This is a genomic window from Gloeothece verrucosa PCC 7822 (genome assembly GCF_000147335.1).
GTDB lineage: Bacteria > Cyanobacteriota > Cyanobacteriia > Cyanobacteriales > Microcystaceae > Gloeothece > Gloeothece verrucosa.
This window is the reverse complement of record NC_014501.1, coordinates 4,873,185-4,929,289: the sequence shown is the minus strand read 5'-3', so window position 1 is coordinate 4,929,289 and position 56,105 is coordinate 4,873,185. Positions and strand designations below refer to the sequence as shown.

Genomic DNA, 56,105 nt, shown 5'->3' with positions numbered 1-56,105 from the left:
GCCTTTTGATAGCCAACCCTGTCTATCAGGGCAAACTAATAAATATTTATAAAACCTTAATGATCAGTCATCGGTAATGAAACATCGGTGACTTGTAGTTCTCTATTGTCCTTGGGAGTACCTTTGTAAACGTGAAAAACTTCTTTTTGTTAACATCTATGGTGTTAACTCAGGTTTTGGGTGATATTTGGCTAAGTCGAGGAATGAAAGAATTTGGTGCAGCCAATCTTTTTGATCTATCCGGCTTGGTGGCTTTGATCCTTTATCTAATGACTAGCCCTTGGATCTGGCTAGGGATAATTACTCTGGTTACTTCTTTATTGCTGTATTATATAGCCGTTTCGCGGCTGGATTTAAGTTTTATTGTGCCTGTAAATGCTTCTAGCTATGTTTTTAATGCTCTACTGGCTTGGATAATACTAAAGGAACAAGTTTCTCTGATTCGTTGGATGGCGGCTCTAACGATTACTTTAGGTGTTTTTATTGTGAGTATCAATAAGAACCTCAAGACTCGAAAAGCGATGGCAGAAGCCATTGAACAGCGATCTAAGTCATGGTTCAAGCGCTCAATTTTTTTCTTATTCCCGTTAAGTATTTCTATTCCCAAAACTTGGTTATTTGTGTTTATAGTCGCTTTTTCTGATGGTTTTGGGGATCTTTTTAATGCGATGGGGATGAAGAAGATCGGAGCAATTGAGTTAGCGCCTTTACCGGAAATGCTAGAAGTGGTGAAAAAAATTATCACTAATCCTTGGATTATACGAGGCATTATTTGTCAAACCATCGCTTTTTTAAGTTTTGTATGCGCTTTGAGTTGGGCTGATATTAGTTTTGTTAGGCCGGCTACCGCTCTCACTTATATTATTAGTTTGTTGGGGGCGCGTTTTGTTCTTAAAGAAAGAATAGACATGGGGCGTTTTGTCGGGATTATTATTGTTGGGATTGGAATTGGGATGATTGCGTTTGATCATGGTATTAGCCATTAGACTTTAGAAAGTAGATCACATGAGCGTTTTAATATGAGCGGCTAAGCGAATTGCCAAAGCAATAATAGTCAAAGTTGGGTTGGCATAACTGCCGGTGGGAAAGACCGAGCTACCAGCAATAAATAAATTAGAAATGCCGTGAACTTGGCAATTTTCATTAACCACGCCTTGCTTAGGATCTAAGTGCATACGGGTTGTTCCGATATGATGAGAACTACCAGGCACTAACGGTAAAGTTCTTTGAAAATCTAGTTCTTCCTCATCAATGAAAAGTTCCCCAAAACCCGAAAGAGCAAATTCTTTTTGCAGAATCTTTTGGGTTTTTTGAATACTTTTAATGTCAATATCTCTTAGACGACGTTCTATTTTAATTTTTCTATAACCCAGTAGATCAAGTTCTTCGCTTAACCTAACGCGATTATTAAAATCTGGTGCTTGCTCAACCAGATGCTGTATTTCAAAGAGAGCAAATTCTTGTTCTTTGTTAGGTAAGCTTGACCATCCTCCTTCGGCTATAGAGGCGTAATAGAAGGGTCGTCTAGTTATTTTTCTGGGAATAGCATGAACAATATGTGTTAACTTGCCCCCAATTAAGCGATTTAAATATCTTGCCATATTTGGGTAAATTTTTTTCTGTTTCAAAGAACTTTGTAAAATCTCCAAGGCTCGGAGAGACATTCTTTGTAGATGGTAAGTTTTGTATCTAGGAATTAAATAGGTTGCTGTGTTTAAAAGTTGTTGTTCACGCATTGTCTGTTGCGTTAGGGCAAGTTTTCCCATGATGGGTATCCCTTTAACACAGCGTAAATCATAAAAAATTGTTTGATCAAAAATCTTTTTTGTGCTAGGAAGCAACATACCACAATAAATCATAAAGTGATCCATAAAGAATCTACCCACTAAATCATGTTGATTGCCTAGACCTGTTTTCTGCGTTTGATTAGATAGTAACAATAAGCGAGCATTTTCAAGCCCACCTGTGGCTAAAATAAAGGTCTTAGCTTTCACCCAGAATTGATTACCATTTAAAGTTGCCACCTTAACCCGAAGGACAAGATTAGCCGTGTCATTGGTTTCTATGTTGACCACGTTGGCTTTAAGATAAGTGGTAATATTGGGCGCTGCTTTGATGTCCTTGAGGTAGTTTTGCAGAAAAACGTCACGCGCTCCAAACTGAAATACCGTCGTGATGACTTGATTTCCCTTAAACTTTATTTGACGACCCTCGTTATCTTCCCAAGTGGTTGCTTCATAGTTATAGGGGCCTATTTGGCAAAAGCTGTGAGCTTTTTCATAAAATGGATCGAGATGGCTTTTACTAAACGGCCAGCCACTATAGGGTAGCCAATCTCGCTTTTCAAAATCAATTTCATCGAAGGGAGCATATCTAATCCCCTGTTTGCCATTGCCAATTTGAATCCCCCATTTATTACATGTCCCCCCAAATTGTCTAGCCCGCAAGTGGTAGGGACGCAAGGGTTCTCCTATTTCGCCATCACATAGGGATTGAGTGGCTTGGTCAAATTCAAAAGTACCACTTTCTAGAAGGATAACCCGAAAGTCTCCTCCGATAAACTCTTTAGCTAAAGTGATTCCTGCCGGTCCTGTTCCAATAATACAAATTTCTGTTTCGAGAGTTTCATCTCTGGGTAATTTACCAGCATCAAAAATCATATCAGGATAGGATTTAATCTTAAATATATAGATGTTAAAACTTTAACACTTTACCCAGCTAATGTCACTTATTCTACAGTTTTCACCCAAATGCCAAGCTATACATGGCTTTTAACATTAACTTGATAACGTTAAATGTTTTGAGGACAACTGAACTTTTAAAATCTCTTTTAACTTATGCTGAGACTCTCGATCAAAAATAGTAATCGCCGGAATACCTGTCATGTTTTCCACTAAAGCCACCCCGGCCGTTGTATCAGTTACAATACCACTAATAACATTGGGTTGCAAGCCAAACTCATGAATCGCGCCGATAACTGCATAGGGATCACTTGCACATAAAACCGTACAGCAAATTTGATTTTTGATCTCTTCTAATACCACTTTGCCATTGTAGGGTTCAAATGGTGAAGCCCCGACTTCAGCGATTACTACATCGGGTTTTTCGGCGGCAATTCTACTGAGTAATTGACGAACATAACTGCGAAATTCTTCTGCTAGACAAACCGAAGAGGGTAAACCGATATCAACAAAATCAAATATTTTATCGGCTCCGGCATCTTGCATAGAAAGAATATCATGATATTGTCCGGCTCCGGCTAATTTAGCCGCCACAATTTTTAATCCCGCTTGTTTGAGAAGCCGAATAATGACTCGTGCGGTGGTAGTTTTTCCGCAAGACATAGAAGTGCCAAGCATAAGAATTGTCGGGCAATTATAGGGCACAGGAGCAACATAAGGCACAAAATCTTGCATACAAACTTTGTGATTTTGCCGCCAAACATGACCTTGATATTTCATCGGCGGTAAATTGTTTAAGAGAAAAGAAATAGAGGTGGCTTTGCCAAATAATCCTCCTTCGGTGAGGGCTTCCATATAACCATCTTTGTCAATATGTTGCCAGTCTCCCACCGCTTCTAAGGTAGCTCGCCGCATACCAAAGGCCCCAACGATTTGATCTCCTTCTAATACCTCTACCATACGCCCAGTAACTAACTCAATAATGGCAGTTTTTCCGAGCGGCGAAATAATTTCACCCACGACATAATCGCCGGTTGCCCATTGTTCTCTAGGAATGGGTTTTACTTCAAAAGGTTGAGCGGCTAAATCTGAGATCCTGGTTAGGGAGGTAAAAAAATACTTGTTGAACATAATTTTACGGGTTATTAAATAAATGAACAAAAGTCTAGTTAAGGGTGAAATTACGCAAGAGGCTTTCAGATCTTTAAATTTTCTAAATATGATTAATTATTGTTAAGGGTTTTTTCCCACAATAAACGGGATAATAAAGCCGTCCTATCAACCATTGACTTTAAATCGACAAATTCCCCTAACGAATGGGCCTCATCTCCCACAGCGCCTAAGCCATCTAAAGTAGGACTATAAATGCTGGTAAAATTGCCATCGGAAACCCCGCCTGCCGTTACTTCATCTATTTCAAATCCAAGCTCTAAAGCCGCTTGTTGAGCCAGTTGCCAGAGTTTTTCATTACCTGGGGTTTTTTCCATCGGCAGGCGATCAAATCCTCCCTCTATAATTAACTCGATGCCGGGTACAGTGGGTTCTAAATGACGGATGGCTTGTTCAATATATTCTGCATCTTCAGGATGTAAGATTCTCACATCTACCACCGCTTTACTGGCCGGTGCAATCACATTAGGGCGAATTCCCCCATCAATTAAGCCTACATTAACCGTAATGCCTCTTTGGGGATTATTGAGGGCAAATAATTTTTGGATGAGATAAGATAATTCTAGAATGGCACTAATGCCTTTTTCGGGGGCTAATCCGGAATGGGCGGCTTGTCCCTTGACTCGAATCATAAATTCGCCGATGCCTTTACGCCGCGTTTTTAATTTTCCCTCACTTCCATAAGACGGTTCCATGACCCAGGTGCGCTCAACCCTCATAGCAAGACGCTGTATTCGGTTTTTTGATTCAAAAGAGCCGATTTCTTCATCGGAATTGATAAAGACAATGGGGGCGACTGTGGGTTTTAAATCACTAGCGATTAAAGCTTCGATGGCAAACAGCATAAAAACTAAGCCGGCTTTCATGTCATAAGACCCGGGTCCATATAATTTCCCTTGCCGCACTTGTAGCGGCATTTTTTCGAGGGTTCCCAAGGGCCATACTGTATCTGAATGACCCAATAATAGTTGCAAAGGTTGAGGTTTTGAGTGATGGCGAGGAATGGCTAAAAGCTGTCCGCCTGTGGTTTGTCCTCGAATCCGTCGTACTCTGTAACCGAGTTGGTGATAGGTTTTTTCTAAAAGGTCAAATACGGGTTGTTGAGAGTGCGGCTCAACAGAAGGCGATTCGAGTCTGACTAATTGTTGCAACAACTCTGTCATTTCTCCTTGACGGGTGTGGAGATAGTCTCTGAGTTGGTGCGCGATGGCTTTAATCATCTTTTAAATCCAACGTGAAAGGGAAATGACTGACTTTGTTCAATGCTGGTAAAACGTCCTGGTGAAAGATAGGCTAATAAAGGGTTTTTGTGAATAATGTCTTGATCGTCGAGGTCTTTATCTCGTAAGGCTTCTTTTTGCACTTGCGCGGCGACAATTTTGCCGGCAATTAAGCTATTTTCTCCAAACCCGTCAATAATACGCTCTAATTCACACTCTAACCAGAGATAAGCATTCAAGAGCAACACTCCCTCAACTGTCGATGCTTCAACTATCGGAATTGCTTGCAAAGAGAGTTTCACCCTGTTGTCACAGCGAGGGGTTGCTGCCAAACTGGTGAATAAGATCTGATCGGGTGTGGGAAAGCTAACGGTAAAAACTTTTTCTCGTTTGATATTTTGATAGGTTCGATGACGTTCTGTGCAGATAAAGCCAAAATAGTTATCCCAACTTAAAGGCATGGCCAAATGTTTAGGGGCTAAATCATAGCTTCCATCGGCTTCTTTTGTGCCCACAATAATTAGGGGAGATACACAAAAGAAACGTTCCCAGATGGGATAATGGAGATCCAAGGGAATGAGTTGTTTTTGATTAAGTCGGTCCATTGATTTAAGGTTTAATTATTTAGCTGTGATCCACCAGAACGGACCGGTTTCTGTGCAGGAGTCATCATTTTTTTCATTGTCATAAATGACGCACCCATCCTCTGACAAAATCAGGGATTCTCCTAAACGCACAAAGGAAATAAAGGGTTCTAAGTAACGGACAGATTCATCTTGATGACAAGCTGATAAAACCTTTTGGGTGTAGTATTCATAACCAACATCCTCAACACTATCATAATAGCGAATCGTCAATTCGTTCCATGCTTGATTAGGAAAATGCTGACGAATTTCGCCTTGTCGGTGAAGGGGAATTTCAGGATTAGATTTAATTAAGGGAGGAGCTTTCATGGTTTATTCTCCTGGGTTAACTCTTTTTTGTTCAGGCAAAATGGTTAGTCTCTCTCAAAAGAGGACTCACTCCATAGGTGAACAGCAATAAAATTAAGGGTCAAGTTAAGAGTCATGAATCAGGAGTTATAGGAGAATTGATAACTTTACATTTATTTACAGAGGAATCTGAATTTATCTACAGGTAGTTATCAGGTTTTGATCAGAGTAGCTTTCTAAATTTTTGACTTTTTTAGGGAAAGAGTCTGGTTCAGAGTTTGATACTCTTTCCTTTTTATTATAACAATAATCTAAGCTTTCTCAATTAACATTTGTTTCGGAGCTATAAACAATGTTAAAGCATTTTTCAGTCAGGGACAACACAGTTCTTATTTTGTACATCTGTATTTATCTGTCCCTTCGCTTCGGTTCTGGGTAAGGTTTATCTGCGGACAATCATTTAAAATCCAACTTTGGTGAGCAATGTTAAGCATTATTTGTTGATCATATTTTCAACATTAACGCCGCATTGCCCACCTACGAGGTTCAATCAGATTTTTTAGACTTTAGCAACCGCACGGGAGGAACGTTCTTTCAGGTAGGCAAAAAACTCTTTTCCTTCCCTTAAACGGCGGCGCAACATTTGAGAATCCCCGAGCATTTCTTGAACGATAGGAATAATAGCACGAGGACGGAAATAAAAACTACGATATAAACGCTCAACGCCTGCCTCAATATCTGCCGATGACAGATCAGGATATTCTAAAGGAGATAATTGAATCCCTGAATTAGCCACTAAATCTTTATTCGTAAACCAGCCATTTTCCTGTGCTTGTCGGTAAAGTTCTGTACCCGGATAAGGCGCGGCAATAGAAACTTGAATGGTATGAGGACTCAATTCACAAGCAAAACGAATGGTTTCGTCAATGGTTTCTTGAGTTTCGTTAGGCAGTCCGATGATAAATGTCCCGTGAACTTTTATGCCTAATTTGTGACAATTTTGCATAAATTTTTTAGCCACTTCTAATTTAATTCCTTTGCGGATACCATCGAGAACTTGCTGATTTCCTGATTCAAATCCCACTAATAGCAGGCGTAAACCATTATTTTTCAGTTGTTTAAGTGTTTCGTAATCTAAATTTGCTCGGGCGTTGCAACTCCAAGTCAGATTCAAGCGCTTAAGATGTTCACTAATGGCAATTGCCCGTTGCTTATCAATGGTAAAAGTGTCATCATCAAACATATATTCGCGCACTTTATCCCCAAACAGAGACTTAGCTTCTGCCATATCCCGCCCTACGGCTTCGGGACTTTTAGCGCGATATTGATGTCCTCCAATAGTTTGCGGCCAGAGGCAAAAAGAACATTTAGCCGGACAGCCGCGCCCTGTATAAAGAGAAACGTAAGGATGCAGTAGATAGCCGATAAAATACTTTTCTATGTCGAGATGTTCGGCGTAAACCGGTAGAACACTCGGCATGGCATCCCAATCATGAATTAAATCCCGTTCGGGTGTATGTTGAATTTTACCCTGTTTGTCTCGGTAGCTGAGTCCTTTGATGTCTTCAAAAGGTTTCCCTTCGGCTAGTTCTTTACAGGTATAATCAAATTCATTGCGGCAGACAAAATCTAGTATCGGGTTGTCTTGCAGGGTTTGCTCTGGTAATACGGCTACGTGTGCCCCAATAAAACCGACTTGGGTTTGGGGGTTTTGCGCTTTAATCGCTTCAGCACATTTTACGTCATTTGTCAAGGATGGGGTACTGGTGTGCATAATAACCAATTCGTAATCCTTGGCAATTTTTAGGACATCTTCGACGCTTTGATGGTGAGGAGGTGCATCAATGAGTTTACTGCCGGGGACTAGGGCGGCCGGTTGGGCTAACCAGGTAGGATACCAAAAGGAGGTGATTTCTCGTTTGGCTTGATATCTTGAACCGGCACCCCCATCAAAACCGTCAAAAGACGGTGGACTTAGAAATAGGGTTTTTTTCATAATTTCTCCTCACTACTATTTATCTTAATATAGTTAATTTATTGATGGTTTACAATTGTTTTTTTATTTGGCGCAAAGGAGGCAAAAGGGAAAGGGGTCAATTTTTTAATTAGCCTTCGTTGGTGATTTCTAACCATCTTCCCCGCCAATACATCCGTCTTCCTACTGTGCCGCTTAACCAGATAATGAAGCTCATTATGTCTCGAAAGGGTAACAGCCAAAGCCATTTTAAGAGTTTGGGGCTGTTAAAATAGTAGATGGCTATTAATGCTTGAATTAATCTCAGGGATAAGGCGATGGTACTAAACAAAATTGCTAATGAATTGCCGGGGGATAGTAATAGTAAAAGCAGACTATAAACGGTTCCGTAACTAAAAATTAATCCGTAATATTCTGACCCTCGATTTAAGCGAACTGTTCTCGCCCAACGCAATTCTCGCAGGAAAACGTCTTTGATAGTATCGTTAGTACAATCATTGTTGAGAATATATTCGGATAGTTCTACTCGATAGCCTAATTCTGCGGTCATTTTGCCCATTTGGTAATCGTCAGCAATGCGGTTAACTACCCGTTGTAAACCGCCATATTTTTCGAGTATAGTTTTACGAGTTACCATAGTAGGGCCGATGGCAAATTTGATGCCTTTATCTAAAAAACGTGCTACTAATACACTGGGGATAAAATCTAGACAACGCCCATAAGCGGCTAAAGCTGCCCCAAGGGTTTTAGGATTATAATCGAAGTAGCCGCAGGTAACAAGTCCAATGCTAGGATCGGCTAGAGGTGCGGTAACAGTGGTTAAATAATTCGGCGTTACCTGAATATCACTATCAGCTAATACAACGATTTCATGTTGCGAGGCTTCATACAAATACATCATGTTACTGATTTTATGGTTAATGCCTCTAGCAGGTAAATCATAAAAGAGTTGGGCACGTTCGGGATATTGAGCGACAATTTCTTTTAAGATAGGGATAGCTTGATCCTGTTTATCCATTACCCCAAATAAAACCTCATAGTTAGGATAATCTTGTTGGCAAAAAGAACCCCAGTTAGCCGCCGCATCACTATCAAGTCCACAAACTGAAATCAGGATAGATACAGGTTCGTGAAAACTGGGAAAAACCGAGGGGCGATTTCGTTTAAATCCTAGGGTACATAAGGCACAGCCGCTATAAAAAACGATTGATGCGGTGATCAGCAATAATAAGATTATCTGTAAAACAGTTATCATAAGATCAAGTCAGTTTAGGCAAATTGTATCAAGTTTAGTCGTGGGTCATTAGTGATTATGATTAAATAGTCATTAGTCTTTCCCCCTTCCCCCTGTTCCCAGTTAACTATAATTAAAAGATAAAGAACTAAAAATAATCCTCATGGTTACTGCTGCACCCGCAAAAACCGAATACGAAGCAGTTATCGGTTTAGAGACTCACTGTCAACTCAATACCAAGAGTAAGATTTTCTGTAATTGTTCCACTGAGTTTGACACTCCACCCAATACTAATGTCTGTCCTATTTGCTTAGGGTATCCTGGTGTTTTACCCGTACTCAATTTAGAGGTTCTCGCATCGGCGGTGAAATTGGGGTTAGCCATTAATGGAACTATTGCCCCCTATAGCAAATTTGACCGTAAACAATACTTTTATCCCGATCTGCCCAAAAACTACCAAATCTCTCAATATGACTTGCCGATCGTCGAACATGGCGCGTTAGAAATCGAAGTGGTAGACAAGGAAACCAAAGAAGTTTACCGCAAAACCATCGGTATTACTCGCCTACACATGGAAGAAGATGCGGGTAAATTAGTTCATGCAGGTAGTGATCGTCTCTCGGGTTCGACTTACTCGTTAGTGGATTTTAACCGCACCGGTGTACCCCTATTAGAAATCGTCTCAGAACCGGACTTGAGAACCGGACAAGAAGCCGCCGAATATGCCCAAGAATTACGCCGCTTAGTGCGTTATTTAGGCATCGGTGACGGAAATATGCAAGAGGGTTCTCTGCGTTGTGATGTCAATATTTCTGTACGACGCAAGGGAGAAAGCAAATTTGGCACTAAGGTAGAAATTAAGAATATGAACTCTTTTAGTGCCATTCAAAAAGCGATCGAATATGAAATTGATCGCCAAATTGAAGCGATCGAAAATGGTGAACCTATCCGCTTAGAAACTCGTCTGTGGGAAGAAGCCAAACAACGCACGGTTAGTATGCGTTCAAAAGAAGGGGCGAGTGATTATCGTTACTTTCCAGAACCGGATTTACCGCCGCTTGAAGTTAGCGCCGAACAACTCGAAGAATGGAAAGCACAAATTCCTGAACTTCCTGCCCAAAAACGTCATCGTTATGAGGAGGAATTAGGGTTATCCGCTTATGATGCGCGAGTTTTAACCGATGAAAGAGAAGTCGCTGAGTATTTTGAAACGGCGGTTGCTTCTGGCGCTAATGCTAAGTTAGTGGCGAATTGGGTGACTCAAGATATTGCGGCTTATCTCAATAATAATAAACTCAAGATCACTGACATTGCTCTTAAGCCTGAAGGGTTAGGGGAGTTGGTTAACTTGATTGAAAAAGGAACCATTAGCGGCAAAATTGCTAAGGATATTTTACCTGAGTTGTTAACGGATGGCGGTTCTCCTAAAGCGTTAGTGGAGAAAAAAGGATTGATCCAAATTTCTGATACTAAAGAGTTGGAGAAAATCATTGATGAAGTGATTGCTAGTCATCCTCAAGAACTGGAAAAATACCGCAGTGGTAAGAAAAATCTGAAAGGTTTCTTTGTCGGACAAGTTCTTAAGAAAACAGGAGGCCGGGCAGATCCTAAGTTAACCAATCAGTTGATTGATAAAAAGTTAGAAGCTTGATTGTTAATAAAGTGCCTACACCCTGAAGGGTGGGGCTATACGAACGAAGCCTGCCTACGCAGGCTTTAATATTTGTCCTAAAAGTAATACCAAATCCGGGTTACTTACCCCTTTTATCAATTAGCCCGCCTACGCGGGCTTTGTTTGTTGAGCCAGCCCCTTCAGGGTGAGGGATTAAAGAGGGGTAATTAAGTCGGATTCAGTATAACACCCCATTTTTGTGATTCTAAACCAACGCCCTGAACCTGTGAAGGGGCAGCGCGCTTGGGAGTGAAGAATCTCTCTTTACCTTCTTGCGTAGAAGTTTTTAGGGTCAGTTGAGGGATTAAAAATTAGCTATTGGCGATTATATCATTGATGGCATTAAATGCTTGTGAGGGATCATCGGGAAGAATAAATATTCCTCTTAATGGATAACCGTTTTTGACGACAGTAATTCCTGGGAAAGGTGGATATACACGAGGTGCAATAACACTCCCGTAGAGGAATCCATTCTGTTCAACGCTGCCTACCGCAAGTTGGTATTTATCACCATAAGTCTTTTCAACTTCTGATTTTAACTTAGCTTTGACATTTTCAGCGTCAGGGTAAATATCTGAAACCAAAAGTACAACCGTAGTCTTGTCAGAGTTCAATACTTCGCTTTCAATATTGTCCGGATTAACAGTTATCCAATTAGCCGCCAGCGCTGGAGATGTCAAAAACATCAAGGTACTTACAAATACAACCAAAAACACTGATATTAATCGTCGTCCGATTTTAGCAATACTTTTCATGATTTCCTTTAGGTGCGCGGAAAACTCCTTGAATAACTTAACATGACAGAAAAAGAGACACAAGGACAGTTAAGACAGTTAAGATATTTATGCCAATCTTTAGTAAAATTTAAAAATTATGTTTTAAAAATTCCATTGTTTTCTAAAAATCATCCTCCAAAAGTAATAAATAAATTCGCTTTAGTTAAAAAATATTAATATAATGCCGTGACTTTAATATTTTACTCTTAAGTATCTTTTTTGTTGTAACTGTCTTAACTGTCTCTTGAATTTTTTCTTAACTGTCTTAACTGTCTTAACTGTCTTAACTGTCCTAACTGTCCTGAGAAGCCGCTCAATAGTTTGAAACGGCTGTCGCTTTCGGAGCAAATGCTAAATTAGTAGGGTAGGCATTACCCACCTGATAAATTAACTATCAAGATTTATGATTGAAACAATAATTCGTGAACAATATAATCAGATGGCGCAGATATATGACCAACGCTGGAAGAATTATATTAGTAAAACCTTAAGTTTTCTCAAAAATTGGGCCGAGATTTCGTCAGATCAAGTTGTCCTTGACCTTGGCTGTGGTACAGGAGAGTTTGAGCGATTATTATTAACTGAAAATCCCGAGCAAAAAATTATTGGCATAGATATTTCTGAAGAAATGCTCGTTAAAGCTAAATACAAATGTCAGGGTTATCCTAATGTTTCATTTCAGCAAGCGAGTGTATCCAGTTTACCTTTTAATACTCATACCTTTGATGTTATTGTATCGGCTAGTGCTTTTCATTATTTTGAGCATCCTGAAACTGCAATTCAAGAAATAAAACGAGTTTTAAAACCCGACGGTAAGGTGGTTATTTTAGATTGGTGTAAAGATTATTTATTGATGCAATTTCTAGATTTTGGGTTAAAATTTGTTGACCCTGCTTACAAAAAATGTTATACTGAAAATGAGTTTCATTATTTACTTACATCTGGGCAATTTAATATTAAGCGTTCTACTAAATTTAATATTGATCTATGGTGGCAAATGATGATAGTTGCGGCTACCCCAGAAAATTAGTATTCTCGTAGGGTAGGCACAAGCTTAACAATTATCTTCAAAAAGAAGTATATTAATAGTGCCCACCATCTTTTAACTTAGCGGCGATGAATTGTAAAGGTTTCGCTCTTGTATTCATAATATTTTTTCTTGTTTAAATTGAGCTAGTTCTGCTAGTTCTTGCCGCAGTCCTTGACCAATATAAAATTTAAGTAAGGCTTCGAGAGACATATCACGACTTTGGGCAATTTTTTTGAGGGAGTCAAGAGTATCTTTAGGAATCTCTAGTAAAATGCTTTCTTTTGGGCGAGGATGTAAGTGTAAATTGTATTCTTCTTCAGGCTTGTTCATATATAAATTAAGCTTATTGATTAAGTTTCTCTCTAAAAATCCTTTCCATTTCTTGATCGGATAAATCAGGCGGATATCCTTGGTTAGCATCTAATTTACTCAATTTTTCAAAGAAAAATGACCAAGCTTCATCATCGGTTCGATGAGTGAGTAAATGTTCTTTGAGTTCTTTTCTTGTCATGACTTCATAATCGGGTTTCATTAACCATAAACCTCTTTTTTATTAATTTTCTTTTTCTATCATTTGACGGAATGCTTCCTCTGCTTGACGGATATTTTCTTCTATAGGTTGACCTTCTTCGGTAAACATGGGCGGCATTGTCACATATTTAAGCGTCGGATGATGAAATAAGGCGCGAATAGCTTCATCATCATTTCGGTGTTCTAAAACATACGCCCGCAGTTCAGAGACAGTCATTTCTGTAAAGTTAGGTTTCATTGTAGAAATTTCTACTCTTCTAGCTATCTTGAGAATCATTGACAGATTGCTGTTTTTTCTCTGCCCATTCTTGCCATTTTTCTGCTATCTTTTGAGAGCTTTGGTTAAAGCTACGGATTTTTTCTTGGGTTACTTTGGCTAGTTCTGCTAATTCTTCTAATTGAGCGAGTTTTTGCTGTTCTAGAGAAGGTTGAGTCATGATCATTCATTCTCTTTTTTATTTATTTGATGTTCAACGTAAGAACGAAGTACAGAATTCATTAATGATTGATATCCTTTTCCCTGATTTTTAAACCACTCCAAAACATCACTATCAACCCTAAGAGAGATGGCTTTTTTGGTGATAGGTTTAACTAATTTTGCATTTTCCCAGAACTGATCATCTAATTCGGGAATGTCTGAGGTATCAATTGATTCATCGGGAATATTCTTAATTTCTTGTAAACGTTTCGCTCTTGTATTCATAATATTTTTTTTGTTGCTAAATTCCCCTCAAACTCTACAGGTTTAGTGATATCCCAATAATCCGTTAAACTGTATAAAAATTAAGCTTGTTGATTGAGTTTTTCTCTAAAAATCCTTTCCATTTCTTGATCGGATAAATCAGGCGGATATCCTTGGTTAGGATCTAATTCACTCAATTTTTCAAAGAAAAATGACCAAGCTTCTTCATCGGTTCGATGAGTGAGTAAATGTTCTTTGAGTTCTTTTCTGGTCATATTTTTATAATCTGGTTTCATCATCTATGAACCTCCATAATCCATTAGCATAAATAACTATTTGTAGTTCTTCATTATTCGGATTTTTGGCTAAGATAAAAACTGTTTTATAAGTTTGATCGTAACGGAAAATATGTATAGTGCGGTATAGATTTGACAACATTTGACAAACTCGTACACAACTAAAAGCTTGTTCTACTGTCGGCAATTGTCCTCCTTGTGCATATTGCTTTTTAATTTAGCATTAATTTAATATTACTGTAGTAGGCTTCGGTCTTACTCCCCCTACCTCTCTAACCGCCAGATTTTGATAGTCTTGTCATAACTCCCACTGACAAGAGTCTGACCATCGGGACTGATAGCGACAGATAAAACCCAGTTGGAATGACCAGTAAGGGTACGTTTTAATTGTCCTGTAGCTAAGTCCCAGATCTTAATAGTCTTGTCATCACTCCCACTGACAAGAGTCTGACCATCGGGACTGATTGCGACAGAAATAACCGCGTCGGAATGACCAGTAAGGGTACGTTTTAATTGTCCTGTAGCTAAATCCCAGATCTTAATAGTCTTGTCATCACTCCCACTGACAAGAGTCTGACCATCGGGACTGATAGCTACAGAAATAACCGCGTCGGAATGACCAGTAAGGGTACGTTTTAATTGTCCTGTAGCTAAATCCCAGATCTTAATAGTCTTGTCATCACTCCCACTGACAAGAGTCTGACCATCAGGACTGATAGCTACAGGGTAAACCTCGTTGGAATGACCAGTAAGGGTACGTTTTAATTGTCCTGTAGCTAAGTCCCAGATCTTAATAGTCTTGTCATCACTCCCACTGACAAGAGTCTGACCATCGGGACTGATTGCGACAGAGTTAACGTAGTCGGAATGACCAGTAAGGGTACGTTTTAATTGTCCTGTAGCTAAATCCCAGATCTTAATAGTCTTGTCATCACTCCCACTGACAAGAGTCTGACCATCGGGACTGATTGCGACAGAGTTAACGTAGTCGGAATGACCAGTAAGGGTACGTTTTAATTGTCCTGTAGCTAAATCCCAGATATGAATAGTCTGGTCCCCACTCCCACTGACAAGAGTCTGACCATCGGGACTGATTGCGACAGAGATAACCCAGGAGGAATGACCAGTAAGGGTTTTTTGCAACAACCAACTACTCGGTAGGTTAGTAATTAAAAATACTGGATTTGATGGAAACTTTTTATGGCGAATATATCCATAAGCTTGAGTTTCTAATAATCCTATTAATAAAATGCCAGCACCCAATAATTTATTTTCTCGCTTTTCAGAAATAATTTGCTTACCACCAAAAAATATTGTAATTGCTAATAGTGAAATCAATCCCCATTCTGGTAAGTTTGCTTGTGGCCTTTTCTTGTATTTTGCGGGTTTAGGGGGTGAAAAAGGCTGAGACTTCTGTTTTAGTGCTTCATCAGGTAAAGAAGGCTGAGTTTGAGCCGCTTTAGGAAGTGGCGGCGGATACAATTGATTTTCAATCTCTCTTAACCCTTGTAAAATTGCCCCCGTATCCTTCGGACGGTCTTTCGCTAACCGTTGCATCAACTGATCCAAAAAATCCACTAACAAAGGGGATATATTAGGGACTGCACCCCTCCACTCTAAATCACCTGTATCAAGGTTATAAAAGTCTAGAGGGGGCTTATTCGTCAACAAATGAACAAAACTTCGTCCAATGGCAAAAAAATCCGATTTATGAACTGTATATCCTTGTACTTGTTCTGGTGGGGCATATCCAGGGGTATAAACTTCCGTCCCTGGTTTTTTGGGTTGGGAACTCATCACCGTTGCGGTAGCTGCCTTTACCGTACCAAAATCAATTAAAACCAACTGCCCATCAGACCGTAACATGATATTAGCCGGCTTAATATCTCGATGCAAAAAGCCTTGTGTATGTACCTGATGTAAAATCTCTGCAATTTCTATCAACCATTTTAGGGCTAATTTTTGAGGTATCGCTTGTCCTCGCTTTTCTAAATAAGTTGCTAAATCTTCCCCTTCTATTTTCTCCATCACAATGCAATGTATCGGGTCTTGGCTGCCTCTGGGATAATATTCAAAATATCCATCTGCTTCTACTTTGGGAATACCTGGATGATTGAGTTTTTGTAATACTTCCGCTTCCTGTTTAAATAATCTCAAAGCAATGGGATTATTCATAATTAAGACTTTTAAAACTTTCAGGGTGTCTCCTTCTGCCACCTCGTAAGTTTTGCCAAAACCGCCGCCGCCTAATTCCCGACAAACTCTATATAATCCCTGTAGCAGTAATTCCGACCCGCAAGACCGACAAAACAAATGCTTGTCATCATTTTCGGGTTTTAGACAGTTAGGGTTTATGCACAGCCGCATAGAGAAGATATTTAATATAAATAAAAGCTATCTTCAATTTTAAGTAACTTTTTGGGATTAGTCCAGTATCTTGTTTAAAAAGCGCTTTTGGTCAAAGCAAAGGTTTCATCCGAATTCTCTCAGGCTCTACTACTGTAAAATATCCATACCAGTCACTACGACTTTCTAACACCCTTAAAACAATTTCAGTCAATCTTACTGGTTCAAAAGGCGGCAAACGAAATAAAATGATTCCAGAAGATGCTGGCAATCCAAGACGAAAAGCAAGTTCTCCAAAATCCTTGTCAAAGGTTACAATAATACGCTGTTCTCTTTGAGCCATTGCCAAAATAGCTGTGTCGCTACTTCCAGGAAAATCCGTTCTGATCTAGAGAACATCATAATCTTTTTGCCGTAGAACTTCTACAACTTTTTTAGGAAAATTTTCATCCGCTAATATACGCATTTTCTAAGCTTTAAGCGGATAAACCCGTTCATTTTTTAAAGCATCTCTAGCATAGCTCAAACAAGCTTTAATATCCTCCTGAGTAATCCCTGGATAATTTTCTAGAATGTCATTTTCTGACCAGCTTTGAGCGAGTAAATCAAGAATAAATTCAACAGAAAGACGAGTTCCTTTAATAACAGGTTTCCCGACTAAAATATCTGGGTCAATAACAATGCGTCCTTGCCAATTCATTTTTTTTTGTTAATTCTAAGATATTTAATGTTATAATTTGAGTCTACAATAAAATGGCAGTGATGTAGCCGCGCTTCTCACAAATTCAAGAGGAAAGCTTAATGTTACAAAGTTATGAAGCAATTTATGAAAACGGTCAGGTGAAATGGTTAGGAGAGCAACCGCAAGTCAAATCAGCCCGCATTATTGTAACTATTTTAGAAGAAACAGAAGCACCTTTAAAGCGTCGGACAGTTTCCCCTTCAATTGCTGGTAAAGGAAAAACTTTGGGCGATCTCGTTAGTCCTATTGTCGATGAGCAAGATTAATTATATTTTATAGCTTTGCTAGGCAAGCCCACAAAGGCAAACTCTAAAGTTAACATAAACGATCGCTTCCCTCCCCAAAAACTCTTGATATAATCGGCTTTTGGACAAAACAGAAGGGTTACATAGATGACAGATTGGCAGCAGATAAGCGGTGGCGTAACCGCCCCAAAAGGATTTAAAGCCGCAGGCATCACAGCCGGATTAAAACCGTCGAAAACCCCCGATTTAGCCTTAATATTTTCAGAAACCGAAGCGATAGCCGGAGGGGTCTTTACCACCAGTGAAGTGAGAGCCGCTTGTGTGGACTACTGTCGCCAGCGACTACAGGCGAAAGCCAGTGCCAGAGCGGTTTTAGTCAACGCCGGCCAAGCCAACGCCGCCACCGGCGAATTAGGCTGGCAAGATGCCCTTTTAAGCGCGGAATTAGTCGCCGCTCAATTAAATGTTGCCCCTGAATCTATTTTGCTTGCCTCCACTGGGGTGATCGGAAAACGTATTCGCATGGATGCACTCAAAGCGGGAATCCCCAACCTCGTGGCGGCTCTTTCGGAAGACGGGGGAGAAGCCGCTTCAAAAGCGATTATCACGACCGATTTAGTCCCGAAAACCATCGCCCTAGAAACCACAATCGATGGTCGTCCGGTAAGAATTGGGGGGATGGCCAAAGGTTCAGGTATGATTCACCCCAATATGGCCACCATGTTAAGCTTTATCACCTGTGATGGGATGGTGGCGACTCACCTGTGGCAAGAAATGTTAACCCGGGCAGTGAATCAAAGCTTTAATCAAATTACCGTAGACGGAGATACCAGTACCAATGATACCGTAATCGCCCTAGCTAACGGACAATCTCGCACAGCCGCCATCACAGAAATGGGCAAAGCCGCGCAAAAATTAGAAGCGATGTTAACCGAAGTCTGTCAGTATTTAGCTAAAGCGATCGCCCGAGATGGAGAGGGAGCCACCTGTTTAGTCGAAGTGCAGGTAAGCGGCGCATCAGATAACGAGTCTGCCCGGCGCATCGCCAGAACGATCGCCGGTTCATCTTTAGTCAAATCAGCCATTTTTGGACGGGACCCCAACTGGGGAAGAATCGCCGCCGCAGCCGGCAGGGCAGGAGTTTCCTTTCATCAGGAAGACTTGCGGATTAGTTTAGGAGAGTTTCTGATGATGGATAATGGGCAGCCTTTAGAGTATGACCGTCAAGCGGCTAGTAATTATCTCAAAAAAGCAGCAGAAGGCGCTTATTTAAAGGAAGATACTGTATTAATTTCTGTTTGTCTTGGCAATGGTTCCGGAACGGGTACAGCTTGGGGATGTGATTTGAGTTATGACTATGTGAAAATTAACGCAGAATATACAACCTAATTAGGAATTTAGTGATTACAGATTAATTAATTTCCTTGAGATTTTGTTCTGTAGCTACCACTTCATTATTTTGCACTTGGGGGGTTTTTCCGGTTAAAAAATCCACAGTCCCAAAAAGAAGGCGTGCCCAAACGACAACAGTGGCTATAATAATAAAGGATTTTAAGTGTCTGTAAGTCATAGCTTTCAGGTGGCTTAAAGTGAGGATCGATATTTCTAGTAATAACAAGCACAACCATAAAGCCACCTCACCAAACTTGATGAAGATTAACTCACCCACTCAGGTGAAGTCAAAGCACTAACCAGTAAACAGCCAATGATTTATCAGTAATGACTAGAGCAATCTGTTTTCAAGCTGATCTATATCAGATAGAATCTACTTATGAATAAGTAGAAATGATTGTTACCGAAGAGATTACTGTAGATTGTTATAAGTTAGATGATTTCTATAGCAGGAGTAGATTAATGGCTAAGTCCATTATTTCCCGTAGACAATACCGAAAGTTAAAACATTGGTTATTTGCCAAAGAACGTAGCGAAACGGGAAAACATCATCAAAAGCATCCCTGGTGGGAAGTTATGTGCTTAACAGGGGTTGATTATTTTTCCACCTTGGGTTATCAACCCGGAATTGCCGCCTTAGCTGCCGGGGCACTTTCTCCTTTTGCTACCTTAGTGTTAGTGTTATTAACGCTGTTTGGAGCTTTACCGATATATCGACAAGTGGCCAGCACAAGTCCTCATGGTGAAGGCTCTATTGCCATGCTAGAACACCTTTTGCCTTGGTGGCAGGGGAAGATTTTTGTACTGTGTTTACTGGGGTTTGTGGCAACGGATTTTATTATTACCATTACCCTTTCTGCGGCTGACGCGACGGCCCATATCATTGAAAATCCTTTTATGCCGGCTTTTATTCATGACCAAACCATTAGCATAACGCTTTTTTTAATTTTATTGCTCGCGGCTGTATTTCTCAAAGGATTTAAAGAAGCAATTTCCATAGCAGTTATTTTAGTTACTGTTTATTTATCATTAAACTTAATCACCATTAGCACCGGAATTTATCATATTCTTCAAAATCCTTCGGTAATTGGTAACTGGCAGACGGCACTCTTTACCGGCTATCAAAATCCTCTAGCAATGGTGGGGTGGTCGGTTTTTCTCTTTCCTAAGTTAGCGTTAGGATTATCCGGTTTTGAAACGGGTGTCGTGGTGATGCCCTTGGTTAAAGGTTATAAACAAGACACAGAAGAAAATCCCCGAGGACGCATTAAGAATACTTATACACTACTGACGACTGCCGCAGTGATTATGAGCTTCTTTTTACTGACGAGTAGTTTAGTCACAACGGTATTGATTCCGGCTGCTGAGTTTCAAGACGGCGGAAAAGCGAGTGGACGCGCCCTTGCTTACTTAGCTCATGAGTATTTAGGGAATGGTTTTGGAACTATTTATGATATAAGTACCATTTTGATTTTATGGTTTGCCGGAGCATCCGCGATGGCCGGGCTATTAAATATAGTTCCTCGCTATCTGCCTCGTTATGGGATGGCTCCCAACTGGACACTGGCTACCCGTCCTCTAGTTTTAATTTATACCCTTGTCGCTTTTGTCGTCACCCTGATTTTTAGAGCCGATGTAGAGGCCCAAGGGGGTGCTTATGCTACTGGGGTGCTGGTGTTGATGAGTTCTGCCGCTTTTGCGGTAACTTTATTAGCCCGCAGTCGCGGAGGGCGCAAGTCTTTTTTAGCTTTCGGGCTAATTACTTTGGTGTTTATATACACCACCATTATTAATATCATTGAAAGACCCGAAGGGATTCGCATTGCGGCTTTTTTCATTGCGGCTATTATTGTTACTTCGCTGATTTCGCGAGTTTGGCGGTCCACTGAACTACGAGTAGAAAAAATTGAGATTGATGATGTCGCGCGTGAATTTTTGGCACAAGAAAGTCAGGGTATAGTCAGATTAATTGCTCATCGTATTAATAGAGGTGATGAACGGGAGTATGCTTTAAAAGAAAGAAAAGTTCGAGAAGACCATCATATTCCCCCCACAGACCCGATTTTATTCTTAGAAATTGAAATCTTAGATGCCTCAGAATTCGCGAATTTTATTTGGCTTAGAGGAGTAGAAGTCGGCCCCTACCGCATTTTACGCGCTCGCAGTGCGGCAGTTCCTAATGCGATTGCGGCTATTTTATTATACATTCGCGACCAAACCGGTAAGCTACCTCATGCTTATTTTGGTTGGGTAGAAGGTAATCCGGTGCAATATTTGCTCCGTTTTATTCTCTTTGGTGAGGGGGATATTGCTGTGGTGACTCGTGAAGTCCTTCGTAAGGCCGAGAAAAATCCTCAACGTCGTCCGGTTATTCATGTGGGCGGGTGAAGCTTTCAGTTTTTTCTTTGGGCTATATATAGACTTAGGCCCAGAAAAATTCATGGCTGCCCCAAAATAAAACCGAAAAATAGCAGTAGAAGTTAAGAGTTTTCTAGCCGCCTCTGCTATTTCTAAATTTTATCAAGAGTAAAGTCTTGAATGGAAGTCAATCAATATCGAGAAATCATTCAAAAGTTATTCAAAGAAAATGCCAGTCATCGCTCAAATCAAATTGAATCCCAAACAGTTTTTGATTTAGCTTTCTAAATATTATACCTAGCCAATGCCTCTTGATAGATAGGAATAATATGATTATCAGCAATTGTTCCTTTATTAAGAGTAAAGTAAATAGGTTCACCGATATGATGGTAATCGAGGTCGGGAAGTAGTGCAGGAATTAGAGTAGGTTTTGCTTGTTCTAAAGACTTAGCAGTAGTATTATCAGTATTTTCTGATTTTAAATCGACGCTGGCTAAAGGAACTGTAGGAACAATATCCTCACTATTGGCAATCCGAAAACACTCTAGTCCGTTAAAATTTTGAGCAAATATTCTACCTCCTGCTCTAGGATTAGCAAAAGCATAAAGAATAGGAGGATTGTTAAAAAACTTCATTTCTTTTATATGAAGTGTGGCTAAAGTGGCTAAAGCGCCTCCTAAGCTATGGCCTGTAACATATACTTGAGTATCTGGGGAACATTTTCTGAGAGCATTTTCTATATCTTCTCTAATTGAAGGGAAGTCACCTTTATTACTAAAAGGATCTCTTCCAATATTGTGACGAGTATAAATTTTATAAAATCCTCGATGAACTTTGCCTAAACCCTCTTGCTCTAAAAAATATTTGCTGCCCGGCTTAAACTGAAAATTCGTAATCCATTCTGCCGGTGTCATTGTCCCTCGAAACACTACGAAAATTTCATTATTTTTTTGAGCAACAAATCCAAAAGGAACTTCTTCTTGGATTGCCTCCATTAACTTGTCAATATCTTCTAATAAAATCCTTTGAAGACTCCAGAAATATTGATCAAAACCAAAACGTTGAATAACTTTATATTTACTTGTACTGTTTGCCTGGGAAATTTGGATGTCTTGATAATCATTATGCCAAGCCCACTGGTGATTACTTTCAGCGTTATCAAATTCATGATGAGCTTGTTCCACTAATAACAAAAGTTCTCTAGCACGCTTAATATCAAATGTAGAGTTGGGTGGCACTGATAACATAAATATTAATTCCTCGAGTTCTATTTACAAATGTTTACCTATTTTTTTAGGCTGATACAAATTTTAAAATTGACCTGTGAGTGCTTTTAAGCCTAGCCGCCTATCAAAACCGTCGGACAACCGCCTGTAATAGTATTTGTCGGCCCAAGCGCTTCTAAAATTGTATCTCCCTGACGACAAGCCGGTAAATTATTGATCCAAACTGTTGTACTACCATTAATCACTACACCCGGACCATGAGGCGGAATCGGTAAAGGGGTACTACAAGTATGAATATCTGCTCCGGCTGCGGCACCGGTAATCATAGAAGACATAGTAGCCGATGCAGTGGCTTTGGTGGTTTCTTCTGCGGCTTTAGCAGCCGGAAGTCCTGGGGTGCCTGCGGCGGCGGCGGTGGCGGCTTCTGCTGTTTTTATAGCAATATCTGAGGTTTGTTTAGCGGCTTGCAGTGCGGGTACAGCCGCCACTAAAATTCCTCGCCAGGCCGGTAAACCCCCAATCAATACAGTCGGACTACCCGGCCCACCAGTTAACACAGGGGGAAGGGGATGAGCAACGGTATCGGTGATTCTTGCGGCTGGTTTACCCATAATTTACCTCATAATTTCTTTAATAATCTTGTTTCTGATTAATTTTACCAATTTCTTTGACCCAACGCTGACGTTCCCAATGGTCTAAACTCATAATATCTTCTAAAGTCCAGTGGAAATGATAAGCGACAAATGCTACCTCTTCATACAATTTATTTGAAGGGTAGCTTAAGACTCCCCCGATAAAGCTAATTCTACTTTAAAGGCTTGACTACAATGGGGACATTGCACCGGAATTAGGGTGCTTTTATGTTGGTTAATACGGTTATAAAATTCTCGTAAATAGGCTAAGTCTACAACGGTTAAGTCTTCTAATAGTTGAGGTGTAACGGTTGATAAACTCCCTAAACGAGTAATCACCTGTGACAAATATATTAAAACACTATAAGCCGGATTTTCTTGCACTTGGGGATGTTGTAGCACCAATATTTCATCTTTAGCGGTGGCTAGACGCATTTTTCCTTGACGATGAACTCTTCCCTTCGTATCCATTAATCCTTTGGGAAGGGTAAAGTCATATTCTGTCATTAATGGCGGTTTTTTAGTCATTAGTTATTAGTTATTAGTCATTAGTTATTAGTCATTATTCATTGGTCATTAGTCATTAGTTATTAGTCATTAGTTATTAGTTATTAGTCATTAGTTATTAGTTATTAGTCATTAGTTATTAAGTACCTGGACATAAATAAAGCACTCTATATTAAGAAATGTAAAAACCTCCGTATGCGCCTGTTCCCTGTTCCCTGTTCCCTGTTCCCTTGTCAAACTTAGTTATTAAATCTCTTCCTCTGAAGACTTTCGAGTGGCGGCTTGATTTTCTTTAGGTTCATCCAGTTCATTAATATGGCGATAAAACTGCTGTAAATAGTTTAAATCAGCCGCAAAAAAATTTTCAATCACTGCCGGAGTAATTTCTTCTAATGCCCCTAAACGAATAATTACCCGCGAAAGAATCAACACTGTGGCATAAGCCGGATTCGCTTTGACTCGAGGGTCTTTCAGTGGCGCAATTTCATCAATGGCCCGAGATAAACGCATCACCCCCTTACGATGTAAATTGCCGGATTCGTCTAAATACCCTTTAGGTAAAGTAAATTCAAATTCTGTTTGTAACATAATCAGTTAACAGTAAACCGTAAACCCTTAACAATTTACTGAATGCGCTTAAATTGTTCACAAGCTAACTCTAATTCTTCAATTTCTATGTCATTATTCCCCGAACTAACATCAGTAATGGTATAATTACTAGGCCAAGCCCGTTGAAATTCAAAACGCGCTTGAACTTTACTCGCTTGGTCATAAATCGTTAAAGAACCATCCCGTCTTTCTTTAGCCCAATTGCCGCTCTGAACATCCTCAAACCATTTCCAAAGCGTTTTTGAAGCTGTCATCCCTCGCCGTAATACTAAATTATTTGTTTTAATATTGCCAGGTAATTTAGTTCGAACCAGTTGGCCGGGTTTCTTATCTTTTCCCCAAATATTAGGGGTCACTTCGCAAATTTCGATCACTTCCTGGCTACATTTAAATCCTTTGCAGTCCATAAAAATTCCATCCACTGCATCGTTAGAGTCTTTTAATTTTAACTCTAAATAAAATCGACAAGTAGTGAGAATTTCTAGTTCAGGCATGGCTATTTTCCCTTATGTTTTTGCTAAGAGGAAATGGGGAAAGGGTTAGGGAGAATAAAAAAACAATACCTTGAACACCCTTTTCCCAACTTGGCAAGGCTATTGTACTCGTTTAATTCCTTCATGAACGAGGGTAATGGTTTCATTGGCTACATCACTAGCACCGGCCTCAAGTTTGGGACCTTCATATTTAGTCGGATATGAATTCTGTAATTCCCATCGAGCTTTCATGGCTCCACCTTGATCGTAGACTGAAACCGAAGCGGCTTTACGGTTGCTCTGCCAATTGGATTGACCGCCCTCATTTTTGTTGCAGTCTTCGTACCATTTATAAAGGTCTTTATTGGTAGTAGCAACCACTTTAACAGTAACCGGGCTAAATTTTACCCGCGTAGGTGCGGCTTGACGTAAGTTTTTCGCATTTTTGGTTGAACCTAAAACTTTATCGCCCCCTGCGGAGGGACATTCGCTAGTTAGTCCACTCACTTCCAGAATCATTTTGTCAGTCAGTCCATCAGCTTCAAAATAAAACCTACAACCAACCAATAATTCATCATCTGCCATAGTTTCACTCCTGATTAGATCAAACTTAGATTAATTACAAAAACGGTTTATTCTCCATCATTTCCGGTCCATTGAGAAATCCGGAAAATCACGAATTCAGCCGGACGGACAGGACAAACGCCGACTTCTACATAAAGACGACCAAGAATCATGGTGTCTGGTGTATTGAGTTCAGCGTCGCACTTAACATAAAAAGCCTGTTCCGGAGTTAGCCCATACAAGGCCCCTTCTCGCCAAATTCGCTCTAAAAAGTTAGATACGGTTCGTCTGACACGGGCCCATAAGTCTTCGTCGTTGGGTTCAAAAACTACCCACTGAGTCCCTAACTCGATGGATTTTTCGATATAGCTGATCAAACGACGCACGCTGATATAACGCCATTCGGTTTTATCGGGTTCTACTAACGTTCTCGCGCCCCAAATTCTAATGCCTCGGTTCGGGAATTTACGAAGACAGTTAATTCCTCTGGGGTTTAATAGTTCTTGTTCGCGGAAATTCGTCTCATAAGCTAACCCAATAACCCCTCTAGGCACTTCGTTAGCGGGTGCTTTATACACGCCTCGGGTTTCATCGGTGCGGGACCACACGCCCATAACATGACCACAAGGCGGCACTAAAATGGGTTGTCCTCCATTGCGGGGGTTAGCCACTTTAATCCAAGGATAATATAGTGCCCCGAACATGGAGCGGCGACCAAATTCATCTAGCCATTGCACCATTTCTTGCGGTTTCGGTTTATCGGGTGGGCTATCTAAAACAATCATGCGGTTAGGTGGGTTGGGAGTATCTCCTGATAAGGACCCCTCACACATACTGAGCATTAGTTCCATGACTGCATGAACTTGATCGATGTTCATCAGCCCGGCTTCGTAAGCTCGCCAAACATCTGGACAAGCTAACATATTGACTTCATCTATTTCAAAGATGCCTCGTACCCCTGTGCGATCATCTTGAACCCCTTCTAGGTCGCGGCTAAACCGTTCTGGACGAGAAACCACTGGTGGCGCTGTGACGCTATACTGACCATTGGCGGGCCGTCGGGCTAAGGGGCGACCCACTTCAGAGATATCGGTAATTTGTAAAAATCGAGATTCTTGTAAAGCAGTGACAACATAAGTAGCGACTTGGGGTTGAGCTTGAGCATCCATTGTCAGGTGTTCAAATTGCTCTAGGATTTCATTACCTTGTTTGACCACGAGGCTGAAATATTCGCCGGTATTGGGCGGCGGTTCTCCTTCTGTGCCTTCAGGAAGCGCTCTGGGCCCACTATCTCGAATTTCCAGGGTAACTGAGCCGCCACTCGCTCTTTCTGGACGTAGAGCAAACCGCAATGAAGGACGCAGACGACTACGGGTTTGAATTTCTAAGCCGCTTTGCCGGGCGGCGGGAGTCGTACCGGGTAAATGAGTTCCGACACTGGTGATCCAACACCGTCCGCCGCCATTGAGGAAAAATCCATAGACAGCAAAGGGCAAATAGGCGTTAAAGTCGGTAAAGCCATCCGAGTTAGGACGGGCAAAGTATTGTAGATACTGTGTCCAAGTGGTCACTAACATGGGTTTAAACAGTTCTGCCCCATTTCTGATATCTTCGGTAAAGCCGACAAATGCAGCAACATTGGTCGGTACTCCTTCGATGGGGCGACTACCTCGGTCTATTTCTTCTACATAAACACCAGGTGCAAAATAGTCTAGTCTAGGCATAGGATGTATTCCTTATGATCATCAGGTGAATCCTGTTTCTTGCTGATTATCCGGATATTCAGATAAGGGATTTTCACAATAAATAGGAAAAGGGGTTTTAATGGTAATGTAAAGGGCCGGTTGTAAGGGAAGTTTCAGGGCATTCCATAATGCCGGTACATCAGGGATGAAGGAGGCAACTCTAATAGATAAATCCCCATAACCTTGTAGCTCTGGGGCTAAACTGTTTTCTTTGACGGTTGAATGAGAAAGCAGCAACTGGATCACTTCTGATAACAAACGCTGTTGACCCAAGTTTGTCCAGTCCCAAGGGATGATCATATAAGACAAATCAAACCAGAAAACTGAGGCATTGGTTCGGGTTTGCCGTAGCTTATTGCTATGACCATCTTTTTCTCCTCTCTCAATGGCCGTTAAGTCACCTTCATCATCACTCTTGCGTAAGTCGTATAAATATAGGCTTAAGGCCGGTCTAACGTCTTCGCGCTTACTCGGATGACTCAAATCAATTTGCACGGTGCTGAGTAGGGAAGAATCTCTCGTCAGCAGGTCTGCTAAGGTTTGAGCAACAGCAGTGATCATTGAATCTAGAAGAGATGCACTTCTTTAAGTTAAAAGTTTTTGAATTTAAAGACTATTAGACTAAGGTCTGGATTTTTCCAAATCTAAAATTATTCTTAAATTTTTATGGCTATTGTTTAAAGTTCCTCTTCTGTTTGGTTAAGTGTTGCCGCTTTGATATTAAATATTTTTAAAATAGTTTAATTTATTTTAAGAAGTTCGGAGTGATCACTTAGGTATCTTCCCAGAGCTATGTTATAGTGGAACAAAAAGTTAGAGTGATTAGTTGTATTTATGTTTAACTGAGTAATCTAACTAAATAATTTTATGAACCATCGCCTTTCAGGGGAAACTACATCCCATTTTAAATTAGTCAATTTCAATTTTTTTTTAGAGTTACAGTTTAAACAGCTATCAGAAGAAATACCTATTGTTTTTGCTCTTTTAGTTTATCAAGATTGCCCAAAAAAATCAACCGCTTTTTTTGCCCGCGAATTTCACTCATTTGAAATTTCTTCAGAAGAGATAAGTCTTTTTAGTTCGGAGCTTGATGTGCAAAATTTGGGGGCTTTTTTTAAAGTGACTCAGATGGGAGAATATGAAAGTAAATATATTTATTTTTGTCCTCTGAGCCAAAAAAACTTTATCACGGATTATTTATTTTTTTTGAGTGAGACTATCCTCTCTCGGACTGAGGAAGAGTCTATAGAAATTCATGCCCAAATTATTCAAGAATATTTAAATTTATATCAGGTTTATCATCAACAAAATGAGGAAATTAAATCGCTAGAACATTTAATACATAAAATAGGGCATGAACTCCGCAATCCTTTATCGTTAATCAGTCTTATGGCTGAGAATCTTCGGCTAAGTTTAGCTGAAAGTCAGCAAAAACAGGTGGTTTCACTGCAAGAAACTATTACTAACTTAAACCAAAATTTAAATCAATTAATAGATTGCAGTAAACGAGCTAGATTAAAACTCGAATTGTGCGATTTAAGGTATATTGTTCGGAAAAGTATTCAAAGTCTGAATCCGATAGTAGAATCAAAAGCAGTCAGCTTACAATATCCACAAGACAAAGAAGCTATTATTGCTGTAGATTATTTACAAATTCAACAAGTTTTTGGGAATCTGTTCAGTAATGCGATTTATTTTAGTCCCGTCGGCGGAAAAATTCTCTGTAATTGGCAATTTTTTCAAAAAGAAATTATAGTCACTATTACCGATCAAGGACAAGGATTATCTCCTCAAGATTTAAAAAATATTTTTACTCCTTTTTATTCTCGTCGTCCCGGAGGAACGGGTTTAGGGTTAACCATTGTTCAAAAAATTATTATGGATCATGGCGGCAGAATTTGGGCTGAAAATCTTGTTTTAGGAGGAACGAAATTTACCTTTACGTTACCTCGTTAAAATCCATCTAATTCTCAGGAGATATTATTTATGTTTGGTCAACCCTATATTTCTACGGTATTAGTCGATGATGAATCTCTCTTTCGGGAAAATCTGAAAACTTTACTTAAACTGTATAGTTCGAGTGGAGTCATGAATTTGACGGTGATTGGTGAAACAGACTCGGCGGCAAAAGCGATCAATTTAGTCAATCGATACCATCCTCATTTAATGTTACTAGACCTTGAACTTGAACAGGAAAGTGGGCTTGATATTTTAAAATATTTACAAACCTTACACTCTTCAATAATTACGCTGGTTCTTTCTGCTCATCAAGAAGACAATTTAATTTTTGAGGCGATGCAATCTGGAGCTAAAGGCTATATTTTTAAGATGAATATAGTTCAGCAGCTTGGAGAAGCCATCAACACGGTTATGAATGACAAAGTTTATTTTCCTCCTGAAGTCGCTACCCAATTTTTTCACTATTTTAATACCTGTTCAGAACCCTTAGTTAATGCTGAAAAAAAAATCGATTTAACGCGGCGAGAAAAAGAAGTTTTGCAATATCTTATTAAAGGACTATCCAATGAACAAATTGCCCAACAACTCTATATTACAGTAGCTACAGTCAAAGCCCATCTGACGGCTATTTTTAATAAACTGGGCGTGAAAAACCGTACTCAGGCTATAGTGGCCGCGATGAAAGTGCATCAAGTGTCAGCTAATCTGACCAGTTTAAGTTAAAAATATGCCTTTTGCCTAATTTTAACCTTTTTCTTAATCGGGTTTTAAACAAGCATTGTTAGTGTAACTTGTGTACAATTACTTAAAAGCTAAAATTTAAGCTTTTTAAAATGAATTACACTAAACTCTGTCTATTAGTGACAGGTTCCTTAACCTTTCTTTTTGTAACTCCAGCGCAAGCTGTCAACTTTGTTAATACTTTGTCCATCCCTGGAGAGACCCCAGATTTGTATCCCATCGGTAACGGGGCAGGCGGAGCGAATATCAATCGTTTGGGGATGTTTTCAGATTTGTACTATGATCGCGCTCAAAACGTCTATTATGGACTCAGTGATCGCGGTCCCGGCGGCGGAGTCATTCCTTACCAAACCCGGGTAGAAAAATTTACCCTGGACGTTAATCCTAACACAGGAGCGCTCAGTAATTTTAACATTGAGCAAACTATTCTTTTTACCCAAAACGGCCAATCATTTAATGGTTTGAATCCTCAATTGCTGAATGGAAATCCTAATACCCTAGGATTAAGTTTTGACCCTGAAGGCTTTGTGGTTTCTCGCAATGGCAATTTTTATGTTTCTGATGAATATGGGCCGTCAGTTTATGAATTTAACCCCAATGGCTCTTTTATTAGAGCTTTAACTATACCCGGAAATATTCTTCCTAGACAAGCTGACGGTACTCCCAACTATATGAGTGCTGTCACTGGTCGTCAGGATAATCGAGGGTTTGAAGGATTGGCTATTAGTCCTGATGGGTCTAAGTTATATGGTATGTTACAAGACCCTTTAGTAAATGAAGGTAATCCAGAGGGACGATACAGCCGCAATTTAAGACTGGTAGAATTCGATACCCAGACGGGCGAAAGTACAAGGCAATTTATCTATCAACTAGAATCCATCGCTGACATTAACGCGGGTTTTTCCAACCACAAGAATGATGATTTTAAAGCTAATGCACAAGGCCGTAATATTGGAATTAGTGCCATTGCTGCACTCAATGATGCTGAGTTTCTAGTTTTAGAACGGGATAATCGGGGTTTTGGTGTGGAAGCTCCTACTTTACCTAGCAATCCTCCTGTTGGTACTAAAAAAGTCTATAAAATTAGTCTTGCTGATGCAACAGATGTTAGCAAGGTTAATTTAACTGGAATCAATGATTTACCACTAGGAGTTAATCCGGTTAGTAAATCTTTATTTCTTGATATTGCTTCTTCTTTAAAGGGTGCAGGGCCAATTATTCCTGAAAAGCTAGAAGGTTTAACCATTGGTCCCCAATTAGCCAATGGAGATTATGCTGTAATAGTCGGCAGTGATAACGACTTCAGCGTGACTCAAAACAGTAGTAATGTTCAGTTTAATGTTTGTACAAATGGAACAACTGCTGATAGCAAAGTCGCTCTTAGTTCTCCTTGTCCCACAGGATTAAATTTAATTCCGGGTTATCTGCTCTCGTTTAAGGTTACCCAGAGTGAATTAGGAAATTTTGTGCCGCCTGAAGCGGTTCCGGAACCCTTAAGCATTTTTGGGATAGGAACAGCTTTAAGCTTTGGGACTTTTTTCAAACGAAAGCTATCTCAAAAAGCCGAGCAATAAATTAAACGTATTAGGCTAATTAATTAATTTTGGGTGGGTCAATCTCACCCTAAATATTTGGGGCTAAATTCAATCTAAACTGTTTAGACTCGCTTTAAGGATATCTTGAACTTCCATCACCGTTTGAGGTCGTTGTTGGGGATCAAATGCCGTTAAAGCATTAATCACACCAATTAAAATCCGAGGAACTCCAGCTTCTTCTAAATCGGCAAATTTTCCTTGAGAAAAAATATAAAACTTACTAGGACACTGGCGAGTTAGCAGATAGACTAAAGTAGTACCCAAAGCATAAAAATCTGACTGAATGCTAGATAACCCTTTTTGTTGTTCAGGTGCGCCATAACCGGGCGTAGCAATACGAGTCCCTGGCGGCGCAGTGGCTTCTTTAACGGCTCCAAAATCGATCAAGACGATCTCACGGGGATTATAACGCAGAAGTAGGTTAGAGGGTTTAATATCGCGATGAATGACTGGCGGGTTGCGTCGATGAAGATAGTCTAAAATGTCTGTCAGTTGTAAAATCCAGTCCACCGCTTGAGCGGTACTCAAGGGTAAAAGTTGCTCTAAGCTATAACCATGAACCATCTCCATTAATAAAGAATAATGTTGATCGGTCCAAAAAAAATCATAAAATCGGGGGATGCCTGGATGTTCCAGAGTTTGTAAAATTCTAGCTTCTCGCTGAAAAAGCTCTCGGGCTTTGGCTTTTGAAGCCATGTTACTATTCATTTCTTTGAGAACAGCGAGTCGGCGGATTTGGTAATTATAAACTAAGTAAGTAGTTCCCATGCCTCCTCGGGCTAGAATTTTGAGAACTTCATATTCCCATCCGGTCAGAGGATTACGAATAACACCTTGTCCTGCAATCAGGTGTCCATCCAATCGGCAGAAATTTAAACAACAAGGGTTCGGTAGACAGCACTCCAAGGAAGTTTTCCAATGAAAGACCTCATCTTATTTTATCAGTTTTCGCCGGCCAAGACCTACCGAATAGTACCAATTAATTTAAAATTAAGCTAGAGGTTGGTAAGGTTTGAGAGGGTTTTAAGCGGTTTAAATCAAGAGCCGGTTTGACAAGGCGGCACAATGATTTCCTAACACAGGAGTGATAAAGTCATGAACGTCAGTGAACTGATCAAGAAATATGCAGCCGGGGAGCGCAATTTTAGTGGCATCACCATTGAGTATGCTAATCTACAGGGCGTGACCCTAATGGGAGCGAATTTAAAGGGGGCTTGTTTAAAAGAGGCGGATTTAAGAGAGGCAAATTTAAGTCAGGCTGACTTAAGTAATAGTAATTTAGAAGATGCTGATTTAAGGAAGACAAATTTAGAAACCACTAATCTTCAGGCGGCTGTTTTGAATGGGGCAAGTTTTCAGGGGGCGAATTTGAAGGGAGCTAACCTAAAAGGAGCTTTTTTAGAACAGACTGATTTGAGGCAGGCTAATTTAAGAGAAGCTAATTTACAAGAGGCTCATCTCCAAGGAGCTTTACTCGAAGGCGCTAATCTAACGGGCGCAAATTTTCCCCCGACTCAACCTTCTTCATCAGAGCCGCTTTCTGCTAGGGTGAGTTCCCCTGAAGTCTTAGTGTCTGAGGTGTCTTCCCCTGAAGTCGGCCTCAGTGCTAAGGCGAACGAGGAGACGGGTGGGGGTGAGTCCCTTCCTGACGAGGCTAAGGAGACGGAAGATGCTTCTTCATTAGCAAACCTTAATCAGCCCGAGACGATGGAGCAATTAAAGCCGCTTACTGCCACCAGTGAGCCAAAATTGCCTCTTGAAGCCCCCAAGGTCGAACCCTCTGCTGTGCGGAACGAGTTCCGCACCCCAGTCAAGACACCTTCATCTCCACCAACAACTGATGCTCCCAAGGCTCGGATGGTGAACTCAGTTCCCTCTTCGCCACCGTCTCAGCAACCGTTTAAACCCTTATCGGCCACACCAAAAGAAACGCCTCAAGCGGCAAAAGTGACTCAATCGGAAAAAGACCTGTCAGTTGCTTCTGAGTCTCAACAAGCTCAAAGTTCGGCTCCTGCGCCTTCGAGAGCGGAGGAAACCGATACACACTCGAGCAAACCCCCCTCGTCTACTGAAAAACGCGCGCCTTGGAATTTATTTGGTCAACGTCAACCCACAGATGCTCAAGGGGATAAATAAAAATTTCCTTAACTTAACGGCCAAGATTTAGCCATGAGGGAATTTCTTTATTACAATAGAAGAAGCGGAGACAAATGTTTCCGTTCACTCCTCACACCACACTCCGCCCGGGCATTGTTCGGGCGGTTTCTTCTTGAGACTAGGGAGCATTAATGATCCTTGTCATTAAGAAGCTAAATTATTTATAAAATTATATACATTTTTGATTCAAAGCGGGTTTGTTTTCGCTATGGTAGAATTTGAGAGTATTGATTAGAAACGCGCTCGAGTAAAGGAATTCTGAGTATGTCAGCAGCAGCCGCAGTTACAGATGACAGTTTTAAACAAGAGGTTTTAGAAAGCGAAATTCCTGTGCTGGTAGACTTTTGGGCCCCTTGGTGTGGGCCGTGCCGTATGGTGGCTCCCGTCGTGGATGAAATAGCCGAACAGTACGCAGGTCAAATCAAGGTCGTTAAATTAAACACCGACGATAACCCTAATATTGCCAGTCAGTATGGTATTCGTAGCATTCCGACCTTAATGATTTTTAAGGGAGGCAACAAGGTTGACATGGTTGTGGGTGCAGTGCCTAAAACCACCTTGTCAAACACTTTGGAAAAATACCTTTAATCAGTTTCCTTTAGCCTTGACTCCTTCTGGCTCACAAAAGCTATTAACGAGTCTCAACATCTCTGATTGTTTCCCAGCCGCTCTTGCCTCTAGCATTCAAGAGCGGTCAATGCTATTTGGCTTTAAGGTTTTTGTGAAAAAAATGTATTGTAAATTATCAATGATTGCCCTTAAAAGTACAGTGGGCTACAATAAAATAGGCCTCAAATTAAGATTATGGTTTTATCAGACTCTCAAAACCATCACCACTCAGGAACAAGTTCCCGACCCGAATTAGAATTGAGCGAAGAATTGACACAATTTCTAGACCAGTTACCCTCTCACAAACATAACAAGTGGATTAAAAGGGCACTGGCTGTCTTGATGCGGATGGCCGAAGAAGACTTGGAGCGTTTAGACTGGAAAATATTAACGGCGGCCATAGAAGATATGGAGAGGGGTTTTCAAACCTTTTATCCCTATCGTCACACGCGAAAAGTGACAATTTTCGGTTCTGCCCGTATTTCTGCGCTTAGTTCAGAGTACCGTTTAGCGGTTGAATTTGCCCGTCGCATTACTGAAGCCGGCTTTATGGTGTTGACTGGGGGAGGAGGGGGTATTATGCAGGCCGGCAACGAAGGCGCAGGACGAGAACATTCCTTTGGTTTGAATATTCAATTACCCTTTGAACAGGTCAGTAATCATTTTATTGCTGATGACCCAAAATTGATTAATTTTAAGTATTTCTTTACTCGAAAATTGTTTTTTTTGCGGGAAAGTGATGCGGTTGCGCTTTTTCCGGGGGGGTTTGGCACCCAAGATGAAGCCTTTGAAACTTTGACCCTTTGTCAAACGGGTAAATATGGTCCAGCACCTTTAGTTTTAATTGATGAACCGGATGGGAATTATTGGCACATTTGGAATGAACAAATTTGTAATAATCTCTTACAACGGGGGCTAATTAATCCTGAAGACCTCAATCTTTATACCATTACCAATAATTTAGAGGCGGCTTGTAATACGATTCGTTATTTTTATCGAGTTTATCATTCCAGTCGTTATGTAAATCAACAATATGTGATGCGGCTTAATGATGAACTGAGTGATGAACAAGTAGAACAGCTTAATGAAGAATATCAAGATATTTTGGTAGAAGGAAGCTTTAAAAAAAGCCGTGCTTTACCTCAAGAAACCCGAGATGAAACGTCCCATTTACCCCGCTTGGTTTTTCACTTTAATCAACGAAGTTTTGGCCGCTTGTATCAAATGATTAATACCATCAATCAGTTTCAAACGGTTTCGACTATTGAAAAACACCCTGAATGGAAGTAAAACGCTCTTAGCCGGAACTTTAAAAGCATTTATTCGTCATTGCGAGCCATCTGGCGCAGCGACCTTTGTCCGGTTCGCTTCTTGAGTTTTATTGCTTGATCATTAATTCCCAAATTATTTTGTTATATATTTTGATGATATTTAGTTTTATTAGCTATGTTCAAAAATAAAATTTTTAAGTTTCTCATTGGCGGTGGTTTTGCAGCAGCCTTCAATATAGTTTTAATGTTTTTACTAATTGAATGGCTCGGCTTTAATACGGTTTTTTTACGCAATATTGCCAATGTAATTTCAATAGAATTGTCCCTATTATTAAGTTTTTTCATTTATCGAATTTGGGTTTGGCCAGGAGGGGTATGGACAGTTAGAGAGGTGTTATGGCGGCAAATTCCTCTCTATCATGTAGCGGCAGGAACGGCTATTATGGTTCGGATTTTTTTGCTCTTTCCTCTGCTAGATTGGTTGGGAATTAATTACGCAGTTAATACATTAGTCGGGGTCTTAGTTAGTGCATCTCTTAACTATTTAATCAGTGATCGCCTAGTATTTAAAACGCCCATTAAAACCGCTCAAAAACCCCATGAGCCAATGGAATTTTCCCAAGCGATTTATTATCCAGAAGGGTTGGCTCCGGCGCTGGAAGAGAAAACTATTATCCCAACGGATTCGACCCAAGAAACTTCTAAAAAAATTAAGCTTTTTTCCCTTGTTATTCCGGCTTACAATGAAGAAAGTTGTATTCAAGCCACAGTGGAATCTATTAGTCAGCTTTTAGAACAAAGACAGATTGACTATGAAATTTTAGTGGTTAATGACAATAGTCGAGACCGCACAGAAGAAGTTTTAAAGCAACTCTGTGATGAAAACCCACGAGTAAATTATATTAACAATTACTATCCTAATGGTTACGGTTTTGCCGTGCGTTGTGGTTTAGAAAATTTTCGAGGCGATGCAGTAGCAATTGTGATGGCTGATAGTTCTGACTCACCAGAAAATATTGTAGATTACTATTACAAGCTGCAAGAAGGGTATGATTGTGTATTTGGTTCACGCTTTATTCGAGGAGGTAAAGTCATTGACTATCCCGTTCACAAATTAATCGTTAACCGCTTGGCCAATGCCTTCATTAAAGTTTTGTTTGGCTTAAAACTGAATGATACAACTAATGCGTTTAAAATTTACCGTCGAGAAGTTATCGAGGGAATTTCTCCTCTGATATCTCATCATTTTAACTTAACGGTAGAAATGCCGCTTAAAGCCATTATTAGAGGGTATTCATACAGCATAATTCCTATTACTTGGCAAAACCGAAAAAGAGGAGTCTCCAAGCTGAAACTCAAAGAGATGGGAAGCCGCTATCTATTTATTGTTCTTTTTATTTGGCTGGAAAAATATCTTTCTCGGGGAGATTATGTTCTCAGTCACCTAAAATCCTCAAATTCTTATTTGAAGTAAACTGGTAATTAAAAAATATCTAGCACGGCGGCTTCGGTTGCGAACTTAAAATCTCTGTGTTTGACCTAACCTGAATTTTTAGCCGCGATATTGAGGAGTAATTCTGAATGATTTTCAAGAAAAATTTAATAATCCCTAATCAAGTAATTCTATTTATTTATTTAATTCCCATTGCTTTAGTGATTTGGTATGTTTATCGTTTTGGAGTCAATGTTCCTTTTTATGATGACTGGGCTTTAGTTTACTTATTTGAGCAATTGCATAAGGGCACAACCAGTTTTAATGATTTTTTTGTTCAACATAACGAACATCGAATTGTTTTTCCTAAAGTCATTTTTGCTATTTTGGCTTTTGCGTCAAATTGGAATATTAAACTAGAAATGTATTTTAGCGTTTTTTTAAGTGTTATTAATTTTTATTTAATTTATAAAATTTCTGAATTTAGTTCGAGAGAGAATAAAAATTTTTTTCATTTATTCAATATTTTAACTTGTTTTTTATTGTTTTCTTGGGTTCAGTATGAAAATTGGTTATGGGGGTTTCAAATAGCCTGGTTTTTTATTAATACTTGTTTTATTTTAGCCGTTTTTTTTCTAACTGTGCCGCCAAATTTTTCTCCTTTTTTCAAACTAACGATGGCCGGTTTATGCTGTTTTATCGCGAGTTTTTCTTCAGCACATGGTCTTTTATCTTGGCTGGCTGTTATCCCCTGTGTTTTAGCAGTTGAAGGAAATAAAAAACAAAAAATTATTAGGCTGTTTATCTGGGTAACACTTTTCGGGTTATGCTGTCTTATTTACAGTTTTGGTTATCACAAACCGTCTTATCATCCAAGTTTATTTTTTGCTTTAGAACATTTTTTAATAGCATTGGAATATTTTTTTAGTCTTTTAGGCGCATCAATCATTATCGTGAATTACGTTCAAACAGGAATTTTAATTGCCCTGGTTTTTCTGTTTTTTAACTTTTATACCCTAAAAAAATATCGTTCACAATTTGCTCTTGATGTTACTCCTTGGTTGTCAATCGGTTGGTTTACTATCCTGTTTGCTTTATTAACTACTCTAGGCAGGTCTGGCTTTGGAGTTGGACAAGCGCTATCATCGAGATATACCAGCATTTCAATTTTGCTAATTATTTCTTGCCTGCAAATAGCAAGATTATTCATTATTAATACAACCTTTTTGTTAGAAAAAAAAATATTTAAAAAATTTGCTTTATCTGGAATAACCGGTATTTCTATAGTTATTATAATTTTTATGTATGATAATGGAATTTCAACAGGTTTGTCAGCTTTCCAATCAAGAACTATAGCTAAAGATTGCCTAACAGTAATTAATTTTTTCGAGCCATCTTCCTTTGTCAATAAATCAGATCAAATTTGCTTAAAAGACATTTTTACTGACTTTAAGCTTTTAAAATATTTGTCTGTCAAAATAGATACTATAGGATTTATAAATTTAAATGAAAAGATAACATTTAATCCTACGCCAATCCAAAATTATGGAGAAATTGAGCAACAATCTAGCAGGGATAAAACAGCAACTCTGTCGAAAAATCAGAGTTTTGAAATTAAGGGTTGGGCTACTTTACCTAAGCCTCAGCAACTGCCACCTCTAATTTTATTATCCTATGATGACAAGCAATCATTCTTTACTACGGCTAGTATGGTTGAATTCAACCAGTCCAACCACACGATTAAATGGCAAGCTCAAATTTCTCCTCAGTCTCTTCCTTTAGGTGAGACGATGCTGAAAGCTTGGGTGTATGACCGAGAAAATAAACAATTTGTTAAGTTGAAAGGAGAAATTAAAGTGAATGTTATCTAGGTTTTCTCCATTTAAAAAACCGCCTCTTTGTTTAAAGTTGGCGGTTTTCTATGAGTTTAGCCTGATAATTTTAGATGATTAGGTCTACAGAGAAGACCCTAAACCTGCATAAGCGCCGTAGAAGAAAAGACCTACTACAGCAATTACACCTAAACCAGCAACAACGGCTACTACCCACAAGGGAATACGTCCTTCTGCAAACATTAGTGATACCTCCTACTTTCTCCTAACTTGAACTTTGATTAATTGAAGAAATAGCTGGAGAATAAGATCCCAAGAACAGCTATCAACAGTAAACCTAAATAAAGAGAAGTCCGATTTAATTCAACTGGCTGTCTATTCGGATTAGTATTTCTGTCCATTAGTATTCTCCTATCTTTGAATAAACTGCATGGCAGCGATCGCGCCTATAAAGAATACCGTAGGTACAGCTAGGGTATGAACCGCTAACCATCTAACGGTAAAAATGGGATAAGAAACGGGTTGATTTCCAGTGGTATTAGCCATGATCTTTATCCTATTTAAAACAAACTACTTATTAAACTCTTTGATTTGCTGATCGGTGTTATAGCGCTCTTTTAGGATCGGTAACTCTAAGCGATCCTGAGTAAAATACTGGTCCGGACGAGGTGTACCAAACACATCATAAGCCAGTCCAGTGCTAACAAATAGCCAACCCGCGATAAATAACATGGGAATGGTGATGCTATGAATTACCCAGTAACGAATACTGGTAACGATATCAGAAAATGGACGCTCTCCAGTAGTACCTGACATGAATTTTTTCCTCCTATTGACTCTTTTAAAAGTCCAATTTACATGATCAAGATTTACCTTGACTAGCGACAAGGCTTAAGCGGCTTCTGTGGGGGGTTCATATTTTAGTAAAACACCCTTTTGACCTAGGACAAACCCTTTTTCGGAGTTAACAAAGACAATTTTATAAAGGTTAGAGGGGACATTCTCTACCTCTCGGTCTTTTTCCCAAGTTTTGCCATTATCAAAGCTTACCAATAAGTTGCCACTTCCACCAGCTATCCACATTTCTTCTGGCGTGCGGTAGGAGAGATCCAGCAACCCCCAACTGGTAGAAAATTCTGGATAGAGGGCTTCGTCCCAGGTTTCCAGGTCTTCTGGGCTGGTAAACTGTAATTGTCCTCCCCGGGCGATCAACCACAGACCCCCGTTATCAGCATAACCCATTGTTTGCAGACGACGCGAAGAGTTGCGGTTATGGGGTGTCCATTCACTTTGTCCGGGTTCCCAAGTCGAGTAAAAGTTTCCTCGGGCAGAAACCGCGACATATTTCCCGTCAGAAGAGCGTCTGATATTACGGGCAACCCCAACGGCTCCTTCTACTAAAGCTTTCCAAGTGCGCCCACCGTCAGTGGTGCGATAAATCGCCCCTAAATCTGTTACCATTTCGGCAGTTTGGGGAGCCAGAGCAACAATATTATATGGGGCACCGGGCAATTTTTCACTCAGGGGGATACGGGACCAAGTTTGGCCGCCATCTTCGGTATGTAACAAAATGGCCGGTTTACCGGTGATCCAGCCTTCATCTCCATTAAAGCTAACCCCGTCAAAGCTGACTTTTTCTTCCCCTAAGTCGAGTTTCCGTTCTTCCCAATTGTCGCCGCCGTCAGTAGTTTCAAATAGGGTTGCTTGTGTGCCCACTATCCAACCATGATTAGGATCACTGGTAAAGGCAACATCAGCAAAGGTTGACTCGGTTTCTAGGTTGATGAGCTTCCAAGGATTATAGCTAGTCGAAGCAACTTTACTACAACTGATACAAAATAAGGAAATGGTTAGTATTATTAAGATTTGTTTTAGTTTTCTCATTAATAAATTCATCGTCTACTGATCTAGTGTGTCCCTGATTTGAACAATTAAATACAGGTGATCGCCCATGAGGGATTACCTTTTTCAACTTATTTCAGGGATAATTCTTCTCAGACTTAGCTAAGACCGTACAGACTGAGGAAGAACAAAAACGCTAACGCCAAAGCTCCAAAAATCAGGAGATTTTTTTGTCCGGGGGTCAGACGGTTTACCCCAAACCCATAATTGAGGTTGTCTGCAAAACCTGAAGGGGCATCAACTGCACCAACATTGACAAACTGGGATTTGGGAACCCCACACACGGGACAGCGCCAGCTAACGGGTAATTCCTCAAAGGGAGTGCCGGACGGAATATTTCCTTTACCATCTCCCTTTTTCGGTTCGTAAACGTAGCCACAGGCACGGCATTCATGATTGGCCGGGGCTTGTTCGGCCAGAGTTAGTTCTTTAGGTCGATCACTCATTAGCTTAAAGGGAGCAAACCTTAAAATCTCTGTTACAAATTATCGCACAAAAGTTAACAATTTTAATTTTGTCCCCAGAGAAAAACCGTTAAAATTGCTATGACGACTATCTTTGAGACAGACAATCCTTATCTATATAGAGAGACTTAACAAATTCAGTCAGGGATGTTTCCTGATTTTGCTCTTACTCCTGCTGAGATTTTGATAAGCTTAGTGGGACAATGAAACAGCCCTGCCCTTTAGTCCTGTCATCACTTGTAAAGCAAAGGTTTTTAGGAAAGGTACACGACACATCATCCAAATTCCTAAGCGGCGCACCGCTACGACTGGCAGCCAATTGTTAGAAAAAACTCGGTCTAAAAAGTCGGTTACCCCTAGAATGGCTAAATTTTCGGGTTTTCTCCAAGTTTCATAGCGTTCTAAGACTTTTACGTCGCCGATATCTTCTCCTCGTTGGTAGGCTTCTTGCAACACTTGGGCTAAAGCGGCTACATCTCTTATTCCTAAATTTAACCCCTGTCCCCCGACGGGATGACAACAGTGAGCCGCATCTCCGACTAATGCCAGTCGAGGTAACACATAGCGATCACTCTGCATTAATTGAACGGGAAAGACTAGCCGCTCGCTATCGAGTTCAATTTTACCCAACAGTCCGCCGGTGTGTTTTTCTAGAAGCGTTAAAAATTCGGCTTCGTCTAATTCTTGTAAAGCTTTTGCCCTAGCATGAGGGGAAGTCCAGACGATCTGACATCGGTTGCCGGGTAGGGGTAAAATGCCCATCGGTCCAGTGGGCCAAAAACGCTCAAAAGCAATATCATTCTGGGATGCTTGATGTTTAATGGTAAAGGTGACGCAAGACTGCCAATATTTCCATCCTCGGGTTTTGATGCCGGCAAGAGTGCGAATGGGTGAGCGCGGTCCATCGGCTCCGATCACCAGTTTTGTGCGGATTTGTTGTGGTTTTCCTTCAATATTTACGCTTAAGGTGGCTTGTGAGAGTTGATAGTCCACTCCGGTTACTGCGGCTGGACATAACCAGGTAATATTAGGGCAATTGCCGATAAATTCTTGTAGGGCAGTTAAAATGACTTGGTGATCGCCGACATAGCCTAAATAATCTGTGGCTAGGTCTGTGGTGTGAAATTTAACCACTTGAGGATGATCGGCATCGGACAGGCGGATCTTGCTAAATTTGCCAATATGTGGTAAGATACTATCCCAAACTCCTATTCCTTCTAAAATCCGTCCTGAAATGAGGGATAAAGCATAAGCGCGTCGTCTGGCGGCGGCTTGTGGTAGCGGTTGAGCTTCAATGATAGCAATTTTCAGTCCAGAGGCTTTTAAGGCGGCGGCTAGGGTTGCTCCGACGATCCCACCCCCAACAATTGCTAGGTCATAATCTAGGTTAATTTCAGCTTTTGAGAGAGGATAAGTTAGCGGTTGCTCTGTCATTGTGATCGGATCTAAAACGATAGGGAAGTTTACGTTATTTTTATTGTGACGCGAAATCTTTGGGGAATCAAGCGAGTGGTAGGAGTATATCTCAAATACAATGAAAAAGAAGTTTTTGTTAAAAAAAAGTGGCTTTTGGGGACTTTTGCTCAAGGCTAATTACTCGAATTTGAGATTCGGCTACTTCTACAGTATCTTGAAAAATTAACCCTTCTACACTATATCCATCTTCTTGCCCTTCAGGCATGGGATAATATTCAACAATTGTACCAATACTACCTTTCTTTAAGTTATATTGGGGTATATCTTGGGTTAATTGAATTTGAGAGAAAAGAGGAAATGGCATTTTTTATTTCTCCTTATGCAGGAAATAGGGTGATAAATTTAGTGATTGTGTCAGTTATTATCCAAATAGTTTTTACTCTTAAAATTTTACCATTAGGACAGGTTAAGAAACCAATAATTTGATATTTTTGTCCATATTGAGTTTTAACAGTTGGTTGAGCTTCTAAAATTAAAATTTGTTCTCGTAAATCTTTTTCTAATTGTTGCCAGTTATCTAAAGTATAACCTCCTTGAGCTAAATATTGAGATTTATCATCTTTAGGTAAAAATTTCAATAAATACTCTGTTAATTTTTCTTGAGCAATTACTGCATTAGGGTCTAAATACATGAATGATTTAGGGAAGGAATTTAGTAGACAAAATTGTATTGATTGGGGAAAGCGGTTGATCGATCATGCGTTAATCTGTTATGCAGAAAAAGGAAAGGCTTGTTATCAACAAATCAAAGATCATGGCGGCAGGGAAACTATCTATCAAGAAGATGACAAATTTTATGAAAAGTATGAGGATGTATTCGTCGAAACTCTTCCTCCTATTGTTGAGTTAGTCGGAGATAGCAACGAAACTCCATCTAGTCAATTAAAACTTCCTATGTCTGTATTGACACCTGTCCCCCAGTATATCGGGGGTACATTACATTAACCTGCCATAATTTCCTTACCTACTGCCTCATAACAACTCCAAGCAAATTTGGCTCTTGAATCTGAGATATCTTTAACGATAACCCCTTTATCCGAAGCCTTTTCATAAGCTACCAGCAAGGGAATTTCCGACTTAAAGATGGGAAGTTTTAACTCTTCTAGGGTTTTTCTTGCTTCTCGTCCATTGCGGGTACGGGCATCCACTTTAGTTAATAAGATTTTAAAATTAGCTTTTAGAGGTTGCAACAATTCCACCGCTTTGACAGTCACATCTACATCGAGATGATTAGGAGTGGTCGGAATGACTAATAAATCACTCCCTTGCACTAAATCTTCTAATTCTTCGGCTTCTGGTCTAGCTTGAGTATCAGTAATAATATGAGTATACTTAGTAATTAATCGAGTTGAGCCGGCCTGTGAAGCGACAAAAAACGGAAGGGTATCTTCTCTAGACCAGTGTAAGGCCGAACGATTTTTATCAGCATCGATCAACAAAGTCGGGGCTTTCTGTTGTAAGTAAGCCGCTATATGGATCGCAGTTGTTGTTTTTCCTACTCCTCCCTTCAAGGCGGTGACGGCAATAATCATTGATCACTCTCACAAATGTTTGGTAGTAAGTAGTTTACCAAAAGTCGCTCAATTTAATTGTTAATTTTAGACCCTACCCTTAAAGAGCGGCTTCTCATCATCGCTTGCTTTAGCCAAAAGCGTGAACCGACACATCTTGTCCCCATCATATACCCGTGCTTTTTTCTTGGCGGCTTTGCGCGAGACAAGCCAATTTTCACCCCTGTAAAATTCAATAAAGGACAACCTTCAAAAGATTGTCCCTACTCTTTAGTATTTAACTCTAAAAACTCACCTTAGTTATAATTATTCCCATTTCCATTACTTTCTTGGGATTGATAACTGTTAACTAATAAAGTCAATCGATCATCTTGACGTAAAGGCTCAAGGTCGGCATTATTTTGAGCCAATTCTAAATAAGTTGGCGGATAAATTTTAATGGCTTTTTCTAGACTATAAATGGCTTCATCAATATTGCCGATTTTGGCATAACAGCAAGCTTGATTATACCAAGCATATTCATCTAATGGTTCTATATCTAGGGCATCCTGATAACAGGAAATCGCCTCAGTAAATCTTCCTAATTCTTGCAGGATAACCCCTTGCTGATAGGAAGCCCAATAATCATTCGGTTTAGCAAGAGAAGCTTTTTTATAATTGGTTAAGGCTTCTTCTTTGCGTCCCCAGTTACGGAGAGCATCGCCCCGACGATACCAAGCCCAGTAGTCATTTTCTCGCAATTCTAAGGCTTGATCATAACAAGCGATAGCCGCTTCATAATGACCCCATAAACGCAACGCCTCAGCCTTACGATAAAAAGCCCAATAGTCTTTGGGGTTAGCTTCTAGCGCTTTATCAAAACACTCGATCGCCTTCTGGTAATCTTTAATTTCTTCCAGATAGAGACAACCTTGATCATACCAAGCCCAATAATTAGCTGGTTGAACTTGTGAAGCGTTTTCGTAGCTGGCTACTGCTTCATCATAACGTCCTAATTCTTCTAGAGTCATACCCCTTCTATACCATGCCCAATAATCTTTAGGATAATATTCTAAGGCTTTTTCGTAACTCAATAACGCATCATCATATAATTTTCTTTGCAGGAGAACATTCCCCTGATAATACCAGCCTCGATAGCTATCTGGACGGCATTCTAAAGATCGATATACTGTAATTAATGTTAAGTTTGTCATGATTTGTTGATTTTTGCTTTAGGAGCTATTAAGTATTTAGAGTTTTGTAGCCGTGTTAGAGAGTCAGTCATTAAGTATGTTTACTAATTTGATCATTCATAATTCTTAATTCAACATTTGAAAATTTTCACCTTTATGCTTCCTTCAGATTTACTCATTTACCGACAAAACGGAGAAACCCTAGTCCCTAAACGTTTACCCATCAATGACAGTTCTTTGGCTCTAGCCATAGATCAAATTAACTGTTTTCAAGCGTCTAAGGGAAAGACACAAGGAGAACTTGAGCAAAAGTTGCAAGAATTAGAAGGAGATAGCCCAGATTACCGAGTAAAACGGGGAATTGCCCATTTATTGAAAAACAGTTTTTCGACTTTTGAGATCATTAGTCCCATAGATCCTCAACTGTTACGTCAACGGGTATTTTCTCACGCCTGTACTACAGTGCCCATTCCCAAAAATCGAAATCATACTTTAGAAGGATTAGCTTGTAATCTGAGTAACGAACTAAAACGGGAAGTGTTACCTTCAGAAATTGAAAAAGGACTTTATGCCGATCTTTTAGATAATCGTATCCTAACCCAGTTTGAGCCGCCAAGCCCAGAAGAGTTGATTCATCGCTATAACCTTTCTCAAGTTCAAGGGATTTTTTACCGAGCAAGTCATATTATTATTAATGCTCATCGTAATGATCCGGGTGAGTATAAACTATTATTTCGCTATCTCAAATTGTTTCAATTGATGGCTTATATTGAAGGGGATGCGGATACGGGATTTACCATTACCATAGATGGTCCGGCCAGTTTATTTAAAGCGAGTACCCGTTATGGGTTAGCGATGGCAAAAATGATCCCGGCGTTGTTGCACGTCAGTAAGTGGAGTCTTCAAGCCAAATTAGAATATAAAGATCCTTATACCGGTGGCGAAAAAACCAAGCGTTTTAGTCTCGATGATGGTTGTGGGTTAGTGACTCATTATCCCAAAGGCAAGACTTATGACAGTATGTTAGAGGAGTCTTTTGCTAAACGCTGGAATAAGTTAAATACACCTTGGCGCTTGGAAAGGGAAGTGCATTTAGTGCCTTTACCAGGGAGTGTGATGATTCCGGATTTTCGTTTAGTTCATCCAGATGGACGCGATTTTTTGCTAGAAATTGTCGGCTATTGGCGGCCAGAATATTTACAAAAGAAGTTTTATCAAGTCTGCCGCGCTGATGCGGATAATTTGATTTTAGCGGTTTCTGAGCGGCTCAATTTGGAAAAAGCAGGCGTTAAATTTAAGGATGTGCCGGCGCGAATTATCTGGTTTAAGGATAAGTTGTCTCCTCAAGCGGTGTTGAATGTTTTAGATTAAATGATGTTCGGCCCGGGGAGGGGAGATCTAACCTTAGATATTCAAGGAAATTTTAAGGTTTTTGCTGTTTAGTCTCGGGAAAACTCTCATTAAAATTGTAGGTGAGAAAAGATAAGGGCCTATGAACGGATCAACTGCAACTCTACTAATATCCTGTCCCGATCAAAAGGGTTTAGTAGCAAAATTTGCTAATTTTATCTACGCTAATGGCGGTAATATTATCCACGCGGATCACCATACCGATTTCTCGGCGGGTTTGTTTTTAACGCGCATTGAGTGGCAGTTAGAAGGGTTTAATCTGCCTCCAGAAATGATTAATCCGGCTTTTGCCGCTATTGCCAAGCCATTAGATGCTCGTTGGCGGCTTCATTTTTCTGAGGTTATTCCCCGTATTGCCATCTGGGTGACTAAGCAGGATCATTGTTTATTAGATTTATTGTGGCGGCAACAAGCCGGGGAACTTCCAGCATCCATTCCTTTAATTATTAGTAATCATAGTCAACTGAAATCGATTGCTGAACAGTTTGGCATTGATTTTCATCATATTCCCATTACTAAAGAGACTAAGTTAGAACAGGAAGCTAAACAGTTAGCGTTGCTGAGAGAGTATGGAATTGATCTGGTGGTTTTGGCTAAGTATATGCAAATTTTGAGCGCTGATTTTGTGCAAAAATTTCCTAATATAATTAATATTCATCATTCTTTTTTGCCGGCTTTTGCGGGGGCTAATCCTTATCAAAGAGCTTACGAAAGAGGCGTAAAAATTATTGGGGCAACGGCTCATTATGCAACCGCCGATTTAGATGAGGGGCCGATTATTGAACAGGATGTTGAAAGGATCAGTCATCGAGATACGGTTGCCGATTTGATTAGAAAGGGAAAAGATTTAGAAAGAGTGGTCTTAGCCAGGGCGGTTAGGTTACATTTACAAAATCGGATTTTGGTGTATAGCAATAAGACGGTGGTTTTTGCTTGATTTTTAGAAAAATTTCTCGAGCAGATTCTCCTATTGTCCTCAATTAAATTGATAAAAAAAATTAGATGTTAATGACGGCTTTAACATCTAAAAATTCATTTAATAAAAAAAATTAAATTGATTAAGGCTTTAACAGATCTTTTTACTGATCATAAACCATCAGTTTTTCCCAACTTTTTCAATTAAAAGCCATTCATTTCCGGCTACAGAAATCACATATAGCAACCCCCAAGTAGGATAGCCTTAAAAGTTAAAATCTATTTACGGCAAGAATTTGCCTTTGGTTAGATTTTTCCTCGATTTCTTTATCCCTGTTAACTATTAATCCAATTATTAAACTGGTTTAACCTAGCTACCTCTACACCAAAAACTTCGGGTAAGTCATCTTCAAAAGCCGGTAAAAACGTTGATTTATGGACTGGAGTCCCGATTTTTAGACTCTAGTTAACAAAAGATCTGCCTGCCTATCAATTTATACAGCATTAGGTTTCCAGATCACTTTTATAAAAAACAGACTCATTCAATTAAAGTATATTAAAAATCTAGTCTCCGAAGCAAGGGATATCGAAAATGGTTCAAAACCTATAAGCAACAAGCATTCCATGTCTAATTCACTTCGGGGATGCCCGAAGTTTTTTTAAAAACCTACGGACCTTTTTCCCTTTTTGCGCTGTCGAACTCAGCTTAAGGAAAAATCTGCATATTTCCAAGCTTCCTCAAAGCGTTTTTGTAGGGTTTTTGCTGCTTGGACTTTTCCCTGTGCCTGTAAACTTTGAATTAATCCATATAATGACCAGCCATTTTCTGGATAAATTTTTAAATCAGTGCGAAACGCTTGTTCAGCTTCACTGAGACGGTTAGCCTTAAGTTCGATCATACCCAGTAAATAGTGGGTAGGACTATACCAGTCTGGAGGTTCAGTATAGATTAAGTTATCTTCTATATTAACGGCGGTTTTTAAATAAGCGATGGCCTGATCATAATTACCCTCATTGGCGGCAATTTCTCCAGCCAAAACATTAGTAGCTAGTTTGAGAATTTCCCCAGCAAAATTAAAGCCCCAAATTTTCAGGTTTTTTAGAGAAGGGTCGTTAGCAAGTGCCTCTAACTGTTGGAGTTCTTGCTTGGCTTCACTTAAATTCCCTGTGGCGGCTAAACTCATTCCCTTGGCATAGTGCCAAACCCCTGTAGGATATTTGAGGTCTTGATCTGGGGCAGGAGTTGCCAAAATTTCCGACCATTTGCTGAAGCGAATTAGGGTGTATAGGGGAATAACTGAGAAATGTTGCAAAGCACCAGCATAATTAGGGTCTCGCATCAGTTTTGGCTCTACCATCGCTGTTTGACGGGCTGCATTGAGCGCAATTTCACTTTGTCCGTTCATTAAGGCAGCAAACCAGAGAAAATGATGGTTATGCGGCATATAGGCGGCGGTATAAATACTGTTTAGCAGAGGATGTTTTAAATAATTTTGATCAGCTTCAATGGCTTTTTGATTGGCAACCACTGCATCATGATAGCGTCCAACTCGGATGTAAATGTGGGAAGGCATATGAACCAGATGTCCAGAGGCAGGGACTAAATTTTGAAGGCGATCGGCGGCTGAACTTGCTTGTTGAGGCCGTTCTTTTTCTACGGCGTGAATATAAAGATGATTAGCTCCCGCATGATTGGGATGTTTTTCTAATACTGATTCGAGAGTGGTCAATATTTCGACGGTTTCAGGCTTAGGCGATCCGTTTTCCTGCCAATAATTCCAAGGCATGGTATCCATGAGGGCTTCGGCGAATAGAGTGGCCGCATCCGGATCATCAGGATATTGTTGGGCGACTTCTCTCATGGCGTTGGCGTAGGCTAAATCTAGCATCGATCTATCTTGAAGGGGTTGATGAGAGTAGCGTTTTGCCAAGGCCTGAATGTAGGCCTGTTCTTTGGCTGTGGCCTGCTGACTCAAGGCGATCGCCCTATTAAGAGCATCCCAAGCTTCTTGGTTGACTTCATCTGTCATCGGCGCGTTAATATTAGGTCCGAGTACAAACGCTATTCCCCAGTAACACATAGCACAATTAGGGTCAAGTTTTGCCGCTTGTTTAAAAGAACGGCCTGCCTCGGCATGATTAAATCCATAAGCTAAAATTAACCCTTGATCAAAATATCGCCCTGCCAGGGATGATTGAGTGGAAATGGGATGATGATAATTACCAAGATTGTCGAACAGAGGAGCCGTATTCGAGAGAGATTCAGGGGTACTCGCTTGAGGAACTGGTTCCCCACTGGCATTAACGCTGGCTATCAAAGAATGATGGGGTGAGGAAAAATATAATGTTAATCCTAGAGTGATTAAAAAAGCTAAGATTGAAAATTTACGGGACATATATTGATTTTTTTTAGTCTTTATCTGAGAAAACTGATTACAGTTTATGATAGATACTTTACAAGACAACAGAATTTCTAGCACACCCAAGCCAAGAGAGTAGAGAGGTTACAGGCACCGTCTCTACTCATCTTTCATCTGTATATATCTTAAATTTGATCGTTATACCGTTGCCATGCTTTCCGCTTCTTTAGCTTCCATCGCCAGAATTAAGTCTAGCATACGGCAAGAATAACCCCATTCGTTGTCATACCAAGCGACCACCTTAAAGAAATTAGAATTAAGTTCTATGCCGGCTCCTGCATCAAAAATACTGGAATGGGGATCTGTGGTGAAATCGGTAGACACTACATCCTCATCGGTATAGGCTAAAACGCCTTTTAACGCGCCTTCAGATGCCGCTTTCATCACGGCACAGATTTCTTTGTAGCTGGTGGCTTTCTCAGTCTTAAAGGTTAAGTCCACCACAGACACATCAGGCGTGGGCACTCGTAAAGCCATACCCGTTAATTTCCCTTTTAACGTGGGGATCACCAGTGTAACCGCTTTAGCCGCTCCTGTAGAAGCAGGAATAATATTTTGGGCGGCTCCCCGTCCACCGCGCATATCTTTTTTAGAAGGTCCATCCACAGTAGGTTGAGTCGCTGTCATGGCGTGGACTGTGGTCATTAACCCTTCTGCTAATCCAAAATTATCATTAATCACTTTAGCCACTGGGGCCAGACAGTTCGTGGTACAGCTTGCATTAGAAACAATTTGATCTTTAGCGGGATCAAATTCATGATGATTCACACCCACCACAAAAGTCTTCACTTTATCGGGGTCTTTAGTCGGTGCAGAGATAATGACTCGTTTGGCTCCGGCGCTGATGTGTTTGTAAGCCCCATCATAATTGGTAAATAATCCTGTTGACTCAACCACATACTGAACGCCAAGGTCTTTCCAAGGCAGTTCTTCAGGATTTTTAATCGAGAAACAGCGAATCAACTTACCATTGACGACGATCCCCTCTTCTGTGGCTTCTACTGTGCCCCGGAAACGACCATGAGTCGAGTCATATTTCAATAAATAGGCGATATTTTCGGGGGGAACTAAATCATTGATCCCAACAAATTCTATCTCAGGATGGTCGATGCCGGCTCGAAATACCAGTCTGCCAATTCGACCAAATCCATTGATGCCGACTTTAACTTTTGCCATCTGAAAAACTCCTATTTCGGTTAATCGATCTGAAATTGTCAAACAAGAAACTGTAAGTTTTTTAGCTTCAATTTCTTTTTTTCTTGGCTACAGGGGAAAAAAGAACAAGCCGCTATTTTTACTATAGTAATTTTTTTGGTGAACAAGATTAATCATTTGTCAGAGCTTCCAAGACATAATAACTTGAGATTGTCACGGTTTAATTCTATAGTCAGTATTTACCTCGGGTTATCATCCCCAATTATAAATATCTCCTGGTACAACCAAATCGGAAAAGATTCAAAAATTTACAATAAAAGCCTTCTAGCCGCCTCTTCCTCAAGACATACAAGACCGATAGATTTTTCATTGTACCCCATTTCTCTAGGGTTCATAAACTTTCTTGAAGGCTATTTTCCTATATGCCTGACTCGGGCCAGGAAAAAATAAATAAAACCTTAAGAAGCCGATCAGACTTGACATCAATAAACTCTGATAATAGATCAAGCTTAAGACAGAAGAATTAATTTTAAGAAAAATTTAAAGTTAAGTGGTAAGATTGATAGTCATCGGCTAAACTAAAGCTTAATGATTGTTTAACATAATGGGGTTAGTTTAAGATTATTAATTTGAAAAATGAGCAGATGGCTTTTAACCCTAACATAACCTAAATAAATGACAAATCCTGTAAAAATCTTATTGTCAGAACTTAACCAATAACAAACAGGACAAGGGAGAAAACATTAATGGTAGCAGCACCAGAGAAACCCATTTTAGAACAGCAGCCCTTATCTGCTGAAGAACTGCGGAAAATAGATGCTTACTGGCGTGCCTGCAATTATTTAGCCGTTGGTATGATTTATCTTAAAGACAACCCCTTGCTCAAAAGACCCCTGCAACCAGAAGATATTAAAGCTCGTCTGTTGGGACACTGGGGAACCTCACCCGGCTTAAGCTTTACCTACGTTCATCTTAACCGCCTAATTAAAAAATATGACCTAGATATGATCTTCTTAGCCGGACCCGGACATGGCGCACCCGGGGTACTCGGCCCAGTGTACTTAGAGGGAACCTATTCAGAAATTTACCCCGATAAAAGCGAAGACGAAGAAGGGTTGCAAAAATTCTTCAAACAGTTCTCTTTTCCGGGCCACATTGGAAGTCACTGCACCCCTGAAACCCCCGGCTCAATTCATGAAGGCGGGGAATTAGGTTATAGTGTTTCTCACGCCTACGGTGCTGCCTACGATAACCCGAATTTAATTGTATCAGTGGTGGTGGGTGACGGAGAAGCCGAAACCGGACCTTTAGCGACGGCTTGGCACTCCAATAAATACCTCAACCCCATTCGAGACGGGGCTGTATTACCGATATTGCACCTAAACGGCTACAAAATTGCTAACCCCACCATTCTCGCCCGCATTAGTCCAGAAGAACTCGAAAGCCTCTTTATTGGCTATGGTTACACTCCTTATGTAGTAGAAGGAGATGACCCTCACATCATGCACCAAAAGATGGCAGCTACCGTAGAACAGTGTATTACCCAAATTCGCAGCATCCAAGAAGAAGCCCGCAGTAGCGGCGTGGCAAAACGTCCTCGCTGGCCGATGATTATCTTGCGTACTCCCAAAGGATGGACAGGACCCAAAGAAGTCGACGGCAAAAAAGTAGAAGGGTTTTGGCGGGCGCATCAAGTCCCGATGGGAGAAATGCAAAATAACCCTGACCATTTAAAAATGCTAGAAGACTGGATGAGAACTTATAAACCCGAGGAACTCTTTGACGAGACGGGTAAACTCATTCCTGAACTCAAAGAACTCGCACCCAAAGGCATACGGCGGATGAGTGCTAACCCCCATGCTAACGGGGGAATTCTGCGAAAAGATTTAAAATTACCGGATTTTCGCGATTATGCGGTGAGTGTCTCAGCAGCCGGTAAAGAGGAAGTGGCTAATACCGGCTTACTGGGTGAATTTTTGCGGGATGTAATCAAAAATAACCCTACCTCTTTCCGTCTTTTTGGTCCTGATGAAACAGCCTCTAACCGTCTTCAAGCCGTCTATGAAGTAACCCAAAAAGCTTGGTTAGCCAACTACTTAGCCGAAGATGAGGGCGGCAGTTTATTATCACCTGATGGTCGAGTCATGGAAATGCTCAGTGAGCATACCTTAGAAGGATGGTTAGAAGGCTATCTTCTGACAGGTCGTCATGGGTTATTTCATACTTATGAAGCCTTTGCTCACGTCATCGACTCCATGTTTAACCAACACGCTAAATGGTTAGATATCTGTAAACATGAAGTAAGTTGGCGAGTGCCCATTTCTTCTTTAAATATTCTCCTATCTTCGGTGGTTTGGCGGCAAGACCATAACGGGTTCAGCCATCAAGACCCCGGTTTTATCGATCTAGTGACCAATAAAAGTGCAGAAGTAGTGCGGGTATATTTGCCCCCTGATGCTAATTGTCTGTTATCTGTGGCCGATCACTGCCTACGCAGTACCAATTATGTCAATGTCATCGTCTCTGACAAGCAGAAACACCTGCAATATCTGAGCATGGATGAAGCCATTAAACACTGCACCAAAGGCATAGGCATTTGGGAATGGGCCAGTAATGATGATCGTGATAAAGAACCGGATAATCCCGATGTAATTATGGCTTGCTGTGGTGATATTCCCACGATGGAATCTTTAGCCGCTACTGCCATTTTACGCGCAGAATTCCCTGACCTAAAAGTCCGTTTTATCAACGTCGTTGATCTATTCAAATTACAATCAGAAAGCGAACATCCTCACGGGTTATCTGAGCGAGATTTTGATGGTTTATTTACCCAAGATAAACCGATCATTTTCAACTTTCACGGTTATCCCTGGTTAATCCACAAATTAACCTATCGCCGCAGTAACCAAGAACGCATCCATGTGCGAGGTTACAAAGAAAAAGGCAATATTAACACCCCCCTAGAATTGGCCATTAATAACGAAATAGACCGCTTTAGCTTGGTGATCGATGTGATCGATCGCGTTCCTAAACTCGGTTCGGCGGCGGCTTATGTCAAAGAGCGCATGAAAAACGAGATCATCGATAACTTACACTATGCCCGCACTCACGGCATGGATAAAGCGGAAATTTTGGATTGGAAGTGGCCTTATTAAATTAGTCAATAGTCATTAGTCAATAGTCGTTAGTCAATAGTCAATAGTCAATAGTCAATAGTCGTTAGTCAATAGTCATTAATTGGTCGTTAACAGTCAATCATGATTAAATAACTAATGTAAGCTCTTTCTTAGTGCCTCTACATGACAACTAATAACTAATGACTGATGACTAATGACTAATAACTAATGACTAATGACTAATAACTAATGACTAATAACTAATGACTGATGACTAATAACTAATGACTGATCATTCACGACTAATGACTGATGCTGATCACTAATCCGCCCGCCACAATTAACCATTAGTAAGACATTATTGAGGATAAAAATGAGTCATTTAATTGCGATCGCCTACGACGATGAATTCAAAGCCGAAGAAGTGCGCCTAACTTTGGCAAAACTTCAGAGAGAACATCTCATTGAATTAGAAGACGCAGCCGTTGTTGTTAAAGACAAAGATGGTAAAGTAAAACTCAAACAGGCTGTTAGTTTACCGGCTGCCGGTGCGGTTAGTGGCAGTTTTTGGGGACTATTGATCGGAGTATTATTTTTTGCGCCTTTAGTCGGTGCGGCGGTTGGTGCGGCTAGTGGTGCCCTAGCAGGTGCATTACAGGATATTGGGGTTGACGATGATTTTATGCGGGAATTAGGAGAAACCCTACAACCGAGTTCTTCTGCGCTATTTGTCTTAGTCAGAAGATTTACACCCGACAAAGTGCTAGAAGAAGTTGCTCCCTATGGCGGTAAAGTTTTGCGGACTTCTTTAAGCAAGGACCAAGAACATGAACTTCAAGAAGTGCTTTCTAAGCGAGAAATAAAAACCGACGAACTCGCCGCCGCCGTTTAGATTACATTTTTTAGGGTGGGCCTGATGACCTAGGTTAAAGCATTTTAACCCACCCAACTCGCGATTCAATGAACCCACTACAATAGAAGTAGACCGTTGTATGGTTCTATTTTTTTCGTCTTTGGATAATACTATGGAAAAGATCGCCCGTCTTTTTCTAAGCACAACCGTAATTGTTTTGTCTGTAGTCACCGTGACTGGACAGTCTAGCAAAAGTTTAGCTCAGATTCGGGGTCAAGGAACAGAGCAATTTTTTGATCGGGGAAATCAACAGATTGAACGAGAAATTCAACGTTTGCAAAATCAACAACAACAACAGCTAGAACAAAAAGACCCCAAACAACAAACATTAGAGATCCAAACACAACAAAACCCGAACCCGAAAAAACCAGAAAACTCACCACAACAAGAGACCTTACCTTCTAATCACCAAGATTCTAATACACCCGAGACTCAGCCTTAGCCAACCGAGGTAAAATCAGAAAAAATTTAAAATTCCTCTAGGAAAAATTATAGAGCATATGTATTAGTTTTAGGCGTTCATCCTAAAACCGGATTGGCTAGATTGTTTATCGAAGATGCGCTATAGCACTACGCATTAAAGTTAGGACATGGCGAGAAGATAAAACCTTGTCATAATCAACTGTTGCCTGTTGCCTGTTGCCTGTTCCCTAGCGCGTAGCGCTATAAAAGAAATTATTCCTTTAGTTTCTTGTCCTATTTTATTGGCTTATGATCGCGAATAAAGTTGATGTACTTTTGTTACAAAAAGTTGCCTGAAAGATGAGTAAGTTTTCAGAACCTTAGTAGATTTACTGAGGCTTTTTTGCTTTGAACCTGCTAATAAAAGTTTAGGCTAATTTAGCCTCTTAAACCTATATCTATCAAACCTTTAACTGTTTTCGAGGTTAAACCTATAGTAGAAAAAGCTTTCAGCCTTTTTTTTCCAAGTTGTTTTTCTAAATCCCGCTAAATAGTCTAAATTTTGCTTTTTTGGTAAAAATATTAAAAATTGTAATTAACGCTGCTACTTAATCA

General features: G+C 40.2%; 61 protein-coding genes and 1 pseudogene. 20 read left to right on the top strand and 42 right to left on the bottom strand.

The genetic code is table 11. The features are described 5' to 3' along the window. The first annotated feature begins 158 nt into the window (after window positions 1-158). A complete protein-coding gene (locus CYAN7822_RS21985) occupies window positions 159-986 on the top strand; it encodes an EamA family transporter (protein ID WP_013324457.1) in 828 nt (275 codons plus the stop codon). A gap of 15 nt (window positions 987-1,001) precedes the next feature. Here CYAN7822_RS21985 and CYAN7822_RS21980 read toward each other — a convergent pair whose 3' ends face one another. From CYAN7822_RS21980 to CYAN7822_RS21950, 7 genes are all read right to left on the bottom strand, one after another. Beyond that, window positions 1,002-2,660 (bottom strand): GMC oxidoreductase, encoded by a 1,659-nt coding sequence (locus CYAN7822_RS21980; protein ID WP_013324456.1) that lies wholly within the window; start codon window positions 2,658-2,660, stop codon window positions 1,002-1,004. Window positions 2,661-2,777: 117 nt separating this feature from the next. Further along, entirely contained in the window at window positions 2,778-3,812 is a 1,035-nt protein-coding gene (locus CYAN7822_RS21975) for an ATP-binding protein (RefSeq protein ID WP_013324455.1), read from the bottom strand. 92 nt (window positions 3,813-3,904) lie between these two features. Next, entirely contained in the window at window positions 3,905-5,071 is a 1,167-nt protein-coding gene (locus CYAN7822_RS21970; protein WP_013324454.1) for a M20 family metallopeptidase, read from the bottom strand. Continuing rightward, window positions 5,068-5,676: a flavin reductase gene (locus CYAN7822_RS21965; protein WP_013324453.1), complete on the bottom strand. Its 609-nt coding sequence runs from the start codon at window positions 5,674-5,676 to the stop codon at window positions 5,068-5,070. The genes CYAN7822_RS21970 and CYAN7822_RS21965 overlap by 4 nt, the downstream gene beginning before the upstream one ends. A 15-nt stretch (window positions 5,677-5,691) precedes the next feature. Further along, the gene (locus tag CYAN7822_RS21960) at window positions 5,692-6,024 is read right to left on the bottom strand and encodes a hypothetical protein (protein WP_013324452.1); all 333 of its coding nucleotides are present in this window, start codon (window positions 6,022-6,024) and stop codon (window positions 5,692-5,694) included. 538 nt (window positions 6,025-6,562) lie between these two features. Further along, window positions 6,563-7,999 carry a hopanoid biosynthesis associated radical SAM protein HpnJ gene (hpnJ, locus tag CYAN7822_RS21955; RefSeq protein WP_013324451.1) on the bottom strand — a complete coding sequence of 479 codons (1,437 nt, stop codon included), beginning with the start codon at window positions 7,997-7,999 and terminating at the stop codon, window positions 6,563-6,565. Between the two features lie 109 nt (window positions 8,000-8,108). Further along, the gene (locus CYAN7822_RS21950; RefSeq protein ID WP_013324450.1) at window positions 8,109-9,233 is read right to left on the bottom strand and encodes a glycosyltransferase; all 1,125 of its coding nucleotides are present in this window, start codon (window positions 9,231-9,233) and stop codon (window positions 8,109-8,111) included. A 142-nt stretch (window positions 9,234-9,375) separates the two neighbouring features. On the opposite strand from CYAN7822_RS21950, the gene gatB reads away from it, so the two are divergent. Next, complete coding sequence (gatB, locus tag CYAN7822_RS21945; RefSeq protein WP_013324449.1) at window positions 9,376-10,863, top strand: Asp-tRNA(Asn)/Glu-tRNA(Gln) amidotransferase subunit GatB; 1,488 nt, start codon at window positions 9,376-9,378, stop codon at window positions 10,861-10,863. Window positions 10,864-11,195: 332 nt separating this feature from the next. Here gatB and CYAN7822_RS21940 read toward each other — a convergent pair whose 3' ends face one another. Further along, a complete protein-coding gene (locus tag CYAN7822_RS21940) occupies window positions 11,196-11,639 on the bottom strand; it encodes a hypothetical protein (RefSeq protein ID WP_013324448.1) in 444 nt (147 codons plus the stop codon). A gap of 424 nt (window positions 11,640-12,063) precedes the next feature. Here CYAN7822_RS21940 and CYAN7822_RS21935 point away from each other — a divergent pair, with 424 nt between their 5' ends. Next, complete coding sequence (locus tag CYAN7822_RS21935; RefSeq protein ID WP_013324447.1) at window positions 12,064-12,690, top strand: class I SAM-dependent methyltransferase; 627 nt, start codon at window positions 12,064-12,066, stop codon at window positions 12,688-12,690. Between the two features lie 114 nt (window positions 12,691-12,804). On the opposite strand, the gene CYAN7822_RS21930 is transcribed toward CYAN7822_RS21935, so the two are convergent. The 10 genes and pseudogenes from CYAN7822_RS21930 to CYAN7822_RS21885 all read right to left on the bottom strand — a co-directional run bounded on the left by CYAN7822_RS21930 (window position 12,805) and on the right by CYAN7822_RS21885 (window position 17,245). Further along, complete coding sequence (locus CYAN7822_RS21930; protein ID WP_013324446.1) at window positions 12,805-13,020, bottom strand: hypothetical protein; 216 nt, start codon at window positions 13,018-13,020, stop codon at window positions 12,805-12,807. Between the two features lie 13 nt (window positions 13,021-13,033). Further along, window positions 13,034-13,222: a DUF6887 family protein gene (locus tag CYAN7822_RS21925; RefSeq protein WP_013324445.1), complete on the bottom strand. Its 189-nt coding sequence runs from the start codon at window positions 13,220-13,222 to the stop codon at window positions 13,034-13,036. Window positions 13,223-13,243: 21 nt separating this feature from the next. Further along, window positions 13,244-13,459, bottom strand: a complete 216-nt coding sequence (locus CYAN7822_RS21920; protein ID WP_041933347.1) for a DUF6887 family protein — start codon at window positions 13,457-13,459, stop codon at window positions 13,244-13,246. 19 nt (window positions 13,460-13,478) lie between these two features. After that, entirely contained in the window at window positions 13,479-13,658 is a 180-nt protein-coding gene (locus CYAN7822_RS21915; RefSeq protein ID WP_041933346.1) for a hypothetical protein, read from the bottom strand. A gap of 2 nt (window positions 13,659-13,660) precedes the next feature. Continuing rightward, entirely contained in the window at window positions 13,661-13,924 is a 264-nt protein-coding gene (locus CYAN7822_RS21910) for a BrnA antitoxin family protein (protein WP_013324442.1), read from the bottom strand. 80 nt (window positions 13,925-14,004) lie between these two features. Beyond that, on the bottom strand, window positions 14,005-14,178 hold the full coding sequence (locus CYAN7822_RS21905; RefSeq protein WP_245602617.1) for a DUF6887 family protein: 174 nt from the start codon (window positions 14,176-14,178) through the stop codon (window positions 14,005-14,007). A 4-nt stretch (window positions 14,179-14,182) separates the two neighbouring features. Next, the gene (locus CYAN7822_RS21900) at window positions 14,183-14,386 is read right to left on the bottom strand and encodes a DUF6888 family protein (protein WP_013324440.1); all 204 of its coding nucleotides are present in this window, start codon (window positions 14,384-14,386) and stop codon (window positions 14,183-14,185) included. 77 nt (window positions 14,387-14,463) lie between these two features. Further along, window positions 14,464-16,566 carry a serine/threonine-protein kinase gene (locus CYAN7822_RS21895; RefSeq protein WP_013324439.1) on the bottom strand — a complete coding sequence of 701 codons (2,103 nt, stop codon included), beginning with the start codon at window positions 16,564-16,566 and terminating at the stop codon, window positions 14,464-14,466. Window positions 16,567-16,657: 91 nt separating this feature from the next. Next, window positions 16,658-17,011, bottom strand: a pseudogene (locus tag CYAN7822_RS21890) (DUF5615 family PIN-like protein). Window positions 17,012-17,014: 3 nt separating this feature from the next. Next, a complete protein-coding gene (locus tag CYAN7822_RS21885; protein ID WP_013324438.1) occupies window positions 17,015-17,245 on the bottom strand; it encodes a DUF433 domain-containing protein in 231 nt (76 codons plus the stop codon). Window positions 17,246-17,346: 101 nt separating this feature from the next. On the opposite strand from CYAN7822_RS21885, the gene CYAN7822_RS21880 reads away from it, so the two are divergent. Then, a complete protein-coding gene (locus CYAN7822_RS21880) occupies window positions 17,347-17,553 on the top strand; it encodes a hypothetical protein (protein WP_013324437.1) in 207 nt (68 codons plus the stop codon). A 126-nt stretch (window positions 17,554-17,679) separates the two neighbouring features. Further along, a complete protein-coding gene (gene argJ, locus CYAN7822_RS21875; protein WP_013324436.1) occupies window positions 17,680-18,921 on the top strand; it encodes a bifunctional ornithine acetyltransferase/N-acetylglutamate synthase in 1,242 nt (413 codons plus the stop codon). A 22-nt stretch (window positions 18,922-18,943) separates the two neighbouring features. Here the strand turns inward: argJ and CYAN7822_RS38710 are convergent, their stop codons facing one another. Beyond that, window positions 18,944-19,102 (bottom strand): hypothetical protein, encoded by a 159-nt coding sequence (locus CYAN7822_RS38710; protein WP_013324435.1) that lies wholly within the window; start codon window positions 19,100-19,102, stop codon window positions 18,944-18,946. Between the two features lie 284 nt (window positions 19,103-19,386). On the opposite strand from CYAN7822_RS38710, the gene CYAN7822_RS21865 reads away from it, so the two are divergent. Continuing rightward, complete coding sequence (locus CYAN7822_RS21865) at window positions 19,387-21,312, top strand: APC family permease (RefSeq protein WP_013324434.1); 1,926 nt, start codon at window positions 19,387-19,389, stop codon at window positions 21,310-21,312. 254 nt (window positions 21,313-21,566) lie between these two features. On the opposite strand, the gene CYAN7822_RS21860 is transcribed toward CYAN7822_RS21865, so the two are convergent. From CYAN7822_RS21860 to CYAN7822_RS21825, 9 genes are all read right to left on the bottom strand, one after another. Then, window positions 21,567-22,529 (bottom strand): lipase family protein, encoded by a 963-nt coding sequence (locus CYAN7822_RS21860; protein ID WP_013324433.1) that lies wholly within the window; start codon window positions 22,527-22,529, stop codon window positions 21,567-21,569. A 92-nt stretch (window positions 22,530-22,621) separates the two neighbouring features. After that, complete coding sequence (locus CYAN7822_RS36920) at window positions 22,622-23,119, bottom strand: PAAR domain-containing protein (RefSeq protein ID WP_013324432.1); 498 nt, start codon at window positions 23,117-23,119, stop codon at window positions 22,622-22,624. A 19-nt stretch (window positions 23,120-23,138) separates the two neighbouring features. Beyond that, the gene (locus CYAN7822_RS40210; RefSeq protein WP_280989047.1) at window positions 23,139-23,270 is read right to left on the bottom strand and encodes a DUF6760 family protein; all 132 of its coding nucleotides are present in this window, start codon (window positions 23,268-23,270) and stop codon (window positions 23,139-23,141) included. Window positions 23,271-23,287: 17 nt separating this feature from the next. Beyond that, the gene (locus tag CYAN7822_RS21850) at window positions 23,288-23,668 is read right to left on the bottom strand and encodes a phage tail assembly protein (RefSeq protein ID WP_013324430.1); all 381 of its coding nucleotides are present in this window, start codon (window positions 23,666-23,668) and stop codon (window positions 23,288-23,290) included. A 225-nt stretch (window positions 23,669-23,893) separates the two neighbouring features. Beyond that, the gene (locus CYAN7822_RS21845; protein WP_013324429.1) at window positions 23,894-24,235 is read right to left on the bottom strand and encodes a hypothetical protein; all 342 of its coding nucleotides are present in this window, start codon (window positions 24,233-24,235) and stop codon (window positions 23,894-23,896) included. 35 nt (window positions 24,236-24,270) lie between these two features. Further along, the gene (locus tag CYAN7822_RS21840) at window positions 24,271-24,750 is read right to left on the bottom strand and encodes a phage tail protein (RefSeq protein WP_013324428.1); all 480 of its coding nucleotides are present in this window, start codon (window positions 24,748-24,750) and stop codon (window positions 24,271-24,273) included. 99 nt (window positions 24,751-24,849) lie between these two features. Next, window positions 24,850-25,314 carry a phage tail protein gene (locus CYAN7822_RS21835; RefSeq protein WP_013324427.1) on the bottom strand — a complete coding sequence of 155 codons (465 nt, stop codon included), beginning with the start codon at window positions 25,312-25,314 and terminating at the stop codon, window positions 24,850-24,852. 47 nt (window positions 25,315-25,361) lie between these two features. Then, entirely contained in the window at window positions 25,362-27,017 is a 1,656-nt protein-coding gene (locus CYAN7822_RS21830; RefSeq protein ID WP_013324426.1) for a phage tail sheath family protein, read from the bottom strand. 21 nt (window positions 27,018-27,038) lie between these two features. Next, window positions 27,039-27,599 carry a Pvc16 family protein gene (locus tag CYAN7822_RS21825; RefSeq protein ID WP_013324425.1) on the bottom strand — a complete coding sequence of 187 codons (561 nt, stop codon included), beginning with the start codon at window positions 27,597-27,599 and terminating at the stop codon, window positions 27,039-27,041. A 306-nt stretch (window positions 27,600-27,905) separates the two neighbouring features. On the opposite strand from CYAN7822_RS21825, the gene CYAN7822_RS21820 reads away from it, so the two are divergent. The 3 genes from CYAN7822_RS21820 (at window position 27,906) to CYAN7822_RS21810 (ending at window position 31,312) form a co-directional block, all read left to right on the top strand. After that, a complete protein-coding gene (locus CYAN7822_RS21820) occupies window positions 27,906-28,994 on the top strand; it encodes a sensor histidine kinase (protein WP_013324424.1) in 1,089 nt (362 codons plus the stop codon). Window positions 28,995-29,024: 30 nt separating this feature from the next. Next, window positions 29,025-29,720, top strand: coding sequence for a LuxR C-terminal-related transcriptional regulator (locus CYAN7822_RS21815; protein ID WP_013324423.1), 696 nt, complete (start codon window positions 29,025-29,027; stop codon window positions 29,718-29,720). Between the two features lie 110 nt (window positions 29,721-29,830). After that, entirely contained in the window at window positions 29,831-31,312 is a 1,482-nt protein-coding gene (locus CYAN7822_RS21810) for a PEP-CTERM sorting domain-containing protein (protein ID WP_013324422.1), read from the top strand. A gap of 69 nt (window positions 31,313-31,381) precedes the next feature. Here the strand turns inward: CYAN7822_RS21810 and CYAN7822_RS21805 are convergent, their stop codons facing one another. Further along, complete coding sequence (locus CYAN7822_RS21805) at window positions 31,382-32,194, bottom strand: serine/threonine protein kinase (protein WP_013324421.1); 813 nt, start codon at window positions 32,192-32,194, stop codon at window positions 31,382-31,384. A gap of 234 nt (window positions 32,195-32,428) precedes the next feature. Here CYAN7822_RS21805 and CYAN7822_RS35325 point away from each other — a divergent pair, with 234 nt between their 5' ends. The 5 genes from CYAN7822_RS35325 to CYAN7822_RS21780 all read left to right on the top strand — a co-directional run bounded on the left by CYAN7822_RS35325 (window position 32,429) and on the right by CYAN7822_RS21780 (window position 38,673). Next, window positions 32,429-33,469 carry a pentapeptide repeat-containing protein gene (locus CYAN7822_RS35325; RefSeq protein ID WP_013324420.1) on the top strand — a complete coding sequence of 347 codons (1,041 nt, stop codon included), beginning with the start codon at window positions 32,429-32,431 and terminating at the stop codon, window positions 33,467-33,469. Window positions 33,470-33,754: 285 nt separating this feature from the next. Then, on the top strand, window positions 33,755-34,078 hold the full coding sequence (gene trxA, locus CYAN7822_RS21795) for a thioredoxin (RefSeq protein WP_013324419.1): 324 nt from the start codon (window positions 33,755-33,757) through the stop codon (window positions 34,076-34,078). A gap of 216 nt (window positions 34,079-34,294) precedes the next feature. Beyond that, a complete protein-coding gene (locus CYAN7822_RS21790; RefSeq protein WP_013324418.1) occupies window positions 34,295-35,389 on the top strand; it encodes an LOG family protein in 1,095 nt (364 codons plus the stop codon). 156 nt (window positions 35,390-35,545) lie between these two features. Continuing rightward, entirely contained in the window at window positions 35,546-36,844 is a 1,299-nt protein-coding gene (locus tag CYAN7822_RS21785) for a glycosyltransferase (protein WP_013324417.1), read from the top strand. A gap of 179 nt (window positions 36,845-37,023) precedes the next feature. Beyond that, window positions 37,024-38,673 carry a hypothetical protein gene (locus CYAN7822_RS21780; protein WP_157871836.1) on the top strand — a complete coding sequence of 550 codons (1,650 nt, stop codon included), beginning with the start codon at window positions 37,024-37,026 and terminating at the stop codon, window positions 38,671-38,673. Between the two features lie 84 nt (window positions 38,674-38,757). On the opposite strand, the gene CYAN7822_RS21775 is transcribed toward CYAN7822_RS21780, so the two are convergent. From CYAN7822_RS21775 to CYAN7822_RS21740, 9 genes are all read right to left on the bottom strand, one after another. Then, complete coding sequence (locus CYAN7822_RS21775; protein ID WP_013324415.1) at window positions 38,758-38,877, bottom strand: photosystem II reaction center protein J; 120 nt, start codon at window positions 38,875-38,877, stop codon at window positions 38,758-38,760. A 38-nt stretch (window positions 38,878-38,915) separates the two neighbouring features. Beyond that, window positions 38,916-39,035, bottom strand: coding sequence for a photosystem II reaction center protein PsbL (psbL, locus tag CYAN7822_RS35900; protein ID WP_013324414.1), 120 nt, complete (start codon window positions 39,033-39,035; stop codon window positions 38,916-38,918). Window positions 39,036-39,045: 10 nt separating this feature from the next. Continuing rightward, window positions 39,046-39,180, bottom strand: a complete 135-nt coding sequence (psbF, locus tag CYAN7822_RS21770) for a cytochrome b559 subunit beta (RefSeq protein WP_013324413.1) — start codon at window positions 39,178-39,180, stop codon at window positions 39,046-39,048. A 24-nt stretch (window positions 39,181-39,204) separates the two neighbouring features. Further along, window positions 39,205-39,450 carry a cytochrome b559 subunit alpha gene (gene psbE, locus CYAN7822_RS21765; RefSeq protein WP_013324412.1) on the bottom strand — a complete coding sequence of 82 codons (246 nt, stop codon included), beginning with the start codon at window positions 39,448-39,450 and terminating at the stop codon, window positions 39,205-39,207. A 75-nt stretch (window positions 39,451-39,525) separates the two neighbouring features. Next, window positions 39,526-40,518 carry a photosynthesis system II assembly factor Ycf48 gene (locus CYAN7822_RS21760; RefSeq protein WP_041933922.1) on the bottom strand — a complete coding sequence of 331 codons (993 nt, stop codon included), beginning with the start codon at window positions 40,516-40,518 and terminating at the stop codon, window positions 39,526-39,528. Between the two features lie 116 nt (window positions 40,519-40,634). Further along, window positions 40,635-40,982 carry a rubredoxin gene (locus CYAN7822_RS21755; RefSeq protein ID WP_013324410.1) on the bottom strand — a complete coding sequence of 116 codons (348 nt, stop codon included), beginning with the start codon at window positions 40,980-40,982 and terminating at the stop codon, window positions 40,635-40,637. 210 nt (window positions 40,983-41,192) lie between these two features. Continuing rightward, window positions 41,193-42,434 carry an FAD-dependent hydroxylase gene (locus tag CYAN7822_RS21750; protein WP_013324409.1) on the bottom strand — a complete coding sequence of 414 codons (1,242 nt, stop codon included), beginning with the start codon at window positions 42,432-42,434 and terminating at the stop codon, window positions 41,193-41,195. A 118-nt stretch (window positions 42,435-42,552) separates the two neighbouring features. Then, complete coding sequence (locus tag CYAN7822_RS21745) at window positions 42,553-42,780, bottom strand: DUF4926 domain-containing protein (protein WP_013324408.1); 228 nt, start codon at window positions 42,778-42,780, stop codon at window positions 42,553-42,555. A 13-nt stretch (window positions 42,781-42,793) separates the two neighbouring features. Next, complete coding sequence (locus tag CYAN7822_RS21740) at window positions 42,794-43,108, bottom strand: DUF6883 domain-containing protein (protein ID WP_013324407.1); 315 nt, start codon at window positions 43,106-43,108, stop codon at window positions 42,794-42,796. Between CYAN7822_RS21740 and CYAN7822_RS21735 the strand changes: the two genes are divergently transcribed. Beyond that, window positions 43,107-43,421 (top strand): hypothetical protein, encoded by a 315-nt coding sequence (locus tag CYAN7822_RS21735; RefSeq protein WP_041933342.1) that lies wholly within the window; start codon window positions 43,107-43,109, stop codon window positions 43,419-43,421. The genes CYAN7822_RS21740 and CYAN7822_RS21735 overlap by 2 nt on opposite strands. On the opposite strand, the gene CYAN7822_RS21730 is transcribed toward CYAN7822_RS21735, so the two are convergent. Together CYAN7822_RS21730 and CYAN7822_RS21725 are read right to left on the bottom strand one after the other, a co-directional pair. Beyond that, entirely contained in the window at window positions 43,418-44,008 is a 591-nt protein-coding gene (locus CYAN7822_RS21730; protein WP_013324405.1) for a ParA family protein, read from the bottom strand. The two genes, CYAN7822_RS21735 and CYAN7822_RS21730, sit on opposite strands and share 4 nt — an antisense overlap. Before the next feature lie 275 nt (window positions 44,009-44,283). Next, entirely contained in the window at window positions 44,284-45,180 is an 897-nt protein-coding gene (locus tag CYAN7822_RS21725; RefSeq protein ID WP_013324404.1) for a tetratricopeptide repeat protein, read from the bottom strand. Window positions 45,181-45,315: 135 nt separating this feature from the next. Between CYAN7822_RS21725 and CYAN7822_RS21720 the strand changes: the two genes are divergently transcribed. Continuing rightward, window positions 45,316-46,530 carry a DUF790 family protein gene (locus CYAN7822_RS21720; protein WP_013324403.1) on the top strand — a complete coding sequence of 405 codons (1,215 nt, stop codon included), beginning with the start codon at window positions 45,316-45,318 and terminating at the stop codon, window positions 46,528-46,530. A 121-nt stretch (window positions 46,531-46,651) separates the two neighbouring features. After that, a complete protein-coding gene (gene purU / locus CYAN7822_RS21715) occupies window positions 46,652-47,506 on the top strand; it encodes a formyltetrahydrofolate deformylase (RefSeq protein ID WP_013324402.1) in 855 nt (284 codons plus the stop codon). Window positions 47,507-48,185: 679 nt separating this feature from the next. On the opposite strand, the gene CYAN7822_RS21710 is transcribed toward purU, so the two are convergent. Next, entirely contained in the window at window positions 48,186-49,880 is a 1,695-nt protein-coding gene (locus tag CYAN7822_RS21710; protein WP_013324401.1) for a tetratricopeptide repeat protein, read from the bottom strand. 162 nt (window positions 49,881-50,042) lie between these two features. Further along, a complete protein-coding gene (gene gap, locus CYAN7822_RS21705) occupies window positions 50,043-51,080 on the bottom strand; it encodes a type I glyceraldehyde-3-phosphate dehydrogenase (protein WP_013324400.1) in 1,038 nt (345 codons plus the stop codon). 725 nt (window positions 51,081-51,805) lie between these two features. Between gap and CYAN7822_RS21700 the strand changes: the two genes are divergently transcribed. The 3 genes from CYAN7822_RS21700 to CYAN7822_RS21690 all read left to right on the top strand — a co-directional run bounded on the left by CYAN7822_RS21700 (window position 51,806) and on the right by CYAN7822_RS21690 (window position 55,530). Beyond that, complete coding sequence (locus tag CYAN7822_RS21700; protein WP_013324399.1) at window positions 51,806-54,214, top strand: phosphoketolase family protein; 2,409 nt, start codon at window positions 51,806-51,808, stop codon at window positions 54,212-54,214. A 334-nt stretch (window positions 54,215-54,548) separates the two neighbouring features. Further along, window positions 54,549-55,067, top strand: a complete 519-nt coding sequence (locus tag CYAN7822_RS21695) for a DUF1269 domain-containing protein (RefSeq protein WP_013324398.1) — start codon at window positions 54,549-54,551, stop codon at window positions 55,065-55,067. Between the two features lie 100 nt (window positions 55,068-55,167). Next, the gene (locus CYAN7822_RS21690; RefSeq protein ID WP_013324397.1) at window positions 55,168-55,530 is read left to right on the top strand and encodes a hypothetical protein; all 363 of its coding nucleotides are present in this window, start codon (window positions 55,168-55,170) and stop codon (window positions 55,528-55,530) included. Window positions 55,531-56,105: the final 575 nt, after the last annotated feature.

Bases quoted from the DNA above. Each gene is read 5' to 3' on its own strand.
- CYAN7822_RS21985 (WP_013324457.1), top strand. From the start codon at position 159: ATGGTGTTAACTCAGGTTTTGGGTGATATTTGGCTAAGTCGAGGAATG.
- CYAN7822_RS21980 (WP_013324456.1), bottom strand. From the start codon at position 2,660: ATGATTTTTGATGCTGGTAAATTACCCAGAGATGAAACTCTCGAAACA.
- CYAN7822_RS21975 (WP_013324455.1), bottom strand. From the start codon at position 3,812: ATGTTCAACAAGTATTTTTTTACCTCCCTAACCAGGATCTCAGATTTA.
- CYAN7822_RS21970 (WP_013324454.1), bottom strand. From the start codon at position 5,071: ATGATTAAAGCCATCGCGCACCAACTCAGAGACTATCTCCACACCCGT.
- CYAN7822_RS21965 (WP_013324453.1), bottom strand. From the start codon at position 5,676: ATGGACCGACTTAATCAAAAACAACTCATTCCCTTGGATCTCCATTAT.
- CYAN7822_RS21960 (WP_013324452.1), bottom strand. From the start codon at position 6,024: ATGAAAGCTCCTCCCTTAATTAAATCTAATCCTGAAATTCCCCTTCAC.
- hpnJ (WP_013324451.1), bottom strand. From the start codon at position 7,999: ATGAAAAAAACCCTATTTCTAAGTCCACCGTCTTTTGACGGTTTTGAT.
- CYAN7822_RS21950 (WP_013324450.1), bottom strand. From the start codon at position 9,233: ATGATAACTGTTTTACAGATAATCTTATTATTGCTGATCACCGCATCA.
- gatB (WP_013324449.1), top strand. From the start codon at position 9,376: ATGGTTACTGCTGCACCCGCAAAAACCGAATACGAAGCAGTTATCGGT.
- CYAN7822_RS21940 (WP_013324448.1), bottom strand. From the start codon at position 11,639: ATGAAAAGTATTGCTAAAATCGGACGACGATTAATATCAGTGTTTTTG.
- CYAN7822_RS21935 (WP_013324447.1), top strand. From the start codon at position 12,064: ATGATTGAAACAATAATTCGTGAACAATATAATCAGATGGCGCAGATA.
- CYAN7822_RS21930 (WP_013324446.1), bottom strand. From the start codon at position 13,020: ATGAACAAGCCTGAAGAAGAATACAATTTACACTTACATCCTCGCCCA.
- CYAN7822_RS21925 (WP_013324445.1), bottom strand. From the start codon at position 13,222: ATGAAACCCGATTATGAAGTCATGACAAGAAAAGAACTCAAAGAACAT.
- CYAN7822_RS21920 (WP_041933347.1), bottom strand. From the start codon at position 13,459: ATGAAACCTAACTTTACAGAAATGACTGTCTCTGAACTGCGGGCGTAT.
- CYAN7822_RS21915 (WP_041933346.1), bottom strand. From the start codon at position 13,658: ATGACTCAACCTTCTCTAGAACAGCAAAAACTCGCTCAATTAGAAGAA.
- CYAN7822_RS21910 (WP_013324442.1), bottom strand. From the start codon at position 13,924: ATGAATACAAGAGCGAAACGTTTACAAGAAATTAAGAATATTCCCGAT.
- CYAN7822_RS21905 (WP_245602617.1), bottom strand. From the start codon at position 14,178: ATGACCAGAAAAGAACTCAAAGAACATTTACTCACTCATCGAACCGAT.
- CYAN7822_RS21895 (WP_013324439.1), bottom strand. From the start codon at position 16,566: ATGCGGCTGTGCATAAACCCTAACTGTCTAAAACCCGAAAATGATGAC.
- CYAN7822_RS21885 (WP_013324438.1), bottom strand. From the start codon at position 17,245: ATGAATTGGCAAGGACGCATTGTTATTGACCCAGATATTTTAGTCGGG.
- CYAN7822_RS21880 (WP_013324437.1), top strand. From the start codon at position 17,347: ATGTTACAAAGTTATGAAGCAATTTATGAAAACGGTCAGGTGAAATGG.
- argJ (WP_013324436.1), top strand. From the start codon at position 17,680: ATGACAGATTGGCAGCAGATAAGCGGTGGCGTAACCGCCCCAAAAGGA.
- CYAN7822_RS38710 (WP_013324435.1), bottom strand. From the start codon at position 19,102: ATGACTTACAGACACTTAAAATCCTTTATTATTATAGCCACTGTTGTC.
- CYAN7822_RS21865 (WP_013324434.1), top strand. From the start codon at position 19,387: ATGGCTAAGTCCATTATTTCCCGTAGACAATACCGAAAGTTAAAACAT.
- CYAN7822_RS21860 (WP_013324433.1), bottom strand. From the start codon at position 22,529: ATGTTATCAGTGCCACCCAACTCTACATTTGATATTAAGCGTGCTAGA.
- CYAN7822_RS36920 (WP_013324432.1), bottom strand. From the start codon at position 23,119: ATGGGTAAACCAGCCGCAAGAATCACCGATACCGTTGCTCATCCCCTT.
- CYAN7822_RS21850 (WP_013324430.1), bottom strand. From the start codon at position 23,668: ATGACTAAAAAACCGCCATTAATGACAGAATATGACTTTACCCTTCCC.
- CYAN7822_RS21845 (WP_013324429.1), bottom strand. From the start codon at position 24,235: ATGTTACAAACAGAATTTGAATTTACTTTACCTAAAGGGTATTTAGAC.
- CYAN7822_RS21840 (WP_013324428.1), bottom strand. From the start codon at position 24,750: ATGCCTGAACTAGAAATTCTCACTACTTGTCGATTTTATTTAGAGTTA.
- CYAN7822_RS21835 (WP_013324427.1), bottom strand. From the start codon at position 25,314: ATGGCAGATGATGAATTATTGGTTGGTTGTAGGTTTTATTTTGAAGCT.
- CYAN7822_RS21830 (WP_013324426.1), bottom strand. From the start codon at position 27,017: ATGCCTAGACTAGACTATTTTGCACCTGGTGTTTATGTAGAAGAAATA.
- CYAN7822_RS21825 (WP_013324425.1), bottom strand. From the start codon at position 27,599: ATGATCACTGCTGTTGCTCAAACCTTAGCAGACCTGCTGACGAGAGAT.
- CYAN7822_RS21820 (WP_013324424.1), top strand. From the start codon at position 27,906: ATGAACCATCGCCTTTCAGGGGAAACTACATCCCATTTTAAATTAGTC.
- CYAN7822_RS21815 (WP_013324423.1), top strand. From the start codon at position 29,025: ATGTTTGGTCAACCCTATATTTCTACGGTATTAGTCGATGATGAATCT.
- CYAN7822_RS21810 (WP_013324422.1), top strand. From the start codon at position 29,831: ATGAATTACACTAAACTCTGTCTATTAGTGACAGGTTCCTTAACCTTT.
- CYAN7822_RS35325 (WP_013324420.1), top strand. From the start codon at position 32,429: ATGAACGTCAGTGAACTGATCAAGAAATATGCAGCCGGGGAGCGCAAT.
- trxA (WP_013324419.1), top strand. From the start codon at position 33,755: ATGTCAGCAGCAGCCGCAGTTACAGATGACAGTTTTAAACAAGAGGTT.
- CYAN7822_RS21790 (WP_013324418.1), top strand. From the start codon at position 34,295: ATGGTTTTATCAGACTCTCAAAACCATCACCACTCAGGAACAAGTTCC.
- CYAN7822_RS21785 (WP_013324417.1), top strand. From the start codon at position 35,546: ATGTTCAAAAATAAAATTTTTAAGTTTCTCATTGGCGGTGGTTTTGCA.
- CYAN7822_RS21775 (WP_013324415.1), bottom strand. From the start codon at position 38,877: ATGTTTGCAGAAGGACGTATTCCCTTGTGGGTAGTAGCCGTTGTTGCT.
- psbL (WP_013324414.1), bottom strand. From the start codon at position 39,035: ATGGACAGAAATACTAATCCGAATAGACAGCCAGTTGAATTAAATCGG.
- psbF (WP_013324413.1), bottom strand. From the start codon at position 39,180: ATGGCTAATACCACTGGAAATCAACCCGTTTCTTATCCCATTTTTACC.
- psbE (WP_013324412.1), bottom strand. From the start codon at position 39,450: ATGTCAGGTACTACTGGAGAGCGTCCATTTTCTGATATCGTTACCAGT.
- CYAN7822_RS21760 (WP_041933922.1), bottom strand. From the start codon at position 40,518: ATGAGAAAACTAAAACAAATCTTAATAATACTAACCATTTCCTTATTT.
- CYAN7822_RS21755 (WP_013324410.1), bottom strand. From the start codon at position 40,982: ATGAGTGATCGACCTAAAGAACTAACTCTGGCCGAACAAGCCCCGGCC.
- CYAN7822_RS21750 (WP_013324409.1), bottom strand. From the start codon at position 42,434: ATGACAGAGCAACCGCTAACTTATCCTCTCTCAAAAGCTGAAATTAAC.
- CYAN7822_RS21745 (WP_013324408.1), bottom strand. From the start codon at position 42,780: ATGCCATTTCCTCTTTTCTCTCAAATTCAATTAACCCAAGATATACCC.
- CYAN7822_RS21735 (WP_041933342.1), top strand. From the start codon at position 43,107: ATGAATGATTTAGGGAAGGAATTTAGTAGACAAAATTGTATTGATTGG.
- CYAN7822_RS21740 (WP_013324407.1), bottom strand. From the start codon at position 43,108: ATGTATTTAGACCCTAATGCAGTAATTGCTCAAGAAAAATTAACAGAG.
- CYAN7822_RS21730 (WP_013324405.1), bottom strand. From the start codon at position 44,008: ATGATTATTGCCGTCACCGCCTTGAAGGGAGGAGTAGGAAAAACAACA.
- CYAN7822_RS21725 (WP_013324404.1), bottom strand. From the start codon at position 45,180: ATGACAAACTTAACATTAATTACAGTATATCGATCTTTAGAATGCCGT.
- CYAN7822_RS21720 (WP_013324403.1), top strand. From the start codon at position 45,316: ATGCTTCCTTCAGATTTACTCATTTACCGACAAAACGGAGAAACCCTA.
- purU (WP_013324402.1), top strand. From the start codon at position 46,652: ATGAACGGATCAACTGCAACTCTACTAATATCCTGTCCCGATCAAAAG.
- CYAN7822_RS21710 (WP_013324401.1), bottom strand. From the start codon at position 49,880: ATGTCCCGTAAATTTTCAATCTTAGCTTTTTTAATCACTCTAGGATTA.
- gap (WP_013324400.1), bottom strand. From the start codon at position 51,080: ATGGCAAAAGTTAAAGTCGGCATCAATGGATTTGGTCGAATTGGCAGA.
- CYAN7822_RS21700 (WP_013324399.1), top strand. From the start codon at position 51,806: ATGGTAGCAGCACCAGAGAAACCCATTTTAGAACAGCAGCCCTTATCT.
- CYAN7822_RS21695 (WP_013324398.1), top strand. From the start codon at position 54,549: ATGAGTCATTTAATTGCGATCGCCTACGACGATGAATTCAAAGCCGAA.
- CYAN7822_RS21690 (WP_013324397.1), top strand. From the start codon at position 55,168: ATGGTTCTATTTTTTTCGTCTTTGGATAATACTATGGAAAAGATCGCC.